The organism is Sphingomonas natans (assembly GCF_030546695.1).
GTDB lineage: Bacteria > Pseudomonadota > Alphaproteobacteria > Sphingomonadales > Sphingomonadaceae > Sphingomonas_I > Sphingomonas_I natans.
On record NZ_JAUOTP010000007.1, the window covers coordinates 1 to 57,079 of the forward strand.

Here is a 57,079-nt window from a genome sequence, read left to right on the forward strand (position 1 = left end):
GGCGAGCGCGCCGCGGTCGCCGAGGCGCGCGCGACGGCGGCGGAGACGCGCGCGGCCGAACTGCCGCCGCTGCGCCTGATGATCGAGGCTTTGCGCGACGAGCGCGATGCGGCGCAGCGCGAGCTGGCGGGCGCGCGGATCGTCGCCGATCGGGTGCAGGCGCTGGAGGCCGCGCTGGTGGCCGAGCAGGCGCGCGCCGGTGCGCTGGCGGCGGAGAAGGCCGCGTTCCAGCGCGGCGAGGCCGAGCGCGCGCAGGCGCATGCCGCGCAGCTCGATCAATTGAGGACGATGGGCGCGCAGATCGACACGCGCTTCCAGGAGCTGGCGGGCAAGGCGCTGGAGGGCGCGCAGAAGCAGTTCCTCGAGCGCGCCGACCAGCGCTTCGCGCAGGCGGGCGAGAAGAGCGAGGCGCAGCTGAAGGCTTTGCTCCAGCCGGTCGAGACGACGCTCAAGCAATATGACGTGAAACTGGGCGAGATCGAGAAAGCGCGGATCGGGACCTATGCGGCGCTCGACAAGGCGATCACCGATCTGACGCAGGGCAACGAGGTCGTCCGCAAGGAAACCGCGCGGCTGACCAACGTCATGCGCTCCAGCCCCAAGCATCGCGGCCGCTGGGGCGAGCAGCATCTGCAGACGATCCTCGAATCGGCGGGGCTCGTCGAGAATGTCGATTTCGAGCTGCAGGCCGCAGCCCATGACGGCGAGCGCCAGCTGCGCCCCGATTGCGTCGTCAAACTGCCGGGCGGGCGCTGCATCGTCGTCGACGTCAAATGCCCGCTCGTCCATTTCGAGGCGGCGTTCGACGAGGAGGACGAGGGCATCCGCAAGGTGCTGCTCGGCAAGCATGCCGATGCGATGCGGACATATTCGGCCGATCTCGGGCGCAAGGGCTATTGGCGGCAATTCGATCTCTCGCCCGATTTCGTGATCATGTTCATCCCCGGCGAGCATTTCCTCTCCGCCGCCGCCGAGCGCGCGCCCGAGCTGATCGAGCAGGCGTTCCGATCGGGCGTCATCATTGCGTCGACGATCAACATGCTCGCTTTGGCCAAGGTTATGGCGGGCATATGGCGCGAGGAGGCGGTGACGCGGCAGGCCGAGGAGATCGGCCGGCTCGGCAAGGATCTCTACGCGCGGCTCGCCAAGATGGGCGAGCATGTCCAGAAGCTGGGGCGCAATCTCAACCAAGCGACGGGCGCGTACAACGATTTCGTCGGATCGCTGGAGAGCCAGGTGCTGACTCAGGCGCGGCGCTTCGAGGCGCTCAAGATCGATACGGCGGGCAAGACGATCGATCCGCTGCCGATGGTGGAGCAGACGGTGCGCCCTTTGACCAAGCTCGCGACGACGCCGGAGTTGCCGGCCGAGGCGGCGGAGTAGAGGCGGGCGCTCGACGGGATGTCATGCTGAACTTGTTTCAGCATCCATGACCCGTGGTCGCCGTGGGGCGCGGCGGTGATGACGGGCCAAGGATCCTGAAACGAGTTCAGGATGACGGTGGAGGGGGGCGGGGCGAAACGGTCAGGTCTGGCCGCTCCTTGCAGGCATCGCGTCGCCGGGCAGCGCCCCTCGCAATGACGCGCCAATCACCGCATGATCCCAAGATGGACCTGACGCCCCACAAGCTTCCGCCCGTGCCGCACGGCCTGCCCGGCCTGCCGCGGTCGCTGGGCGTCGCCGGGGTGCTGTTCCTGACATTGTCGGCGACGACGCCGGCGTCTTCGGTGTTCGTGATCGTGCCGGGGATGCTGCGCGCGGCCGGCTCAGGCGCGCTGATCGCGCTCGCGCTCGCGGCGCTGGTCTGCGTCGCGACGGCGTTCATCTATGCCGAACTGTCCTCGGCCTGGCCGATCGCGGGCGGCGAATATGTGATGGTCGCGCGGACTTTGGGGCCGATGGCGGGGTTCGTCGTGCTCGGCGTCAATGTCGTCAACAATCTGATCTTCACCCCCGTCGTGGCGCTGGGGATCAGCGACGTGCTCGCGCGCGTGATTCCGGGGCTGCCGCAGACGCCGGTCGCGCTCGGGCTCGTCGCGCTGGCGACCGCGAGCGGGCTGCTCAACATCCGCACCAACGCGCTTGTCACGGGCGTCTTCCTCGTCGTCGAGCTGGCGGCGCTGGCGGCGCTCTGCTGGGCGGGGCTGGTCGCGCCGGTCCACGATCCGGTCGCGCTCTTCCTGCACCCGCAGATACCGGGCGGATCGGGCCTCGTCGCGGCGACGCCCGCGGCGATCGGCACGGCGACGACGATCGCGATCTTCGCGCTCAACGGCTATGGCATGGCGGTCTATTTCGGCGAGGACATGAAGGATGCCTCGCGCCGGATCGGCGGCGTGGTGCTCGCCGCGCTCGGGTTGACGCTGGCTACCGAGATATTGCCCGTCGTCGCCGCGATCGTCGGCGCGCCCGATCTCGCCGGCTTCTTCACCGGCGAGGATCCGTTCGGGGCGCTCGTCGCGCAGCGCGGCGGTGTGGCGTTGGGGCGCTGGGTCGCGGCCGGCGTCGCCATCGCGATCGTCAATGCCGCGATCGTCTCGATCCTCGCCTTCGCGCGCTTCTTCTACTCGACCGCACGCGACGGCGTGTGGGGCGGGCGGCTGGATATCCGCCTGCAGGCGATCCATCCGCGGCTCGGAAGTCCGTGGGTCGCGACGCTCGCGATCGGCGGGGTGAGCCTTGCCTGCTGCTTCGTGCCGCTCGATCTGCTGCTCGTGCTGAGCGGCGCGGGGCTGGTGCTGACCTATGCGGCGATCGCGCTGGCGGCGCTCGTCGGGCGGCGGACGGGCGCGACCGCGCACGCCGCCTATCGCATGCCGCTGTTCCCGCTAGCGCCGATCGTGACGCTGGGGGCGCTGGCCTATGTCGTCTGGACGAGCTGGCTCGATCCGGCGGAGGGACGGCCCGGGCTGATCGCGACCGGCGTGCAGATCCTCGCGTCGATCGCCTATTATCTCCTCGTCGTCCGCCGGCGCGGCAGCTGGATCACGCGCGATCCGGCCGGGTGAACCCGGAATTCAGTCAGCCTCTATTCAAGCGGGTTGGATTTTCTGCGCGCCAGCCATTTTTCGCATTCTTTCTTGAGCGCGCTCGTGCATTGCAGCGCTGCAATCTTACGACGGTTGGGGCAATCAAAGGGGCTGCCCTGCAGAAGCAGGCCCCGGGTTCGAAGGTGAGCGATGACGGAAGAGTGGGACGAGCCGGTGACGCGATCGCCGCATGCGCGGCGCAACGCGATGATCGTGGTGATCGTCCTGATCGTGATCGCGGGGCTGGCCTGGGCGTTCACGCGCGGCGGCAGCGCCAAGCCGGGCGCGGGGCGTAGCGCCGGCGCGGCGGGCGGCGGCGGTCCCGGCGGCCCGGGCGGACCCGGCGGCGGCGGTGGCCGGCGCCAGGCGGCGACGGTCGGCACCGACAAGGTCGTAGCGGCCGACATGCCCGAGACGATCGCCGCGATCGGCACGGTCACCCCGATCGTGACCGCGACCGTGCGGCCCCAGCTTTCGGGCAACATCTTCACGATCAACTTCACCGAGGGGCAGGTCGTCCGCCAGGGTCAGCTGCTCGCGCAGATCGATCCGCGCCCCTATCGGCTCGCGCTCGCGCAGGCCGACGCCAATCTCCAGCGTGACCTCGCCCAGCTCAATCTCGCGCGCGTCACGCTCAAGCGCTACCAGACCCTGCTGTCGCAGGATTCGATCGCGCGGCAGGAGGTCGACACGCAGGCCGCCAGCCTCAAGCAATATGAGGGCACCGTCGCGGCGGATCGCGCGGCGATCGGCACGGCCAAGCTCAACCTCCAATATACGTCGATCACCGCGCCGGTCTCGGGGCGGATCGGCCTGCGCCAGGCCGATATCGGCAATTATGTGACGCCGGGCGACGCCAACGGCATCGGCATCATCACCCAGACCGCGCCGCTCGACGTCGCCTTCGCGCTGCCGCAGGCGGATCTCCAGCGGCTGCTGATGAAGGGCGGCGCGAGCATGGCGCTGCCGGTGACCGCGAAGGACCAGGCCGGCACGACGACCTTGGCCGAAGGCAAGTTCCTGACCTTCGACAACCAGATCGATGCGACCACGGGCACCGTCCGCGCCAAGGCGCGCTTCGCCAATCCCGACGGGCGGCTCTTCCCCAACCAGTTCGTCAATGTCGTGATCGTCGCGAACACGCTGCGCCAGGTCGCGACCGTGCCCGTCTCGGCGGTGCGCCACGGCGCGCAGGGCGATTTCGTCTTCACGCTGCAGGCGGACAAGACCGCCAAGCTCGCGCTCGTGAAGACCGGCCCCGCCAATGGCGCGCGGATCGCGGTCCTCTCGGGCGTGAAGGTCGGCGAGACGGTGATCACCGAGGGCGCGGACAGCCTCGACGACGGATCGCCGGTGATCCTGCCGACCGACAAGCGCCCCGAGCGGCCGGCCCGGAAGAAGGGCTTCTTCGCGAGCCTGTTCGGCGGCGGATCGAGCGCGGCGAGCGACGGCGGCCAGGGCAATCGGAGCGGCGAGGGCGGCGAACGCCGCAAGCGCCGCCAGAGCGCCGGCGAGTGATCGGCGGAACGGACGCGGCATGAACGCACCGGTGCCCATCGAGCAGGAGGAGGTCAGCGCGATCGGCCCCGGCCGGCTGAACCCCTCGCGGCCGTTCATCCTGCGCCCGGTCGCGACGACGTTGCTGATGATCGCGATCCTGCTCGCGGGGCTCGTCGCCTATCGCATGCTGCCCGTCTCGGCGCTGCCGCAGGTCGATTATCCGACGATCCAGGTGCGCACGCTCTATCCCGGCGCGAGCCCCGACGTGATGAGCCTGACCGTGACCGCGCCGCTGGAGCGCCAGTTCGGGCAGATGGCGGGCCTGTCGCGCATGTCGTCCATCTCCAGCGCGGGCGCCTCGGTCGTCACGCTCCAGTTCAATCTCGATCTGACGCTGGATGTCGCCGAGCAGGAAGTGCAGGCGGCGATCAACGCGGCGAACACTTTGCTGCCGTCGGACCTGCCCGCGCCGCCGGTCTATGCGAAGGTCAACCCGGCCGACGCGCCCGTCATCAGCCTCGGCATCACGAGCCAGACGCGGCCGCTCGCCGAGGTCCAGAATCTCGTCGATCAGCGCATCGCCAACAAGATCGCGCAGATTTCGGGCGTGGGCCTCGTCTCGCTTTCGGGCGGGCAGCGGCCGGCGGTGCGGATCCAGGCGAACGTCCAGTCGCTCGCGACGCGCGGCCTCTCGCTCGACACGTTGCGCACCGCGATCGCGGCGGCCAACGTCAACGGCGCCAAGGGCAGTTTCGACGGGCCGACGCGCAGCTGGTCGATCGACGCGAACGACCAGCTCGCCACCGCGCAGGAATATAAGGACCTGATCATCGCTTATTCGGGCGGTGCGCCCGTGCGGCTGAGCGATGTCGCGAGCGTCATCGACGGATCGGAGAATATCCGGATCGGCGCGTGGATGAACAAGCAGCCCGCGATCGTGCTCGACGTGCAGCGCCAGCCCGGCGCCAACGTCATCGGCACGGTCGATGCGATCAAGGCGGCGCTGCCCGATCTCGAGGCGACGATGCCCGCCGACGTGCATGTGACCCTGCTGACGGATCGGACGACGGGGATCCGCTCCTCGGTCCACGACGTGCAGGTCGAGCTGGTCTTCGCGGTCGTGCTGGTGACGATCGCGATCTATCTGTTCCTCGGCAGTTTCCAGGCGACGATCATCGCCTCGATCGCGGTGCCGCTGTCGATCATCGGCACGTTCGCGGCGATGCATCTGCTCGGCTACAGCCTCAACAACCTGACGCTGATGGCGCTGACGATCGCATCGGGCTTCGTCGTCGACGATGCGATCGTCGTCACCGAGAATATCGCGCGCCATCTGGAGGAGGGCAAGAAGCCGCTCGCCGCGGCGCTGCAGGGTGCCGAGGAGATCGGCTTCACGATCATCAGCCTGACCGTCAGCCTCGTCGCGGTGCTGATCCCCCTGCTGTTCATGGGCGACGTCGTCGGGCGGCTGTTCCGCGAATTCGCGGTGACGCTGGCGGTGACGATCCTGATCTCGGCGGTCGTCGCGCTCACGCTCGTGCCGATGCTGTCGGCGCGCTGGCTGAAGAGCGAGGCGGAGACGAAGAAGCCGCATTTCGTCGAGAGGACGATCCAGTGGTTCGACGATCTCAGCCACCATTATGCGCGCTGGCTGGATTGGGTGCTGCTGCGGCAGGGCATGACCCTGCTCGTCTTCTTCGGCTCGCTGATCGTGACGGCGTTGCTGTTCGTGATGATCCCCAAGGGCCTGTTCCCGGTGCAGGATACGGGCCAGCTGCAGGCGGTGATCGCGACGCGGCAGGGCGTGTCCTTCGCCGCCATGTCGGAGCTGCAGGGCAAGATCGCGGCGGCGATCCTCGCCGATCCGGACGTGGAGAGCCTGAGTTCCAATGTCGGCGTCGACGGGCAGAATGCAGCGCTCAATCAGGGCCGGATGCTGATCAACCTGAAGGAAGCGCGCACCACCAACCAGACGCGGCTGATGCGGCGGTTGCAGGATCGCGCCAACGAGCTGGCCGGGGTCACGCTCTATGTGCGGCCGGTCCAGGATCTGACGATCGATGCCGAGGGCGGCCCGACCCAATATCGCTTCGCGCTACAGGGCGCGGATTCCGCGCAGATCGAAGGCTGGGCGGACAAATTGCTCGCCGAGCTGCAGACCCTGCCCGAACTCGTCAACATCACCTCGGACATCCAGAATGACGGCCGCGCGGTGACGGTCAAGATCAACCGCGACACCGCCGCGCGGCTCGGCATCTCGGTCGCGACGATCGACAGTGCGCTCTACAATGCGTTCGGCCAGCGCATCATCTCGACGATCTTCACGCAGACCACGCAATATCGCGTGATCCTCGAGAGCCAGCCGGGCATGCTCAGCAGCCCGCAGATGCTCAACCAGCTCTATGTCTCGACATCGAGCGGGACGGCGGTGCCGCTGTCGACCGTCGCGACGTTCGTCGAAGGCTCGGCGCCGCTGCAGGTGACGCGCGTCGCGCAATTCCCGGCGGTGACGGTCGGCTTCGATCTCGCGCACGGATCGAGCCTCGGCCATGCGGTCGATGCGATCAACGCCGCCGAGAAGCGCATCGGCGTGCCCGAAGCCTCGATCACGACGACCTTCCTCGGCGCGGCCAATGCGTTCCGCGCGAGCCTGGAAAACGAGATCTGGCTGATCCTCGCCGCGATCGTCGTCGTCTATATCGTGCTCGGCGTGCTCTATGAGAGCTTCGTCCACCCGCTGACGATCCTGTCGACCCTGCCCTCGGCGGGCGTCGGCGCGCTGCTGGCCTTGTGGATCACGGGCAATGATCTCGGCGTGATCGGGATCATCGGCATCGTCCTGCTGATCGGCATCGTGAAGAAGAACGCGATCATGATGATCGATTTCGCGCTCGAGGCGCAGCGCGAGGAGGGGCGCGATCCCGATACGGCGATCCGCCAGGCGGCGCGGCTGCGCTTCCGCCCGATCATGATGACGACCTTCGCGGCCTTGTTCGCGGCGCTGCCTTTGATCTTCGGATCGGGGATGGGCGCGGAACTGCGCCAGCCTTTGGGCCTCGCCATCGCCGGCGGGCTGATCGTCAGCCAGGCGCTGACTTTGTTCACGACGCCGGTGATCTTCCTCCAGTTCGAGACGCTGTCGCGGCGCTGGGGGAAGCAGGAGCAGCAGCGCGAACTGCCGCTGGAGGCGGCGTCCTCATGATCCTCCCCTGCAAGGGGAGGTGGCACGCCGAAGGCGTGACGGAGGGGGGCCGCAATCCGCGTTGCGCCTTGCCGCACCCCCCCACCACCATCCTTCGGATGGTCGCCCTCCCCGTGCCGGGGCGGAACTGACTGCCATGAATCTTTCCGCTCCCTTCATTCGCCGGCCGATCGGGACTTTGCTGCTGACCGTCGGCATGATGCTGGCGGGCGTCGCGGCGTTCTTCGCGATGCCCGTCTCGCCGCTGCCGCAGGTCGATTTCCCGACCATCTCGGTCCAGGCGAACCTGTCCGGCGCGAGCCCGCAGACGATGGCGACGAGCGTCGCCTCGCCGCTGGAGAAAAGGCTCGGTACGATCGCGGGCATCACCGAGCTGACATCGCAATCGGGGATCGGCTCCGCGCGCGTGACGCTGCAATTCGATCTGTCGCGCAATATCGATGGTGCCGCGCGCGACGTGCAGGCGGCGATCAACGCCGCGCGCGCCGATCTGCCGACGACGCTCCGGACCAATCCCAGCTATCGCAAGATGAACCCGGCCGACGCGCCGATCATCATCATCGCGCTGACCTCGGACACGCGCAGCCCGTCCGAAATCTACAATGCGGTGTCGAACGTCGTCCAGCAGCGGCTGCTGCAGGTGCAGGGCGTGGGCGATGTCGAGCTCGGCGGCGCGGCGCTGCCGGGCGTGCGCGTCGACATGAATCCGCTCGCGCTGGCGCGCTACGGCATCTCGCTCGAGGACGTGCGCACCGCCATCTCGTCGGCGAGCGCGAACCGTCCGCGCGGCGTGCTGGAGGGGCAGGGCAATGCCTGGCAGATCTATGGCGAGACCGCGGGGCTGAAGGCGAGCGATTATGCGCCGATGGTCATCGCCTGGCGCAGCGGCATCGCCGTGCGGCTGAGCGACGTCGCGCGCGTCTATGACGGGCCCGAGGACATCAACACGATGGGCCTTTTCAACGGCAAGCGCGCCGTGAACGTGATCATCAGCCGCCAGCCGGGCGCGAACATCATCGCCACCGTCGATGCGGTGAAGGCGCAGCTGCCGAGCCTGTCCGCGGCGATCCCGCCCGACATCAAGCTGGAGGTCGCCTCCGACCGGACGACGACGATCCGCGCCTCGCTGCGCGAAGTCGAGATCACGCTCGTCATCTCGACGCTGCTGGTGGTGCTCGTCGTCTCGATCTTCCTGCGCTCGCTGCGCGCGACGATCGTGCCCGCGGTCGCGGTCGTCGCCTCGCTGTGCGGGACCCTGGGCGTCATCTATCTGCTCGGCTTCAGCCTCAACAATCTCTCGCTGATGGCGCTGACCGTGGCGACGGGCTTCGTCGTCGACGATGCGATCGTCGTGCTCGAGAATATCAGCCGCCACATGGAGGAGGGCATGCCGCGCCGGCAGGCGGCGCTCGTCGGCGCCAAGCAGGTCGGCTTCACCGTGCTGTCCATCTCGATCAGCCTCGTCGCGGTGTTCATCCCCCTGCTGTTCATGAGCGGGCTGATCGGGCGGCTGTTCCGCGAATTCGCGATCACGATGACGGTGGCGGTGCTGATCAGCCTCGTCATCTCGCTGACGACGACGCCGATGCTCGCCTCGATCATCCTGCGCGATCATAGCGTCGAGGGGAAGAAGGAGGGGCGCCTCGCCGCCTTCGCCGAGCGCCAGTTCAACCGGCTCCAGCGCCGCTACGAACGCTCGCTCGACTGGGCGCTCGCCAATCGCGGGGCGATGCTGCTGCTGCTCGGCGGCGCGGTCGCGCTCAACATCTTCCTGCTGATCATCGTCCAGAAGGGCTTCTTCCCCGAACAGGATACGGGGTCTTTGATGGGCGGGCTGCGCGCCGATCGCGCCATCTCCTTCCAGGACATGCAGAAGAAGCTGACCTCGATCGTGACGCTGATCCGCAAGGACAAGGACGTCGCCACCGTCGTCGCCTTCACCGGCGGCAGCCGCGCGGGCGGCGGCTTCATGTTCGTGACGCTCAAGCCGCAGAGCCAGCGCGACAGCTCGCGCGCGGTGATCGATCGGATCCGGCCCAAGCTTGCGAAGATCACGGGCGTCTCCACCTTCCTGATGCCCGTGCAGGACATGCGCGTCGGCGGGCGCGGCGGCAATTCGACCTACCAATATTCGCTGAAGGCCGACGATACCGAGATGCTGCGCCAGGCCGCGGCCAAGCTGGTCGTCGCGATGAAGAAGGAGCGCAGCCTCACCGACGTCGATAGCGATCGCGCGGACGGCGGCGCGGAGGTCTATGTGAAGGTGGATCGCGATGCCGCACGGCGACTGGGGGTCAGCGCCCAGGCGGTCGACAATGCGCTCTACGATGCGTTCGGCCAGCGGCAGGTCGCGACCATCTATTCGGGGCTCAACCAATATCATGTCGTGATGGGCGTCGCGCCCGAATATACGGGCACGCCCGCGGCGCTGGACGACGTCTATGTGCCGGCGAGCGGCACCACGGCGACGACGGCGACGAGCGGTACGGGCGCGACGACGATCACCGGCGGCGCGGGGACGACCGGCACCTCCACCACGACGGGCGTGACGACCGCTTCGACCACCGCATCGGCGACCGCGACGGGGACGACCTCGGGCGTGACCGGATCGACTCCGGTCTCGACGACCGGCCAGCGCGACACGACGACGGGCTCGGCGGTCAATACGCGCGCGGCGACGATGATGCCGCTGTCCAGCATCGCCAGCTGGTCGACCGGATCGACCGATTCGCAGATCAACCATGACAGCGGCGCGCCCGCGACGACCATCTCGTTCGCGACCGCGACGGGCACGTCGCTCGGCGAGGCTTCACAGACGATCGCGCAGCTCCAACGCGACCTGAAGCTCCCCGTCGGCGTCGTCGGCAGCTTCGCGGGCACCGCCAAGGTCTTCCAGCAATCGACCGCGTCGATGCCGGTGCTGATCGTCTCGGCTTTGCTCGTGATCTACATCGTGCTCGGCATCCTCTACGAAAGCGCGATCCACCCGCTGACCGTGCTCTCCACCTTGCCCTCGGCCGGGATCGGCGCGGTCATCGCGCTGATGATCACCGGCGCCGCCTTCGATCTCATCGGCCTGATCGGGCTCATCCTGCTCATCGGCATCGTCAAGAAGAACGCCATCATGATCATCGATTTCGCGCTCGATGCCGAGCGCACCCGCGGCCTCTCACCGATGCAGGCGATCCGCGAGGCCAGCCTGCTGCGCTTCCGCCCGATCCTGATGACGACACTCGCCGCCGCCTTCGGCGCGCTGCCGCTCGCGATCGGCTTCGGCGAGGGCGCCGAGCTGCGCCGCCCCCTTGGCATCGCGATCATGGGCGGGTTGCTCGCGAGTCAGTTCCTCACATTGCTGACGACGCCGGTCGTCTATCTCGCGCTCGACAAGTTCCGCAGGCGATCCCCGCGCGAACGCATGCTCGGGCGCCTTGGTTCGGAAGGGTTGCCGGCATGAGTCGACGCATGAGTTTCCTCCCCGGCACGGGGAGGATCATGAGCGCCACCCTGATCCTCGCCCTCTCGAGCTGCAGCATGGCGCCGGCCTACAAGCCGCCGGCGATGGCGAGCACGGCGAGCTTCAAGGAAGCGCCGGGCTGGCAGCCGGCGCGGCCCGCCGACGATGTCGCCAAGGGCGAGTGGTGGAAATTGTTCGCCGATCCCGTGCTCGACGGGCTCGAAGCAAAGGTCGCGGCCAGCAACCAGAATGTCGCCGCCTTCGCGGCGGCCTATGCGCAGGCGCGCGCCGCGGTGCGCGAGACGCGCGCCTCGCTCTTCCCGAGCGTCGATCTGTCGGCGGGCGGAACGCGCGCGGGCACGTTCGGCAACGGCACGACGACGATCATCGGCAGCAACGGTACCACCTCCAGCAGCGGCTCGGGCAGCCGGCGCTACTCGGTCAATCTCGGCGCGACGTGGGAGCCGGACGTGTTCGGGCGGATTTCTTCGGGCCTGCGGCAGCAGAAGGCGCTGGCGCAGGCGAGCGAGGGCGATCTGCTCAATGCGACGCTCGCCGCGCAGGGCGAGCTTGCCTCCAATTACGTCCAGCTGCGCGGGCTCGATCAGCAGAAGATCGTCTATCAGGAGACGATCGCCGCCTATGAGCGCGCGCTCAAGATCACGAGCAACCGCTACGATCAGGGCCAGGTCGCACGCGTCGACGTGCTGCAGGCGCAGACCCAGCTCGCCAATGCGCGCGCGACCTCGGCCGATATCGATCGCCAGCGCGCCGCCTTCGAACATGCGATCGCGGTACTCATCGGCGAATCGCCGTCGAGCTTCGCGCTGCCGGCCGCGCCGTGGAGCCGGGCGGTGCCCGACGTGCCCGGCATCCTCCCCGGCACGGTGCTGGAGCGGCGCCCCGACATCGCCGCGGCCGAGCGGCGCGTGGCGGCGGCCAATCAGGGGATCGGCGTCGAGCGCGCCGCCTTCTTCCCGACTTTCGGCCTCACCGGCGACATCGGCACGCAGACGAGCCGGCTGGGATCCTTGTTCACCGCGGCGAGCAGCATCTGGTCGCTCGGCGTGACGAGCGCGCTGACCCTGCTCGATTTCGGCGCGCGATCGGCGCGCGTCGCGCAGGCGCGCGCTTCGTTCGATCAGGCCGCCGCCAATTATCGCCAGACGACGCTGACCGCCGTCCAGCAGGTGGAGGACGAGCTCGCCGCGACGCGCGTGCTGCGCACCGTCGCCGAGCAGCGCAGCGCCGCCGCGACCGCCGCCAACCGCGTCGAGCAGCTCACCCAGAACCAGTATCTGTCGGGGCTGATCGTCTATACCGACGTGATCACCGCGCAGGCGACCGCGCTCAACGCGCGCCAGCAGGCGATCCAGGCGACGGTCGACCGGCAGGTCTCGGCGATCACGCTCGTCCAGGCGATCGGCGGAGCATGGCCGACCCCGGCACCGTGAGCCGGCGCGCGGGCCTCGCGTTGGCGGCAGGGATCCTGTTGCTGCTGTTCGCGCTGGATGCGTGGTGGGCGCTGAGCGGAGCGAGCGACAGGATCGATCATTTCGCGCTCGTCTGGCTGCGCGATCCGGGCGACGCGCGGACGCTCAGGGTGCCGGCGTGGACGCTGCAGGTCGCGATCGCGATCACCAGCATCGGCGCCGCCCCGATCCGCGCCCCGGCGGCGGTCGCGGGCGTCGTCTGGCTGTTCGTCGCCAAGCGTCGGCGCGAGGCGATCGCCCTGTTCGTCGCGGTCGCGAGCGCGGCAATCGCGCTGCCGCTGACCAAGATCGGCTTCGCGCGGGCGCGGCCCGATCTGATCTGGCAGCTCGTGACCGAGAAGAAAGCGAGCTTCCCGAGCGGCCATGCGTTCGGGGCGGCGGTGACCTTTCCTCTGCTCGGGCTGCTCGCGGGCCGATCCTTCTGGATGTGGGCGGGGATCGTGCTCGCCTTCGCGATCGGCCTGAGCCGGGTCTTCCTCGGTGTGCATTGGCTGAGCGACGTGCTCGGCGGGTGGCTGCTGGGTGGGGCGTGGGTGTGTGCGACGGTCGCGGTGCTGGCGAGGCGCTAAGGTCCTCCCCATTGCAGATGGGGAGGACCTTAGCGCCTCGCGACCTGGACCCCGAGCAACTGCCGCGCTTTCTCCAGCGCCGGATCGCGGCCGGCCCTGCGATCCGCGAGCGACGGCGCGATCCGCACGCGCGGGGTGAAGCCGGTGCCCTCCAGCCGTCGCCCGCCGCCGGTGCGGATATCGAATTCGGCGACCGAGACGATGCCGCCGTCGGGCAGATCATATTCGGCCGCGCCCGTCAGCGCGCCCGCGGTGCGCTCGCCGACGGTGAGCCCGCGGCCGCTCTCCTCGATCAACGCGGCCAGCGCCTCGGCGCCGCTCGCGCTGTTCGGCCCGACGAGGACGGCGAGCGGTCCCAGCCACGAGCGCGGGCCGGCGCCGCGCGTCGACTGGTCGCTCTCGCGCGCGGCGATACGGCGGACGAGCAGGCGATTCTCGGCGAAGAAGGATCCGGCGACGCGCGCGATCACATCGGCATCGCCGCCACCGTTGTCGCGCAGATCGAGGATCACCCCGCTCGGCACCGGCTGTTCGCCGATATGATCGGCCAGCCAGCGATCGTCGCCGCGATCGAAGCCGTCGAGCCCGAGCAGCAGCACGTTGCCCGGCAGCCGTTCGACGCGGCGGACCTGCGGCGGCGCCTCGGCCATCGCCTCGATTGCCTTGGCATGGTGGCGGCCATCCTCGTCGATGAAGTCGAAGCGGGCCTGGTCGCCGGCATGCGGCACGAAATCCACGTCGATCGGCTGGCCGTCGACCTGCGCCACCTCCCAGCCGATCTCGACTCCGGCGCGCGCGGCCGGGCCGTCGGCGCGCAGCGACTGCACCCGCCAGACATGCGCGTCGTCGGGCAGCATCGTCATGCCGAAGCCCGCTTGCTCGTCGCCGCGTGTCCGCGCGCGGCCGATCGCGATCTGCTGCGGATCGATCACATAGACATGGCTGTCGCCGAGCGTGTCGAGCATCTCGCCGATCAGGCCGTAGACCGTCCGCCGATCGGGCGCGGCGACGACGCGCGCGCGATAGGTATCGCGGATCGCCTCCAGCTTTTCGACGGCGGGCTTGTTCCAGTATCGGTGCTCGACGATCCCGACCGCGCGATCGAAGATCCGGCCGTTAATGTCCGGTCCGTAGGCCGGCGGCGCGGCGGCGGGCAGGAAGGCGAGCAGGCTCGCGAGAAAGGCGCTTTTTCCGATCCTCATCCAGGCCCGAACGCGCAACGCAGGCTCAGGCTGCGCGGCCGCGCCGAATAGGCGATTTCGGCGCAGCGCGAGAGGCGGTCGCGCCCGATCATGATCCACGGTTCCGCGCCCTGCGGCCGCTCGCGCCGCATGACGGTGATGTCGGCCTCCATCGCTTCTTCGGGCAGCGCATTGTCGCCGCGGAAATCGGCGGTGCGCACGAGCAATTCGGCGAAGCGGAAGCCGGCCAGCACGGGCGGGCGCGCGAAGGCGATCGGCCGGGCCGGACGCGAGACGCCGAGCGTGATCGGCAATGGCCGCGAGGCGCCCGCGAAGCTGCCCTCGAAGCGCTGGGCGAGGATCGCGCCCGCCGCCGCCGTGGCGCTCGAGGTCGCCGCCTCCAGCGAGAAGCGCAGGCTGATATCGGGGCCGAGCGCGGGCGCGGCGGCGAAGATCCCGGTCCGGTCACTCAGCGTCAGCGGCAGCACGATCGTGCCCGTGTCTTCGGGGGCGGCGGCATTGCGCCAGAGGATCGTCGCATAAGGCAGCAAATCCGGTCCGATCGTCCCGTCCGCGCCCTCGGCGGCGATCCGACCATGTTCGGCGAGGAGCACCGGCCGCTTCACGCCCGCGATGACGAGCTTGGTCTCGGCGGTATGGCCCCACAAGGTGATGCGCCCCACCGAGATGTGCCGGCCCGCGCTCCACGGGATTGGCAGGCGCAGCGCCGCCTGCGGGTTGAGCTCGATCGAATCCCACTGGCTCAAATCCACGCGAAGGCGGAAGGGCTTGCCCTCCAGCGTCACGTCGATGACCGGATCGGCGACGTCGAGGACGATCTGATCCCGGACCGGCTTCTTCGCAGGCGCCGGGGATGCGACGGCTAGCAGCAGCATCGCCAGCGCGGCCCTGTACGGCGCCCCGTCGCTCGCGCTAGGGATGCGCTTCCGCGACCAGCAGCGAACGGCCTTCATGAGCGACAGCGATTTCATCTCGGGCCTGCCCAAGGCCGAACTCCACCTCCATGTCGAAGGCAGCCTCGAGCCCGAGCAGATGTTCGCCTTCGCGCGTCGCAACCGGATTTCCATTCCTTTCCCCAATGTGGAGGCGCTGCGCGCCGCCTACAGCTTCAACAGCCTCCAGGACTTTCTCGACATCTACTATCAGGGTGCGGACGTGCTGCGCACCGAAGAAGATTTCCGGGATCTGGCATTGGCTTATTTCGAACGCGCGCACGAAGACGGCGTTGCCCATGCCGAGATTTTCTTCGATCCGCAGACGCATACCGCGCGCGGCCTGCCCTTCGGAGTCGCCGCGGACGGCCTGCTCGCGGGGATGAAGGAGGCCGAGGCGAAGTTCGGGCTGACCTCCAAGCTGATCCTCTGCTTCCTGCGCCATCTCGACGAGGATGATGCCTTCCTGACCTTCGCCGATGCCGAGCCCTGGCTCGATCGGATCGCGGGCGTCGGCCTCGATTCGTCGGAAGTCGGCCATCCGCCGTCCAAATTCGCGCGCGTGTTCGAAGCGGCGGGCAAGGCCGGGCTCAAGCGCGTCGCGCACGCCGGCGAGGAAGGGCCGCCCGAATATGTGCTGGAGGCGCTGGACGTGCTGCACATCGATCGGCTGGATCATGGCAATCGATCGCTGGAAAGCCCCGAGCTGGTCACGCGGCTGGCGCGCGCGGGAATGACGCTGACCGTCTGCCCCTTGTCCAACCACAAGCTCTGCGTGGTCGACGATCTCGCCGCGCACCCGATCGCGGACATGCTGGGGCACGGTCTGCGGCCGACGATCAATTCGGACGATCCGGCCTATTTCGGCGGCTATGTCGCCGACAATTATCGCGCGGTGGCGCCGCTGCTGACGCGCGACCAGCTGGCGACGCTCGCGCGCAACTCCTTCCTCGGCTCCTTTCTCGACGATGCGGCGGTGACGCGGCATATCGCCCGAATCGATGCATATGTTGCGGGAGGCGTGCAGTGAGCGAACCGATGCTGGTGCCGGTCGCCTACGACCAGTTCGTCTCCGACGTGCACACGATCGCGATCGCCCTGGCAGCGAGCGGGTGGACGCCCGATCATATCGTCGGCATCGGCCGCGGCGGGCTCGTGCCCGGCGCCTATCTCTCGCACCGGACGGGGATCTCCTTGCTCTCGGTCGATTATAGCGCGGGCGTGCCGGGCTTCTCGGACGAACTGCTGCTGAAGCTGGCCGGAGAGACGGGCGACGGCACGCGCATCCTGCTGATCGACGACATCAACGATTCGGGAAAGACGATCCTCGCGCTGCGCGCGGCGATCGATGGCGCGGGCGGCGATCCGGCGTGCCTGCGCGTCGCGGTGCTGATCGACAATCTGCGCTCGCCCGCGCAGGTCGACTATCGCGCGCGCACGATCGATCGCGCCGAGGACAAGAGCTGGTTCGTGTTTCCTTGGGAGGCGATGGCGCCGCGCGAGACTTTGGTGGAGGAAGCCGAAGAGGTGCCGGAGCGGCTGGCTTAGGCGTTCGCCGCCTCGAACACCTCCTCCCCGTTCGGTTCGAGCTTGTCGAGAACGCTTACTAGGCTTCGAGCGCAGTCGAGAAGCTGGAACACCTGGCACGGGCTCTCGACTACGCTCGATCCCTGCGCGTTCTCGACAAGCTCGAACCAAACGGGGTGGGGTGCGTGACAAGTTAGGCTAAAGGGGGAACATGGCCTCCGCAGCCTCCTCTCCCGAGCCCTCGCCTGACGACGCACCCGTCGCCGACGATCCGCCGCGCAAGATCATCCATGTCGACATGGACGCCTTCTACGCCTCGGTCGAGCAGCGCGACGATCCCTCGCTTCGCGGCAAGCCGGTCGCGGTCGGCGGTTCGCGCGAGCGGGGCGTCGTCGCCGCGGCCAGTTACGAGGCGCGCGTGTTCGGGGTGCGCTCGGCGATGGCCTCGGCCACGGCGCGGCGCAAATGCCCCGAGCTGGTCTTCGTTAAGCCGCGCTTCGAGGTCTATTCGGAGGTCTCGCGCCAGATCCGCGCGATCTTCGCCGATTATACCGACGCGATCGAGCCGCTGTCGCTGGACGAGGCCTATCTCGACGTCAGCGGAGTCGCCTCCGCGCGCGACGTCGCCGAGGCGATCCGCCAGCGGATCAAGGCCGAGACCAAGCTGACCGCCTCGGCGGGCGTCTCCTACAACAAGTTCATCGCCAAGCTCGCCTCGGACCAGAACAAGCCCGACGGCCTGTGCGTGATCCCGCCGCACCGGGGCGCCGCCTTCGTGCAGACGCTGCCGGTCAAGCGCTTCCACGGCGTCGGCCCGCGCACCGCCGAGAAAATGACGCGGCTGGGCATCGAGACGGGCGCCGATCTCGCCGCGCAGAACCTGCCTTTTCTCGAGGCGCATTTCGGCAGCTTCGCGTCCTACCTCTACTGGGCCTCGCGCGGGCGCGACGACCGGCCGGTGCGCGCCAACCGGATCCGCAAGTCGGTCGGCGCCGAGCGGACCTTCTTCGAGGACAAGCATAAGGAGGCCGAGCTGGTCGAGGCGCTGGGCCCGGTGCTGGACGCGCTGATGGAGCGCGTCGAGCGATCGGGCGCGGCGGGGCGGACGGTGACGCTGAAGGTGAAATTCTCCGACTTCCGCCAGATCACGCGCGCGCGAAGCTTCGCGGCGGCGGTGGGGAGCCGGGACGCGATCGGCGAGGCGGGGGTCGGCTTGCTGCGGGCGCTGCTGCCGATGCCCCTGGGCGTGCGACTGCTGGGCCTGTCGATCTCGGCGCTGGCGGGAGAGGATGAGGCGGACGGCGTCGAGCAATTGGGGCTGGAACTCTAAAGCTCCCCTCCCTGGAAGGGAGGGGCCGGGGGTGGGTCGCTATCCCGCGAAGCGCTCCCGTCGATAGAAACCCACCCCTCAATCCCCTCCCTTCCAGGGAGGGGAGGTCAGTGGCGTTTCGTAAACGGCCAACTCGTCACCCCGCCTGCGAACAAAGCCCACCAGATGATCGCCGGCTGCAGCAGCAGCCGCGGCGCATGATAGCTCCAGCCCAGGCCCGTCCCCGATCCCAGATCCAGGATCGCATGCTGCATGTTCGCCGGCCACACGCACAGGGCGTAGAGCGCGAGCATCACCCCTGCCCACCAGCGCGTGCGCGGGATGAGCAGCCCCACCGCGCCGAACAGCTCGCAGATGCCCGTGGCGACCACAATCTCGTGGGGGAACGGCACCCAGTGCGGCGTGATCCGCAGGAACGGCCCGGGGTGCGTGACGTGGAGGGTGCCGGCGACGAGATAGGCGGCGGCGAGTACCCAGCGGGCAAGGGTGCGGCCTTTCATCTCCCCTCCCTGCAAGGGAGGGGTTGGGGGTGGGTTCGTCGCCGCAGCGTCTGCGCTCTGTCTCGACGCACCCACCCCTCAATCCCCTCCCTGCGTGCAGGGAAGGGCGGCCAAAGTAGCATCCAGCCGGTCGGCGGCGGCGATGCCCGTCTCGTAGGCGCCGTGCGCGGTGGTGAAGTCCTTTGCCGAACAGGCCTCGCCCGCGAGCAGGATGCGTTCGTCGACCGGCTGCGCGAGATCGGCGCGGGCGTCGGCGCAGCCGGGCAGCGCGTGGCTGTAGGAGCCGCGGATCGTCTCGCATTTCGCCCAGGCCGATCCGGTGATGAAGTCCAGCCGCCGCGCGAAATCGCTGCCGAGCAAGGCGCCCAGTTCCTCGCGCGCAAACGCCTCGGCCGCGCCGTCGCCTTCGCTCTCCAGCGCGCGCGCCGCCGCGCCGCCGAGGAACACCTCGATGACCGGATGACCGAACGGGCGCAGATAATAGCTGCCCGTCGCCGCCCGCCGCGGCGAGCCCAGCAGGTGGCCGTTCTCGGGCAGGTCGTTCGGCTCGGGCACGCGGAAGAAGAGCTTGTCGGCCAGCCCCAGCGGCAGCTTCGTCGCCGCATGGCAGGCGGTATCGAAGGCTGACGGAAGGCGGATCGCGCCGGCGGCGAGCATCTCGGTCGAGACGGTGACGATCGCGGCGCGCGCGTCGATCTCGCCCTGATCGGTCGTCAGGCGCACGCCCGCGTCGGTATGGGCGACGCTCGCAACCCGCGTGCCCAGCGCGCGCGGCACATCGCCGGCCGCTCCGGCGATCAGCGCGCCATAGCCGCCCGGCAGCCGCCAGTTGGTCTCGCTCGCGGCGTCGTCATAGGCGAGATAGTCGGCGACCGAGAGCTCGCCGAGTTGCGCGCCGTTGATATAGCTCGACAGCGCCTCGACGAATCCCGCCCAGGGCGAAGCGGGATCGAGCGCATCGCTCGCGCGATCACTCGCCACGCCCGCCCGGATCGCTTCGTTCCACGCCTCGAACGCCGCGCCCGCTTCGTGCTGCTCGGCGGTGCTGAAGCCGAGATTGCGCCACTGATCGCCCCACGCCGATCGGGAGCGATCGATCGCATGATCGAGCGCCTCGGCGACGCCGACCCAGGGATTGCGCTCGGCCGAGTGCAGCCAGCCGCAGCCCATGTCGAGCGCCACGCCATCGACCGCAAGCGTGTGCGCGCGGCCGCCGATCCGGGGCAGCGCATCGATCAGCAGCACCGATCGCCCGCGATTCGCCAGGCGGCGCGCGGCGGCGATGCCGGCGGCCCCGGCTCCCACGATGGCGACGTCGATCCCGCTCACCGAAGTGCAATGCACGAAAGCCTTGCGACGATCCATTCTGCATATGCCTGTTTCGCAAGTCCGCAAATTCACATTTGAATGCGGAACGGCCACGTTACACAGGACATGTCCACGGTCCGAGAGGCGAGACGATGCTGGCGGTGTTGCAGAAGCTCGAGGAAAAGCGCGCGCAGGCCGCGCTCGGCGGCGGACAGGCGCGGATCGACAATCAGCACAAGAAGGGCCGGCTGACCGCACGCGAGCGGATCGCGGTGCTGCTCGATCCCGGATCGTTCGAAGAGTATGACATGTATGTCGAGCATAATTGCGTCGATTTCGGCATGCAGGACCAGATCATTCCGGGCGACGGCGTCGTCACCGGATCGGGCACGATCAACGGCCGGCTGGTGTTCGTCTTCAGCCAAGATTTCACCGTGTTCGGCGGATCGCTGTCCGAGCGGCACGCGCAGAAGATCTGCAAGGTCATGGACATGGCGATGAAGGTCGGCGCGCCGGTCATCGGCATGAACGATTCGGGTGGCGCGCGCATCCAGGAGGGCGTCGCCTCCCTCGCCGGCTATGCCGAGGTGTTCCAGCGCAACGTGCTGGCGAGCGGCGTGATCCCGCAGATCAGCCTGATCATGGGGCCGTGCGCGGGCGGTGCGGTCTATTCGCCGGCGATGACCGACTTCATCTTCATGGTGAAGGATTCGAGCTTCATGTTCGTGACCGGCCCCGAGGTGGTCAAGACCGTCACCAACGAGGTGGTGACGCAGGAGGAACTGGGCGGCGCGATCACGCACTCGACCAAATCCTCGGTCGCCGATCTCGCCTTCGACAATGATATCGATGCTTTGCTCGCGACGCGCGACTTCGTCGATTTCCTGCCGCTGTCGAACCGCGAGACCGTACCCGAGCGGCCGACGGACGATGCGTGGGACCGGCTCGACCACAGCCTCGACACGCTGATCCCGGACAGTGCCAACAAGCCCTACGACATCAAGGAGCTGATCCGGAAGATCGTCGACGAGGGCGATTTCTTCGAGGTCCAGCCGGGACATGCGCCCAATCTCGTCATCGGCTTCGGCCGCGTCGACGGGCGCACGATCGGCATCGTCGCCAACCAGCCGATGGCGCTGGCGGGCGTGCTCGACATCAATAGCTCGCGCAAGGGCGCGCGCTTCGTGCGCTTCTGCGACGCGTTCGAGATCCCGATCATCACCTTCGTCGACGTGCCGGGCTTCCTGCCGGGCGTCGCGCAGGAGCATAACGGCATCATCAAGCACGGCGCGAAACTGCTCTTCGCCTATGCCGAGGCGACCGTGCCCAAGATCACCGTCATCACGCGCAAGGCCTATGGCGGCGCCTATGACGTGATGAGCTCGAAGCATCTGCGCGGGGATCTCAACTATGCGTGGCCGACCGCCGAGATCGCGGTGATGGGCGCGAAGGGCGCGGTCGAGATCATCTTCCGCGGCCGCACCCGCGAGGAAATCGCCGAGCGCACCGCCGAATATGAAGCGCGCTTCGCCAATCCGTTCGTGGCGGCGAGCAAGGGCTTCATCGACGAGGTGATCATGCCGCATTCGACGCGCAAGCGCATTGCGCTGGGGCTTCGCAAGCTGCGCAACAAGCAGCTCGAAAATCCCTGGAAGAAGCATGACAATATTCCGCTGTGACCCATTCACCCCTCCCCTTCAGGGGAGGGGGCGGGGGTGGGGCAGATCGGCGATGCTCCGCGCCGCGCCGCTGGACAGGCCCCACCCCAACCCCTCCCCTGAAGGGGAGGGGCTCAGGAGCATGCCATGAAACTCGGCCGCCTGAACCATGTCGGCGTGGCGACGCCTTCGCTGGCGGCGTCGATCGCTTATTATCGCGACGTGATGGGCGCGACGATCGCGCACGCGCCGTTCGATCTGCCCACGCAGGGCGTGAAGGTGTGCTTCGTCGATACGCCGGGCGAGGGCGGCACCGCCGGCACGCAGATCGAGCTGATCGAGCCGCTGGGCGAGGCCTCGCCGATCCACGCCTTCCTCGCCAAGAACCCGGCGGGAGGACAGCATCACATGTGCTACGAAGTCCCCGACATCCACGCCGCGCGCGCGGAATTCCTGGCGATGGGCAAGAAGGTGCTCGGCGAGCCGCGCATCGGCGCGCACGGGACATTGATCTTCTTCGTCCACCCGAAGGACATGAACGGCATTCTGACCGAGATCATGGAAGTGCCCGGAAGCGGGGCGGCGCATTGATCAATCAGCACCCCCGTTTGCTTCGAGCGAAGTTCGAGCCTGTCGAGAACGCAGTCGAGAAGGGTTCTCGACGGTCGCTTCTCGACTTCGCTCGAAGCTGCTCGAACCGAACGGCTGGGGGGAGTTCGCTCTTATGACCGACGAGACGATCGCCGACTGGCAGGCCGCCTCCGCCAAGGAGGTCAAGGGCCAGGATCTCACCTGGCACACGCCCGAGGGAATCGCGGTCAAGCCGCTTTACACCGAGGCCGATGTCGAAGGCTGGGATCCGGGCCTCCCCGGTTTCGCGCCGTTCACGCGCGGCGTGCGCGCCTCGATGTATGCGGGGCGCCCGTGGACGATCCGCCAATATGCGGGCTTCTCCACCGCCGAGGCCTCCAATGCTTTCTACCACCGCAATCTGAAGGCGGGGCAGAAGGGGCTGTCCGTCGCGTTCGATCTGGCCACCCACCGCGGCTATGACTCGGACCACCCCCGCGTCACCGGCGATGTCGGCAAGGCGGGCGTCGCGATCGACACGATCGACGACATGAAGATCCTGTTCGACGGCATCCCGCTCGACAAGATGTCCGTCTCGATGACGATGAACGGCGCCGTCATCCCGATCCTCGCTTTCTTCATCGTTGCGGGCGAGGAGCAGGGCGTGCCGCGCGCGCAGCTCGACGGGACCATCCAGAACGACATCCTCAAGGAGTTCATGGTCCGCAATACGTATATCTACCCGCCCGAGCCGAGCATGCGGATCATCTCGGACATTTTCGGCTACACGAGCCGCGAGATGCCCAAGTTCAACAGCATCTCGATCAGCGGCTATCATATGCAGGAAGCCGGCGCGACGCAGGTCCAGGAGCTGGCCTTCACGATCGCCGACGGCGCCGAATATGTGAAATATGGCGTCGCCTCGGGCCTCGACATCGACAAATTCGCCGGGCGGCTGTCCTTCTTCTTCGCGATCGGCATGAACTTCTTCATGGAGATCGCCAAGCTGCGCGCGGCGCGCGTGCTGTGGCATCGGGTGATGACCCAGCTCGGCGCGAAGGACGAGCGCTCGAAGATGCTGCGCACGCACTGCCAGACGTCGGGCGTCTCGCTGACCGAGCAGGATCCGTACAACAATGTGATGCGCACCACGATCGAGGCGATGGCGGCGATGCTGGGCGGCACCCAGTCGCTCCACACCAATGCGCTGGATGAGGCGATCGCGCTGCCGACAGACTTCTCCGCGCGCATCGCCCGCAACACGCAGCTCGTCATCCAGGAGGAGACGGGCATGTGCAACGTCGTCGATCCCCTGGGCGGGTCTTATTATATCGAGAGTCTGACGAAGGAGCTCGTCGACAAGGCCTGGGCGATCATCGAGAAGGTCGAGGCCGATGGCGGCATGGCCAAGGCGGTCGCGGCCGGCTGGCCCAAGGCGATGATCGAGGAGGCCGCCGCCGCGCAGGCCGCGCGGATCGATCGCACCGAGCAGGTGATCGTCGGCGTCAACAAATACCGCAAGGACAATGAGGATCCGATCGAGATCCTCGATGTGGACAATGTCGCGGTGCGCGAGGCGCAGATCCGGCGCATCCAGAAAGTGAAGGCCGGGCGCGACGAAGCGGCGTGCCGCGCGGCGCTCGACGCGTTGCGCGAAGGGGCGCGGCGCGGCGACATTCCTCCCCTGCAAGGGGAGGGGGACCATGCGCAGCATGGTGGAGGGGTATCGACGGCGGAGGCGGATCGATACGCTTCGACCGGCGATACCCCTCCGTCATCGCTGCGCGATGCCACCTCCCCCCCGGGGGGAGGATTTGAGACCAATCTCCTCGCGCTCGCCGTCGACTGCGCGCGCGCGCGCGCCACGCTCGGCGAGATTTCGCAGGCGATGGAGGATGTGTTCGGCCGCTACGGCACGACGCCGACGCCGGTGAAGGGCGTCTATGGCGGGGCCTATGGCGAGGATGCGCGCTGGGCGAACCTCAAGCGCGGCGTCGTCGCGGTCGGCCGCGCGAAGGGGCGGACGCCGAAGATGTTCGTCGCCAAGATGGGGCAGGACGGGCATGATCGCGGCGCGAACCTCGTCTCCTCGGCGTTCGGCGATCTCGGGTTCGACGTGCTGGCGGGGCCGCTCTTCCAGACGCCGGCCGAGGCCGCGAAGATGGCGATTGAGGCCGATGTCGACGTCGTCGGCGCCTCCAGCCTCGCCGCGGGCCACAAGACGCTGATCCCGGAACTGATCGGCCATCTGCGCGACGCCGGACGGACGGACATCAAGGTCATCGTCGGCGGCGTGATCCCCGCGCAGGATTATCAGGCTTTGCGCGATGCGGGCGTGCAGGCGATCTTCGGGCCGGGCACCAACCTCGTCGTCGCGGCGGAAGAAGTGCTGCGCCTGCTCGGCCACAATATGCCGCCGGAAGGTATCGACGAGGCAGCGGAATGAACATTGCGACGACGATCATGACAGCGCCGGCACCCACACGTTCGGACATTGCCGCTTTGTTCGATCTGCCCTTCACCGAACTGGTTTTTCGCGCAGCGGAGGTGCATCGGGCGCATCACGATCCGGCACGCGTTCAGCGATCGACCTTGCTCTCGATCAAAACCGGCGGCTGTGCCGAGGATTGCGGCTATTGCAGCCAGTCGGTCTCGGCCGAGAGCGGGCTGAAGGCATCGAAGCTCATGGATGTCGATGCGGTCCTCGCAGCGGCCGCCGCGGCGAAGACTGCGGGCTCGGAACGCTTCTGCATGGGGGCGGCGTGGCGCGAGCCCAAGGATCGCGACATGGCGGCGATCGAGGCGATGGTTGCGGGCGTGAAGGCGCTGGGGCTGGAAACCTGCATGACGCTCGGCATGCTGAGCGATGATCAGGCGACCCGGCTCGCGGATGCCGGCCTCGATTATTACAACCATAATCTCGATACCTCACCGGAATACTATGGTGAGGTCATCACTACCCGCAGCTATGATGACAGGCTCGAGACGCTGGAACGCGTGCGGCGCGCGGGCATCAACACCTGCTGTGGCGGAATCGTCGGCATGGGCGAGACGCGGGCCGATCGCGTCGGCTTCCTCCACGCGCTGGCGAACCTGCCAGAGCCGCCGGAGAGCGTGCCGATCAACGCCTTGGTGCCGGTGAGGGGCACGGTGCTGGGCGATATGCTGGCCGATACGCCGCTGGCGAAGATCGACGATATCGAATTCGTCCGAACGATTGCCGTCGCGCGCATTCTGATGCCGTACTCCGTCGTCCGGCTTTCGGCGGGACGCGAGAGCATGTCGGATGCGACGCAGGCGCTCTGCTTTCTCGCGGGCGCCAATTCGATATTCACCGGCGATCGTCTGCTCACCACGGGCAATGCCGGGGACGATGCTGATGCGGCCTTGTTCGCACGGCTTGGCCTCAACGCCGACACCCATCCAGAGACCGCCGTGACGGCCGCATAGGGACGGATATGTTCAAGAAGATCCTGATCGCCAATCGCGGCGAAATCGCCTGCCGCGTGATCCGCACCGCGAAGAAGATGGGCATCAAGACCGTCGCCGTCTATTCGGACGCCGACGCGCGCGCGCCGCATGTCGAGATGGCGGACGAGACGGTCCGGCTTGGGCCGCCGCCCGCGTCCGAGAGCTATCTGCTCGCCGAGAAGATCATCGCCGCCTGCAAGGCCACGGGCGCCGAGGCCGTCCATCCCGGCTACGGCTTCCTCTCCGAGCGCACCTCGTTCGCGCAGGCGCTCGCCGATGCCGGGATCGCCTTCATCGGGCCGCCGATCGGGGCGATCGCGGCGATGGGCGACAAGATCGAATCCAAGAAGCTCGCCAAGGCGGCGGGGGTCAATGTCGTTCCCGGCTTCCTCGGCGAGATCGCCGATACCGACGAGGCGGTGGGGATCGCCGGCGAGATCGGCTATCCGGTGATGATGAAGGCCTCGGCCGGCGGCGGCGGCAAGGGCATGCGCCTCGCCTGGTCGGAAAAGGATGTGCGCGAGGGCTTCGAGGCGACCAAGCGCGAGGGCCTGTCCAGCTTCGGCGACGACCGCGTCTTCATCGAGAAGTTCATCGAGAGCCCGCGCCACATCGAGATCCAGCTGCTCGGCGATCAGCACGGCAACATCGTTTATTTGAACGAGCGCGAATGCTCGGTGCAGCGCCGCCACCAGAAGGTGGTCGAAGAGGCGCCGTCGCCCTTCGTCACGCCCGCCATGCGCCAGGCGATGGGCGAGCAGGCGGTCGCGCTCGCGCGCGCGGTCGGCTATTATTCGGCGGGCACGGTCGAGCTGATCGTCTCAGGCGCGGATACGACCGGCGAGAGCTTCTACTTCCTCGAGATGAACACGCGGCTGCAGGTCGAACATCCGGTCACCGAATATATTACCGGGCTCGATCTCGTGGAGCAGATGATCCGCGTCGCTTATGGCGAAAAGCTCGGCTTCACGCAGGCCGAGATCGGCATCAACGGCTGGTCGGTCGAGAATCGCGTCTATGCGGAAGACCCGTATCGCGGCTTCCTGCCCTCGACCGGGCGGCTCGTCCGCTATCGGCCGCCTGCGCCGACTCCAGATCCGTTCGTCCTGAGCGAAGTCGAAGGACGTGCCGCGAGCGACGCGTCTGGATCACGTGCTTCGACGGAGTTTATCCAGAGCGACGCCGCAGGCGGCGTCGAAGGGCTCAGCACGAACGGGGTTACGGGCACGTCGGTCCGCGTCGACGACGGCGTCTACGAAGGCTCCGACATCTCGATGTTCTACGATCCGATGATCGCCAAGCTGGTGACGTGGGGGCCGACGCGCGAGCAGGCGATCGACGCGCAGGTCGCGGCGCTCGATCGGTTCGAGATCGAGGGGATCGGCCACAATGTCGATTTCCTGTCGGCGCTCATGCAGCATCCGCGCTTCCGCTCGGGCGCGATCACGACCGGCTTCATCGCCGAGGAATATCCCGACGGCTTCCAGGGCGCGCCGACGCCCGAGAAACTGACCGAGCGCCTCGCCGCGATCGCTGCGATCGCGGGCTCGGTCGAAGCCGCGCGCGCCGCCGAGATCGACCAGCGTCTCAACGGCGCGATCGTCTCGCAGGCCGAATGGGTCGTGACGATGGACGGCGCCGAGCATCATGTGCTGATCGCCGGCGAGACCGTGACGGTGGACGGCCATCCGATGACGATCGCGGCGCCTTTCGTGCCCGGCCAGCGGCTGATCGAGGCACGGTTCGGCGAGGAGCATCTGTCGGTGAAGGTCGATCGCACGCGATCGGGCTGGACCTTCACGACGCGGGGCCGCGCCCACAAGCTCCGCGTCCTGCCGCCGCACGTCGCCGATCTCGCGCGGCACATGATCGCGAAGATCCCGCCGGATATGTCGCGCTTCCTGCTGTGCCCGATGCCCGGGCTCGTCACGCGCATCGACGTGAAGGCGGGCGACAGGGTCGAGGCCGGCCAGCCGCTCGCGGTGGTGGAAGCGATGAAGATGGAGAATATCCTGCGCGCGGAGAAGGCGGGCACGGTCAAGTCGGTCGAGGCGATTGCGGGCGAGAGCCTCGCGGTGGATGCGGTGATCCTCGAATTCGATTAAGCTCGGCTCGTCGCACGCAACATGCTGTCATGGATCGATTCGTACGGCCATGCTTTGGCAGGCCGAAGGAATTTTCGAACGTGACAGTGACGTGGAAGTGGGCGGCCGCGGCCGCCATCGTGATGACGACATCGGCCATGGCGGCGACACCCCGCGAACTTCTGGTGCAAGCGGCGTTCCAGACGACGAACAAGGATCAGGCGCTGGCGCTCGTCGGCCAAGCGATTGCAGGCGCCGAAGCGGGGCTGCTCGCCAATCCACGCGACAAGGAAGCCTTCTTTCAAAATGCAATGGGCACCGGCTACCGCGCCAAGCTGACGCGCAAGCCGGCAGACGCCAAGGCGGCGCGCAAGATGCTCGAACAATATGTGACGCAATTTCCGCGCGATCCCGAGGCGCAGCTCGCGATCGGCGGCTGGCATCTCGATGCGATCGCGGCCGGCTTCCTCGCCACGACCGTGCTCGGCGCGAAGAAGGATGCCGGCGTCGCCGGTGTCGATCGTTCGGTGGCGCTGGGCGGCGACCGCGCCTTCTTCAAGGGCTTCGCGGCGATGATGCACATCCGCCTCGATCCCAAGAATGTCGCGCTCGCGCGCAGCCTCGCCGAGCAGGCGGCGCGCGGCGCGACGCCGACGCCGCTGGATCGCCTCGCCAAGCGCGATGCCGAGGCTCTGCTGATCCCGCTGCGCGCGGGCGACGGCAAGGCGGCGGCACAGCTCTCGCACAAGCTGTTGCCGTTCGGGCGTCTCGAGGACTGACGCACTCGTCATCCTGAACTTGTTTCAGGATCCAAGGCCCGTTGTTTCAACCGGCGCTCGGGTGACGAGGTCGGTTCATGGATCCTGAAACAAGTTCAGGATGACAGCGGCCACGAAAAAGCCCGGACGGTTTCCCGCCCGGGCCTTCCCCTCACGCTACGCTACGCGAAACAGGTGATCCGGGGCCGGATCAAAAGAAGAAGCGGTTATAGACCGTGACCGCGCGCCCGGTGCGGATGTCGACGAGCACGACATCGTTGCCGTAGCGGATCCAGCGGCGGCCATAAGCGGCGGCCGGCAGGCGATAACGATACGGATCGACCCAGTAGCGCCGGTCATAATAGCTGTTGTTGAAGCGATAGCCGGGCGCGATCGAGCGATAGGCATAGCCGCGCGGGCCGACATAGGCCGGACCGCGGAACACGTTCGGATTGCCGCGGCGATAATCCTGCCAGTCGCCGCGATATTCCTGCCGCGCCTCGCGCACGTCGCGCTGCTGGTCGCGGATCTCGCGCGGGTCCGCGCCGTTGCGCACCGCGCGGCGCACGTCGCGCTGCTCCTCGCGGATATCCTGGCGATCGTTCCGCAATTCGCGGTTCTGCGCCGTGGCGACGGTGGGCATCAGGGTCGCCGCCATCAGGCCGGCAATGATGAAGTTACGCATCTCTCACTCCTCTCTTTTGGGACCGGCGGCAGGTGAGCGGCCGCCGGCGTCGCGGGTCACTGGTGACGGATCACCAGAAGAAGCCCGGGATCGAATCGACGACGCGTCCGGTGCGGACATCGATCAGCAGCACGTCGTCATAATAGCGGACCCAGCGATACGGGCCGTAAGCGGGGGGCAGGCGATAGGCATAGGGGTCATCCAGCCAGTAGCTCTGGCCCCACAGCAAGCTCGGCAACACCGCGCCGATCGAGAAGCGGCGATAGCCGTAGCTCCAGCCGCGCGGCGCGGCGTAGCGCCCGGCGCGGAACTGGCCGCGATTGGAGTCGCGATAGCCGCGCCAGTCGTAGCGCTGGTCCTGCCGCCAATTGCCGCCGACCCAGCGATTGTCGCCGCGGCCATTGTTGTCGAAGCGGCGATTGTCGCTGAAGCCGCGCCCGTCGTTGCGCCGCGGATCATAGCCGCGGTTGCCGCCATCGCGGCGATCGTCGCCGCGCGCCTGGGGCGAACCGGCGCCATTGCGATACTGGCCACGGTCGCGATTATTGTCCTGCCCGTTGTTCTGGGCCACGCGGTCGGGGCGCTGCGTCTGATCGGGACGCTGGGCCTGTTGCGGTTGCTCGGCGCGCTGTGCCTGGGCGGCGGCGTAAGCGTCGGGGCCGCGGCCGCCGGCGAAACCGCGACCGCCCTCGGCGGCGCGATTCTGATTGCCCTGGCGATCCGCATCGTCCGGGCCGCGCTGCGCGATCGCCATCGCCGGCAGGCTGACACCGACCGAGGCGGCGAGAAGCAGCTTTGCGATCGTCTTCATCGTCCCAAACTCCTGGCGCTGCCGGCCGATCGCCGGAAGCTTGGGAGATGGTTTGGGCGAGTCGCCGTGAGCGGTTGCTGAATCCGTCCGTCAGCGTGCAGACAGGTTCATGAACGGGCCAGAAAGCTTCGCGGCTCGCGTCTTTCCGACCGAAATCAGCGTGGGCGCGGGCCCGGTGAAAGCGCCGGAACCGCCGCGGCGGCATCGGCCGGATCTATCTTCGGCGGGGGCGCCGCGGCGATCGGCTCGCCGCCTGCCGCCATCTCTCCTGCCCGGCGGATCGCGGCGCGGATGCGCGGGTAGGTGCCGCAGCGACAGAGGTTGGTGATCGATTCGTCGATCTGGTCGTCGGTCGGGCTCGGCGTCTTGGCGAGCAGGGCCGCCGCCGCCATGATCATCCCCGACTGGCAATAGCCGCACTGCGGGACCTGGGCTGCGACCCACGCCTGCTGGACGGGATGGCTGCGGTCGCTCGTCAGCCCCTCGATCGTCGTGACGAAGCTGCCTTCGATCGCGCCGATCGTCACCTGACATGAACGGCGGGCAACGCCATCGACATGCACCGTGCAGGCGCCGCACTGTCCGGCGCCGCAGCCATATTTGGTGCCGGTCAGATTCGAGGCGTCGCGCAGCGCCCACAGCAAGGGAGTCGCGGGGTCCATCTTGTAGTGGACCGGATTGCCGTTGACGGTGAAGCTGGTCATCGAGTCCTTATAGGGTGAGTTTCGGCTCCGCCGAAAGCCGGCTTGCCGGGCCAGCCGGAAGGCTTGAAGACTCACCGTCACGCTGCTAGGGGCGGCGCTTTCCGACGTGGGGCTATTTGGCCGCGCACGGATTCGCTCAACATTCAGCAAGGCGCCGACGGACGCGTCGGCAACTGGAGATCGTTCGGTTTATGCAGATCATCGTTCGCGACAATAATGTCGATCAGGCGCTGCGCGCGCTCAAGAAGAAGCTGCAGCGCGAGGGCGTCTATCGCGAGATGAAGCTGCGCCGGCATTATGAGAAGCCGTCGGAGAAGCGTGCGCGCGAGCGCGCCGCCGCGATCCGCCGCGCCCGCAAGCTGGAGCGCAAGCGCGTCGAGCGCGACCAGGCCCGGTAAGGGCTGATGTCCGAGATTACGGCGGTTCCGCTGCGCCCGGTCGGCAAGGCCGGCGTCACGACGCTCTGGGCGGGGATCGGCCTGCTGATCGTCGCCGGGATCGGCGGCGCTTATGCGATGACCCGCGCGCCGGTCATGCTGGCGATGCCGCCCGCCGAGTTCCTGGTGGCGAACGCCCGGCATTCGGGCGTGAAGACCACCGCCTCCGGTCTCGAATATGAAGTCTTGAAGAAGGGCGAGGGCGCGACCCCGACGATGGCCGATGCCGCGCTCGTCGAATATAAGGGCAGCCTCACCAGCGGCCAGGTGTTCGATGCGTCGAAGCCCGGTCAGCCCGTGCCGATGCAGATCGCGCAGGTCGTCCCCGGTTTCGCCGAGGCGCTGACCTTGATGCCCCGCGGCAGCACATATCGCGTCTGGATCCCGCCGCAGCTCGGCTATGGCGCGCGCGAGGCCGGCCCGATCCCCGCCAATTCGGTGCTCGTGTTCGATATCACGATGCACGAATTCGCCGCCGTGCCGCAGCAGAATGCGGAAATGATGAGCGCCCCGCATGCCGACGGCACGCCGGGCACGCCGCCCCCGACGACGGTCCAGCCGGGGATGTGAGCAAGCGGGACTACGGTCCCGCTTGACGCAGTTCGACACGATAAACCGCTCATCCTGAGGAGCTGCTGAGCGTGTCGAAGCAGCGTCTCGAAGGACGGTCGCGACGCTGCGGCTCCTTCGAGACGGGCCCCTTCGACGCCGCCTGCGGCGTCGCTCAGGACATGCTTCGCCAAGCTCAGTCCCTCCTCAGGATGAGCGGTAATGCTTAGGCAGCCTCCGTCTCGCTCGCCGCATCCGCCTTCAGCGCCGAGCTCTTCTCGAGCAGCACCTTGATCATCGCCACGATCGGATCGGCGAGCGCGAGGCCCAATATCCCGAACAGAGCCCCGAACAGGAGCTGGCACCCTAGCACTAACGCCGGCGGCAGATCTACGGAGCGCCGCGCCACCATCGGCACAATCACATAGCCGTCGAACATCTGCACCGTCGCATAGACGATGATCGCCCAGATGCCGGTATCGGTCCCCGCCGAGAAGCCGACGAGCACGATCAGCAGGCCCGAGACGATCGCGCCGATATTGGGCAGGAAGGCGAGCAGTCCGGTCAGGATGCCGAGCAGGGTCGCCATCGGCACGCCGACGATCTCCAGCGCGATCGCGACGAACACGCCCTCCACCGTCATGCCGAGCAGCCTTCCCGCCATCAGCCGGCGCAGCGTGTGCCCCATCTCCTTGGTCGTCTCGTAGAAGCTCGCGCGCTTCTCGATCGGCAGCATCCAGGCGATGCCGCGTTCGTAGAGCCGCGGCTCCATCGCGATGAACAGGCCGAGCACGAGGATCATCGCCATGCTGGAGAGTGCGCCGAGCGCGGTGCCGAGCGCGGCGGTGACCTTGCCGAACGATCCCATCAACTGCTGGCCGATCTGGCCGACGCCCGATCCGGCGGGAATGAAGCCACGCTGGTGCGCCCAGCCCATCCAGCTCTGGATCTGGCCCAATATGGTGGCCTGCAGCGTCTGCGCCTGCGCGGTGATCTGCGCGCCGGCGAAGAACAGGAAGCCGATCAGCGCCGCGACGACGAGCGTGGCGACGATCGCGAGCCGCCAGCCACGTCCGATCGGCAGGACCCGCCCGAGCAGCCGCACGCCGCCGTCCAGCATCTGCGAGACGACGATCCCGCCGATGATCAGCAGCAGCGGCTCCGACAGGAACCACAGGAGCAGCACCGCGACGACGACGCTGACCCAGACGATCGCGCGCTTCAGCTCGCGCCCGGTCAGCGGATCGCTATTGTCGGCGGGGCCGGGGGCTTCCGTGCGCGCGGCGGCCGCGTCGCTCACTTGGCCGCGGCGGTTTTGGTGGGATGCAGGTTGATGCCTGCGCGGCCGCCGCGCAGCGCGCTGAACCAGGTCAGCGGATTCCAGATCTGCGTCGTGCCGTCATAGGAGAAGGTGATGAAATCGGCGCGCCCGCCCAGATTCTCCCACGCGATCGGCCCGCCCAGGCCCAGCTGCCACGTCTCGTAGCGGCTGTCCGCGCTCTCGTCGCGATTGTCGCCCATCACGAACACATGATCCTTGGGCACCGTGACCGGGCCGTAATCGTCGCCGGTGCCGGGCTGGTAGCCGAAATCGACCGTGTCGTAGGTCACGCCGTTGGGCAACGTCTCGCGGAAGATCGGCAGCTCGCAATAGTCCTTGCCGTCCGGCCCGGTCTTGCGCGCCTCGGATTCGAGCGGCGAGTTGCAGGGGACGTTCGCATCGATCGGCAGCATCTTCACGCCCATGTCGACGCGCTTCACCGGCGTGCCGTTGAGCGAGAGGATCCCGCGATTCACCTCGATCGTGTCGCCCGGCAGGCCGATCACGCGCTTGATATAATCGCTATTCTCGGTCGGCGGCTTCAGGATCACGACGTCGCCGCGCACCGGCATCCGCCCGAAGATCCGGCCCTTCATGAAGGGCAGGACGTGGAAGGAGGGCGAGACGTAGGACCAGCCATAGGGATATTTGGTCACGATCAGCCGATCGCCCTTGATGAGCGTCGGCATCATCGATTCGCTGGGGATGTAGAAGGGCTTGGCGATGAAGCTCCACACCGCGAGCACGCCCAGCACCAGCCAGACGATGCCCTTGAGCTCGGCCCACCAGTCGGTCTTCTTCGGCTCCGGCTTCGCCTTGATGACGGGGGCCGGGGCGGCGAGATCGGGGGTCGTGTCGCTCAAGTGGAGTCCTTAGCCTGGCCTCTTGCCGGCTCTTACAGAGGCCGCGCTTCGAGGATGACGAACGCCTGCGCCCATGGATGGTCGTCGGTGAGCGTCAAATGAATGTGGATCGCGTGGCCCGCAGGGGTCAACGCGTCAAGCCTCGCCTTCGCTCCGCCCGTGAGCGCGAGCGTAGGCGCGCCCGATGGCAGATTGACGACGCCGATGTCGGCCATGAACACGCCATCGCGAAATCCGGTGCCGACCGCCTTCGAGAAGGCCTCCTTGGCGGCGAAGCGTTTGGCATAGGTGCCGGCGCGAGTCAGCGTCCGCCGCTCGGCCTTCTGCCGCTCGATAGCGGTGAAGACGCGCTGCGTGAAACGCTGGCCGAAGCGATCGAGCGACTGCTGGATCCGCTCGATATTGCACAGGTCCGAGCCGAGCCCGACGATCATGTCTCAGTTCCTCCCCGGCACGGGGAGGGGGACCGGCCGCAGGCTGGTGGAGGGGGCGTGCGGCGAAGCGCAACGCTGGTGGAGAGCCCCCTCCACCACGCTGCGCGCGGTCCCCCTCCCCGTACCGGGGAGGAACTGGCGCATTCCTTCACCGCGCCGCGTCCATCAGTTCGCGCATCCGCCGCACGCTCGCGTCGAGGCCGACGAAGATCGCCTCGCCGATCAGGAAGTGCCCGATATTGAGCTCGGCCAGCTGCGGGATCGCCGCGACGGGGAGGACATTGTCGTAGGTCAGGCCATGCCCCGCATGCGGCTCGATCCCGTTCTTCGCCGCCAGCGCGGCCGCATCGGCCAAGCGGCGCAGCTCGCGCTCCTGCGCTTCGCCCTCGGCATGCGCATAAGCGCCGGTATGGAACTCGACGACGGGTGCGCCCAAATGGATCGCCGCCTCGATCTGGCGGGGATCGGGCTCGATGAACAGGCTCACGCGGATGCCCGCCTCGTTGAGCCGCGTGATCAGCGGCTGCAGGCGATTATGCTGGCCGGCTGCGTCGAGCCCGCCCTCGGTCGTCACCTCCTCGCGCCGCTCGGGGACGATGCAGGCAGCGTGGGGGCGATGACGCAGGGCGATCGCGACCATCTCTTCGGTCGCCGCCATCTCGAAATTGAGCGGCAGGGCGATCCCGCCGATCAGCCGGGCGATATCCTCGTCGATGATGTGGCGGCGATCCTCGCGCAGATGCGCGGTGATCCCGTCGGCGCCGGCCGCCTGCGCGATCTCGGCGGCGCGCAACGGATCGGGCGTCAGCCCGCCGCGCGCGTTCCGCACCGTCGCGACATGATCGATATTGACGCCGAGGCGGAGCTTGTTGGTCACGCCGCGGCCCTGCTGCCGGGCTTGATCGCCGGGATCGCGGCGAGCTCGGGCGGCAGCGCGTCGGCGGCGTAGCTCGGCACGTCGAGCCGGATCAGCGGGAAGAAGGGCACGCCGAGATCGACCTTGCCGTTCGATCGATCGACGAGGGACGCCGCCGCGATCACGACGCCGCCCGCCGCCTCGATCGCCCTGATCGCCTCGCGCGAGGAAAGCCCGGTGGTGACGACATCCTCCATCATCAGCACCTTCGCGCCCGGCGCCAGCGCGAAGCCGCGGCGCAGCTCGAACGTCCCCGTCGGCCGCTCGACGAACATTGCGTCCAGCCCCAGCGCGCGGCCCATCTCGTGCCCCGCGATCACCCCGCCCATCGCCGGCGAGACGACCGCGTCGAGCCGGTCGCGGATCTCGGCGGGGATGCGTGCAGCGAGCGCGTCGGCCAGGCGGGCGGCGCGCGCCGGGTTCATCAGCACGCGCGCGCATTGCAGGTAGCGTGGGCTGCGCAGGCCCGAGGACAGGATGAAATGCCCCTCCAGCAGCGCATCCGCCGCGCGGAACTCGGCGATCACCTCGTCTTCGGTCATGCATGGTCTCCTCAGGGCGCGCTGCGGCGGCCCGGCAGATAGACGCAGCCTAACCCCCCTTCAACAGCTTGCATTTCACCTCTAACACGTGTTGAGACGAGGCCGACCGGCCGGAGCCGCGTGGGCCGCATGGCCTGCACGAAACTTCGGTTTCGCCGCCTCGCCTTGGCGCCACGGGGGGAACGACCAGAGTGCTGAAGACCATCCGGGCCTTGATCCTGCCCTTGCTCGCCATGGTGGCCGGCCTCGATGCCGTCCCGTCGCTCGCCCAGGCGCCTGCCGCCGCCGTGCCCGCCGTCGCCGAGACGTCGACCGCGCCCGCGCCCGTTTCCACCCCCGCCGCGGCGGCCAAGGCGCCGGACATCGTCCATGTCGCGCCGACGCCCGGCATCGGCCAGCCCACCGAATCGATCAACCTCCAGCCGCAGATGACGCCGATCGGCGAGGAAGCAGTGCGCTTCCATGATTACATCCTCGTCCCGATGATGTTCATCATGTCGATCTTCGTGCTGATCCTGCTTCTTTGGGTCGTCGTGCGCTATCGTTCGGCTGCGAACCCCACGCCGTCGCGCACCTCGCACAACACGATCATCGAGATCATCTGGACGCTGTTCCCGGTGCTCGTGCTGGTCGCGATCGCGGTGCCCTCGATCCGGCTGCTCGCGCATCAATATAATCCGCCCAAGGCGGATCTCACGATCAAGGCGATCGGCAACCAGTGGTATTGGACCTATCAATATCCGGACAATGGCGATTTCGAAGTCGTCTCGAACATGCTGAAGGAAAAGGACCAGGTTAAGCCGGGCGAGCGCTTCCGCACCGATGCCGATGGTCCCCGTCTGCTTGCCGTCGACGAGCGCATGGTCGTTCCCGCCGGCGCGGTCGTGAAGATCATCACCACCGGCGCCGACGTCATCCATAGCTTCGCGATGCCGGCTTTCTGGGTGAAGATGGACGCGATCCCGGGCCGCCTCAACGAGACCTGGTTCAAGGTCGATCGCCCCGGCGTCTATTTCGGCCAATGCTCCGAGCTGTGCGGCGCGCGCCACGCTTACATGCCGATCGCGATCGAGGTCGTCAGCAAGGCGCAATATGCGCAGTGGGTCGCCTCCAAGGGCGGCACGATGCCGGGCGCCAAGCCCGCGGCCAATCCGGACGCGACGAGCCCGGCCTCGCCGGCGACCGCCGCTGCGGCCGAGCCGGTCCCCACGGCTGCCACCGGCCCGACCGAAAATGTGACGACCGCCGCGCCCGCCCCGACTTCACAGCCTGCCACCGCGCAGAACTGAGGCTCCACGCATGACCGACATCGCCGCCCATCCGAGCCACTTTCACGCTGAAGACGGCCACGAGCATCATCACGATGCCGATCACAAGCCGCCTTTCTTCGCGCGCTGGTTCATGTCGACGAACCACAAGGACATCGGCACGCTGTATCTGATCTTCGCGATCATCGCGGGGATCATCGGCGGCGGCATTTCGGGCATCATGCGCGCCGAGCTCGCCAAGCCCGGCATCCAGATCCTGACGATGGCCTGGCCCCTGGGCGTGGGCAGCGTCGCGACGATGGACGAGGCGCTCCACCACTGGAACGTGCTCATCACCGCGCACGGCCTGATCATGGTCTTCTTCATGGTCATGCCGGCAATGATCGGCGGCTTCGGCAACTGGTTCGTGCCGATCATGATCGGCGCGCCGGACATGGCCTTCCCGCGCATGAACAACATCTCGTTCTGGCTGCTGATCCCGTCCTTCATCCTGCTGCTGGGCTCGAGCTTCGTCTCGGGCGGCACGGGGCCGGGCGCGGGCACGGGCTGGACGGTCTATGCGCCGCTCTCGACGAGCGGGTCCGCGGGGCCCGCGGTCGACATGGCGATCCTGTCGCTCCACCTGGCCGGCGCCTCGTCGATCCTCGGCGCGATCAATTTCATCACGACGATCCTCAACATGCGCGCGCCGGGCATGACGCTGCACAAGATGCCGCTCTTCGCCTGGTCGGTGCTGGTCACCGCCTTCCTGCTGCTGCTGTCGCTGCCCGTCCTCGCCGCGGCGATCACGATGCTGCTGACCGATCGCAATTTCGGCACGACCTTCTTCGATGCGTCGGGCGGCGGCGATCCGGTGCTCTATCAGCATCTGTTCTGGTTCTTCGGTCACCCCGAAGTGTACATCATGATCCTGCCGGGCTTCGGCATCGTCAGCCACGTCATCTCGACGTTCAGCCGCAAGCCGATCTTCGGCTATCTCGGCATGGCCTATGCGATGGTCGCGATCGGCGTGGTCGGCTTCATCGTGTGGGCGCACCACATGTACACGACCGGCCTCAGCGTGAACACGAAGATGTATTTCACCGCGGCGACGATGGTGATCGCGGTGCCGACCGGCATCAAGATCTTCTCCTGGATCGCGACGATGTGGGAGGGCTCGCTCTCCTTCAAGACGCCGATGCTGTGGGCGATGGGCTTCATCTTCATGTTCACCGTCGGCGGCGTGACCGGCGTGCTGCTCGCCAATGGCGGCATCGATAATTATTTCCAGGACGGTTATTACGTCGTCGCGCACTTCCACTACGTGCTGTCGCTCGGTGCCGTCTTCTCGCTCTTCGCCGGTTTCTATTACTGGTTCCCGAAGATGAGCGGCAAGATGTATAACGAGCTGCTCGGCCAGCTGCACTTCTGGATCTTCTTCGTCGGCGTGAACGTCCTGTTCTTCCCGATGCATTTCCTCGGCATGCAGGGAATGCCGCGCCGTTACCCCGATTATCCGGATGCCTTTGCGAAGTGGAATGCGCTGGCGAGCCACGGCTACGAGATCATGGCCGGCAGCATGATCATCTTCTTCGTCAACGTGCTGTGGAGCCTCGCCGCCGGCAAGAAGGCCGGGGACAGCCCGTGGGGCGAGGGCGCGACGACGCTGGAATGGACGCTCTCCAGCCCGCCGCCTTACCACCAGTTCGAGCAGCTTCCCCGGATCGACTGATCGGCGATGCGATACCGATAAGGGCCTCCGGAGAAATTCGGGGGCCTTTTTCATGCGCCCGGGCGACCGTGGATTCGACCAATGGATGAGGGTCGCAGGCTCTCGGTTTACGCCTGGGTAACCACTCGCGCCGTATATCGCCCGGCATGGCCGATCGACTTTCCCGTCCGCGTGCGTCCGCTTTGCTGATCCAGCTGCTGGCGATCGTCAGCATCGTCGGCGTCACCGCCGCCGCACCTCCGGCAAGCGGGCGGATGATGCTCGTGCCGCTTTCGGCGGAGGCGGCGCACGGCATGGTCGCGATGGCGATCGATCGCGGTGCCTCGCTCGTCGGCTCCGGGCCCTTGCCCGGCTCGCTCGTCGTCGACGGCGATCGCGCGGCTCTGCTCGGCGCGCTGGTCCGCCACGGCGTCGCCCTGCTTGCCGCGCCCGCCGCGGGCTGCGGCCAGTGAGACCTTTGATTCCGGTGCTCGACGTTCCGCTGGAAGTGGCGACTCTGCAGCGCGCCGGCGTGCGCGCGATCGTCGCGGCCGCCTGGGTGCTCGTCCTCCTGTTCGCGATCGGCGGCTGGATGGCCGGCACGCATGACATGGGCATCGTCCTGGTCTGCGGCGTGGTGGCCAATCTGCTGCCGACCCGCGCCGCGCTGCGCGGCGATCATGATGGCGTGACGCGCCTGATGGCCGGCACGCTCGCCTTCATCTATCCGGCGCTCGGCGTCTTCCTGATGCGCGGCTTCGCGTGGCAGGTCGACGCGCACATGTATTTTTTCGCCGCGCTCGCCGCCTTGACCGTGCTGTGCGACTGGCGGCCGATCGTGCTCGTCGCGATCCTCATCGCGCTCCATCATCTTCTGCTCGACGCCTTCGCGCCGAGCTGGGTCTTCATCGGCAGCGGCAATATCGGCCGCGTCGCCTTCCACGCCGGCGCCGTGGTCTTCGAGTCCGGCTTCCTCGTCTATGTCGTCCAGCAGCTCCGCCTGCGGATGACGCGCCAGATCGCCCAGCGCGACGAAAGCGAGCGGCTCGCCGCCGAGGCGATCAGCGCGCGCGACCAGCTGCACGCCGCGATGCTGAAGGCGCAGGCCGCCGAGCAGGCGGCCTCCGACGAGCGCCACCGCCGCCACGCCGCCGAGGCGGCCGCAGGCGAACGCCGCCGTCACGACATGCTCGCGCTCGCCGAAGCCTTCCAGGCCTCGGTGCTCGATGCGGTCCGCTCGGTCGGCGTCGCCTCCTCGGATCTGGATTCGTCGGCGCGGTCGCTCGACGGCATCGCCCAATCGGCGACGCGCGACAGCGAGGCGATGGCGCGCACCGCGCGCCGCTCGCTGGACGATGCGCGCCAGCTCGCCACCCGGGTCCGCGATCTCGCCGGATCGGTTTCCGCGATCTCCGGCCGCGTGAGCGAGCAGGCGCGGCTCGGCGGCGAGGCGCGCGCCGCTTCCGCCTCGAGCCACCACACGGTCGCGGGTCTCGCCGATCACAGCGCCACGATCGGCGGCTTCGTCCAATCCATCCAGCAGATCGCGCGCCGCACCAATCTGCTCGCGCTCAACGCCACGATCGAGGCCGCGCATGCCGGAGACGCCGGGCGCGGCTTCGCGGTCGTCGCGCAGGAAGTGAAGGCGCTCGCCCGCCAGGCCGGTGGCGCGTCGTCCGAGATCCAGGCGCTGGCGTCGGCGATCGACAGCGGCGCCGAGGAGGTCAACGAGGCGCTCGGCGCGATCGAGGGCATGATCGCGCAGCTCTCGCGCACCGCCGAGGCGATCAGCGAGGATGTGGAGCGTCACGGTCTGACCGCGCTCGCCGCCGAATCGATCGCCGACCAGACCGCGTCGAGCGCGGCCGACATCGCCGCCGAGGCGATCGGCGCCGCGCGCGCCGCCGAAACCACCGCCGCGCTCTCCGCCAAGGTCACCGGCGCCGCCTCCGGCCTCTCCGGCACCGCCCGCGCGCTGCAGGAAGCGACCGAACGCTTCGTCGACCAGATCAAGGCCGCCTGATCTTCTCCTTTCCCCGCACGCGGGATCCTTGCAAAATTCGGGCTAACTCCAAAACCGTTTGTGCTGAGCCTGTCGAAGCACCGTCCTTCTCGAAAGCTTCAAGAAAAGTACGGCCCTTCGACAAGCTCAGGGCAAACGGGGCAGGGGATTCCAATGAGCCTGCGAGCGGGTGAGAAACTGCGCCGCCCTTCCCCGAATCTCCGCGCGTCTATATAGGCGCGGGCGATGTCCGCTCCCGCTTTCGCCGCAACCCATCCGCTGCCCGCCGACTGGCGCGATTTCCTCGCGCTGACCAAGCCGCGCGTGATGTCGCTGGTGGTGTTCACAGGCCTGTGCGCGATGCTGGCGGCGCCCGTCCACGTCCATCCCGTGATCGGCTTCACCGCGATCCTGTGCATCGCGCTCGGTGCGGGCGCCTCGGGCGCGCTCAACCAATGGTATGAGGCGGATCTGGATGCGGTGATGAAGCGTACCGCCGGCCGGCCCTTGCCCGCCGGGCGCATGGATCGCCAGGCCGCGCTGCACTTCGGGGTCGGTCTCGGCACCTTCTCGGTGCTGCTGATGGGGCTTGCGGTCAATCTGCTCTCGGCGTTGATCCTCGCCGGCTCGATCCTGTTCTACGTGCTCGTCTATACGGTCTGGCTCAAGCGCCGGACGCCGCAGAATATCGTCATCGGCGGTGCGGCCGGCGCCTTCCCGCCGCTGATCGGCTGGGCGGCGGCGACGGGGCAGGTCGATCTGCTGCCGGTCCTGCTGTTCGCGCTCGTCTTCCTGTGGACGCCGCCGCATTTCTGGGCGCTCGGCCTGTTCGTGCGCACCGATTACGCTGCCGCCGGCGTGCCGATGATGCCCGTCGTCGCCGGCAATCGTGCGACGCGGATGCAGGTGTTCCTGTACAGTGTGCCGATGGCGGTGTGCGCGGTCGCGCCCTGGCCGCTGGGGCTGACCGGAGCGATCTACGGCCTTTCCGCCGCCGCCCTGTCGCTCGTCTTCGTCGGCCTCGCTGCCAGGGTCGGGATCAGCCGCGTCGAGGATCAGGCGCTGATGCGCGACGAGCGGCGCATGTTCGCTTATTCGATCCTCTATCTCTTCGCCATTTTCGGCGCGCTCGTCGCGGATCGGATCCTGCTCGCATGACGCCCGAACATCAAAAGCAGTATCAGGCGCGCCAGCGTGCGCGCGCGAAGGTCATGGCGCTCGTGCTCGGCGCGCTCGTCATCCTGTTCTTCGCCATTTCCATCGCCAAGATGTCCTGATGGCGGCGACGGCCCATCCGGTGCCGCGCGGCAAGCGCCGCACGGTGATCGGCGTCGTCCTGCTCGCGGCGGCGATGCTCGCGCTCGGTTTCGCGAGCGTGCCGCTCTACCGGATCTTCTGCCAGGCGACGGGCTATAACGGCACCGCGCGCAAGGATCTGAACGCGGTCGCGCCGGGCGAGGTGATCGGCAAGATCGTCAACGTCCGCTTCGACGCGAACGTGAAGCCGGGCATGGACTGGAGCTTCGAGCCCGATGATCGCGTCAAGCGCGTCGCGGTCGGCGCGCGGCAGATGGCCTTCTTCACCGCGATCAACAACACCGATCATACGATCACGGGCACCGCCGCGTTCAACGTCAGCCCCGATCAGACCGGCCAGTATTTCACCAAGATCCAGTGCTTCTGCTTCACCGAACAGACGCTGAAGGCGCATGAGCGCGTGCGGATGCCGGTGATCTTCTTCGTCGATCCGGCGTTCGCGACCGATCCGGGCACGCGCGACATCAGCGAAATCACGCTCAGCTATACATTCTTCCCCGTAGCCTCGCCGAAAGCGGCAAGCTAAGGGGGAGGATAGAGACGCAAGAACGGGGATCCGCACATGGCCGGCGCGAAGAGCCACGATTACCATATCCTGCCACCGGATCCCTATCCGATCCTGAGCGCCTTCTCCGCGCTGATCATGGCGGCGGGCGCGCTCATGTACATGCATGCCGCGGCATTCGGCGGCTGGGTGTTCTTCGCCGGGCTCGGCTGCGTGCTCGCCTGCATGGCGGGCTGGTGGGGCAAGGTGATCCGCGAGGCCAAGGCCGGCGATCATACGCCCGTCGTCGGGCTGCACCTGCGCTACGGCATGATCCTGTTCATCGCCTCCGAGGTGATGTTCTTCGTCGGCTGGTTCTGGGCGTGGTTCGATTTCTCGCTCTTCCCCTCGACGATCGATGCGGTCGGCGGAGTCTGGCCGCCCAAGGGCATCGAGGTCGTCGATCCCTTCGCCTTCCCGCTGCTCAACACGTTGATCCTGCTCTGCTCGGGCACGACCGTCACCTGGGCGCATCACGCGCTGCTGCATGGCGATCGCAAGGGGCTGATCCAGGGCCTGTGGTGCACGATCCTGCTCGGCCTGCTCTTCTCGAGCATCCAGGCCTATGAATATGCGCATGCTCCGTTCGCCTTCAAAGGGCTGAACTATGGCGCGGCCTTCTTCATGGCGACCGGCTTCCATGGTTTCCACGTGCTGGTCGGCACGATCTTCCTGATCGTGAACCTCGTGCGCGCCTACAAGGGCGATTTCACCCCGAAGCAGCATTTCGGCTTCGAGGCGGCCGCCTGGTACTGGCATTTCGTCGATATCGTCTGGCTGTTCCTGTTCGTGACGATCTACGTCTGGGGCGGCTGGGGCGCGACGATCCACGCCGGCTGATCGGATGAGCGCGACGTTCGAACGCGCGCAGATCCCACGAGCTTTCCAGCTCGCGCAGATCAATGTCGGTCGGCTCGTCGCGCCGGCCGATGATCCCCGAGTGGCGGAGTTCATCGCCGCGCTCGGCGCGGTCAACGCCATGGCCGAAGCCTCGCCTGGCTTCGTCTGGCGTCTCCAGGACGATGAAGGCGAAGGCGCCACGGGGATCCAGCCCGCGCCCGATCCGCAATTCGCGGTCAACATGTCGGTCTGGACGGACGCGGACAGCCTGTTCGACTTCGTCTATCGCAGCGCGCACACGCCCTTCATGGGCCGCCGGCGCGAATGGTTCGATCGCTTCGAAGGCGCCTACCAGGCCTTGTGGTGGATCCCCGCCGGCCACCGGCCGACGGTGGAGGAGGGGCTCAGCCGCCTGTGGATGCTCGATCGCTACGGCCCGAGCGCGAAGGCCTTCACCTTCAAGGCGCGCTTCCCCGCGCCCGGCGAATCGGGCCTGCCCCTGGATATGAAGCCCGATCCCTGGTGCATCGGCCGCGCCTGACGTCCCTGTCTTGACCGCACCCACTCCCCTCGACGCGGGCCTGCGCGGCCTGTGTCCGCGCTGCGGCGCCAAGACGCTCTTCACCGGCTGGATCAAGTTCGTCGATCGCTGCTCTGCCTGCGGGCTCGATATCGCCGCCTTCAATGTCGGCGACGGGCCGGCTGCGTTCCTGACACTCGTCATCGGCGCGATCGTCGCCGCCGCGGCGATCGCGCTCGAACTGTCCGTCTCGCCGTCCTGGTGGGTCCATGTCCTGATCTGGCCGCCGGTGACGCTGGCGCTGATCATCGGATCGCTGCGCACCGCCAAGGGCGCTTTGATCGCGCTCGAATATCGCAACGCCGCGCGCGAAGGCCGGATCTCCGAGAAATGACGCGCCGCATCCCCATCGTCGCGACGATCCTCGTCGGCCTCGCCGTCGCCACGATGATCGCGCTCGGCGTCTGGCAGCTCCAGCGCCGCCACGAGAAGGAGGCTTCGCTCGCGCTCTACGCGACGAACATCGCGCAGCCGCCCGCCGCCTTCGCCGCGCTCCAGCCGCTCGACGACAAGGGCCTGTTTCGCGAGGTGAGCGCGTCCTGCCTGCGCGTGATCGGCTGGACGGTGCAGGCCGGCCATGGCGCGAAGGGCGAGACCGGCTGGAGCCATATCGCGGCGTGCAGCACCGGCGCCGAGGGGCCGGGGTTCAACGTCGACATGGGCGTGTCCACCTCGACCGCCGCACCGCAATGGAGCGGCGGCCCGGTGCGCGGTCGCGTCGTCTGGACCCCCGACGGCGAGCCCCTGATCGCGCGCCTCTTCGCCACGCTTCCGCCGCGCACGCCCCTGATCGTCGCCGAGACCGCCGCGCCGGGCCTCGCCCCCACCGCGCCGCCCGATCCCGCAAGCGTGCCCAACAATCACCTCGCTTATGCGGTCCAGTGGTTCCTGTTCGCGGGCGTCGCGCTCGTAATCTATGGGGTCGCGCTGTGGAGACGGAGAGCCTGATCGTCCCCCTCCCTGGAAGGGACGAGATCGAGGAGTGGGTCGCTCGCCGCGCGCGATCGCGCATCTGGCCCACCCCCAGCCCCTCCCTTTCAGGGAGGGGAGTATGTCCACGCCCTTCCCCTCCGGCCCCGCACGCACTAAGCACCCCGCCCCATGCGATATGTGAGCACCAGGGGGAGCGCGCCCGCGCTCGATTTCGAGGGCGCGACGCTTGCCGGCCTCGCCAGCGACGGCGGCCTGTACGTGCCGGCGGCGTGGCCGAGCTTTTCCACCGACGAGATCGCCGCGATGGCCGGCCTGTCTTATGCCGACACCGCGGTCGCGGTGATGGCGCCGTTCGTCGGCGATGCGCTGACCCGCGAGGAGCTGCGCGCGCTCTGCGTCGAGGCCTATGGCCGCTTCGATCATGCCGCGGTCACGCCGCTCGTCCAGCTCGACGAGCGCAACTGGCTGCTCGAGCTGTTCCACGGGCCGACGCTCGCGTTCAAGGACGTCGCGCTCCAGCTGCTCGGCCTGCTGTTCGAGCGCTTCCTGTCGACGCGCGATACGCATCTGACCGTGATCGGCGCGACGAGCGGCGATACGGGCTCGGCCGCGATCGACGCGCTCGCCGGCCGCGCCAAGGTCGATATCTTCATGCTCCACCCGGCGGGCCGCGTCTCGGACGTCCAGCGCCGGCAGATGACGACGGTGCTTTCGCCCAACGTCCACAATATCGCGATCGACGGCAGCTTCGACGATGCGCAGGCGATGGTGAAGGCGATGTTCGCGCATCAGAGCTTCGCGGGCCGCTTCCAGCTCTCGGCGGTCAATTCGATCAACTGGGCGCGGCTGATGGCGCAGATCGTCTATTATTTCTACGCTGCCGTCCGTCTCGGCGCGCCGGGTCGACCGGTCGCCTTCTCGGTGCCGACCGGCAATTTCGGCGACGTCTTCGCGGGCTATGTCGCCTCGCGGATGGGGCTGCCGATCGCGAAGCTGCTAGTGGCGACCAACGTCAACGACATCCTCCACCGCGCGCTTTCGAGCGGCGATTATTCGGTCGGCACGGTCACGCCCACCGCCGCGCCGTCGATGGACATCCAGGTCAGCTCGAATTTCGAGCGGCTGCTGTTCGATCTCCACGGCCGCGACGGCATCGCGCTCGCCGGGACGATGCACGGCTTCGAGCAGAGCAAGCGGCTCGCCATTCCGCAGGCTATGGTCGGGGAGGCGGCCGGCCTGTTCGCGAGCGCGCGGATCGATCCGGACGGCATGGCGCTGGCGATGCGCAAGGCGTGGCAGACGTCGGGCCAGTTGCTCGATCCGCACACCGCGATCGGCCTTGCCGCCGCGCATGCGGCCGATCTCCCCGCCGACGTCCCGGTCGTGACGCTCGCCACCGCGCATCCGGCCAAGTTCCGCGACGCGGTCGAGCGCGGCACCGGCCAGCGCCCGATCCTGCCGCTGCGCATCGGCGACCTGTTCGATCGCGAGGAGCGGTTCGATACGGTCCCCGCCACGCTCGATTCGGTGGAAACCTATATCGCCGAGCGCGCGGTGCCCATCGCCGTGGGCGCATGAGCGCGCGTCTCCACCGCCTGGCCAACGGCCTGACGCTCGCGGTCGAGCCGATGGCCGGCGTCGAGACGGTCGCGGTCGGTCTCTATGCCGATGCCGGCTCGCGCGCCGAGCCCGCGGGTCTCGCCGGGCTCGCGCACATGGTCGAGCATATGGTGTTCAAGGGCGCGGGCAGCCGCAACGCGCGCGGCATCGCCGAGGTGATCGAGGATCGCGGCGGCGCGCTCAACGCCTGGACGACGCGCGACCATACCGCCTTCCAGGCGCGGATGCTCGCCGAGGATATGGCGCTCGGGCTGGAGGTCATCGCCGATCTGATCCGCGCGCCCCATTTCGACGCCGCCGAGCTGGAGCGCGAGAAGGGCGTCGTTCTCGCCGAACTGGGCGAGGCGCGCGATACGCCCGACGACATCATCTTCGATCATCTCCAGGCGACCGCCTTCGCCGGCCAGACGCTGGGCGAGCCCGTGCTGGGCCATGAGGCGACGATCGCCGCGATCGATGCGCCCGCGCTGCGCGGCTGGCTCGATGGGCAGTACCGCCCGGAAGGCCTCGTCCTCGCCGCCGCGGGCAAGGTCGATGAGCAGGCATTGCTCAAGCTGGCCGAGGCGCGCTTCGGCGATCTCGCGCCCGGCGCGGCGCCCGTGCCTGCCTCCGCGACCTTCGCCACCGGCACGCATCACGATGTCCGCCGCTTCGATCAGCTCCATGTCGCGATCGGCTATCGCGGCGTCGGCCTCCATGACGATGCGCTCCACGCGCTCTCGCTCTTCGCGAGCGCGGCGGGCGGGGGCATGTCGTCGCGCCTGTTCCAGGAGGTGCGCGAGGAGCGCGGCCTCGCTTATTCGATCTACGCCTGGGCGCATGCTTATGCCGAGACCGGCCTGTTCGGCGTCTATTGCGCCGCCGGCCGCCGCGATGCCGCGCGCGCTCTCGCGCTGACGCGCGAGGTGCTCGCCCGCACCGCCGAGACGCTCGATCAGGCCGAGCTCGATCGCGCGCGCGCGCAGGCGAAGGCCGGGCTGCTGATGGGCCTCGAATCGGTCGCCACCCGCGCCGACCATCTCGCCCGCCAGATCCAGATCCACGGCCGGATCGTGCCGCCGGCCGAGAGCGTCGCGCAGCTGGAGGCGGTCACCGTCGCCCAAGCGCGCGCGGCGGGGCAGGCGGCGTTGGCGGGCGGCGAGGCGCTGGCCACGGTCGGCGGCAAGCTGGCGAAGGCGGCGTGAGCACTTTGGGATCCTCCCCGGTACGGGGAGGGGGACCATGCGCAGCATGGGGGAGGGGGCTCTCCATCCTCGTTGCGCTTCGCCGAAATCCCCCTCCACCCCCTGCGGCGGTCCCCCTCCCCGTGCCGGGGAGGATTGGATCATGACCGACTTCCAGACCCTCGTCACCGAACCCTGGGACGATTACGGGCTCGTCGATTCGGGGCACGGCCGGAAGCTTGAGCGCTATGGCCGCTTCCGCTTCATCCGCCCCGAGCCGCAGGCGATGTGGGCGCCCGCCTCGACGAGCTGGGCCGCCGACGGCGACTTTATCGCCGCCTCGGACGACGAGGGTGGCGGCAAGTGGCATCTCTCGCGCGATGTCCCGCGCGGCGGCTGGCACCTGCGCTGGGAGGAATTGCGCTTCCAGGCGCAGAACACCGCCTTCCGCCACCTCGCTTTCTTCCCCGACATGATGCCGCAATGGTCGTGGATGCGCGAGCGCACCGCGGAAGGCAGCGAGATGCTCAACCTGTTCGGCTATACCGGCATCGGCACGCTCGCGCTGGCCGCCAAGGGCGCCAGGGTCACGCATGTCGATGCGTCGAAGAAGTCGGTCGAGGCCGGCAAGTCGAACGCCTTCCTGTCCGACATGACCGACCGCCCGATCCGCTGGATGGTCGACGACGCGGTCAAGTTCGCCGCGCGCGAGGTCCGGCGCGAGCGCCGCTACGACGGCATCGTCCTCGATCCCCCCAAGTTCGGTCGCGGTCCCGACGGCGAGATCTGGCGGCTCGAGGAGCATCTGCCCGGCCTGATCCTGCACTGCCGGCAGTTGCTGGACGAGAATTCCAAATTCCTCGTCCTGACCGTCTATGCGGTCCGCATGTCGGCGCTGGCGATCGGCAATCTGCTCCAGCAGGCGCTGGGCGATCTCGGCGGCCGGATCGAGGTCGGCGAAATGGCCGTCCGCGAGGAAGCGCGCGGGCTCTTGCTGCCGACGGCGATCTTTGCGCGGTGGACCAAGGACTAGTCGATTCTCCAAAGTCCGCTCATCCTGAGGAGAGGACTGAGCCAAGGCGAAGGCCCGTCTCGAAGGACTCGCACTGTCCTTCGAGACGCTGCTTCGACAGGCTCAGCAGCTCCTCAGGATGAGCGATCGGGAGATTATGTCCGTCCCGCCCGCAGGGCTGCCCCGGCGACGAACGGCGCCCCAGCCACCAGCAGCAGGCTCGTCGCCGCGAGCAGCTTTGTCGCGCCGACGCCGCCGTCGCCCAGCGCACCCGCGCCGAAGATCAGCAAGGGGATCGCCAGCGGCAGCATGACCAGCCCCGACAGCGCCCCGGCCCCGCGCAGGCCCGCGGTCAGCGCCGCCGTCGCCACCGCCAGCGCCGCCAGCCCCGGCGTCGCCAGCGCCAGGCCCAATTCCAGCCGCGCGACCGTCGACCCGTCCAGCCCCAGCAGGGCGGCGGCGGGCAAGGTCGCGATCATCAGCGGCGGGCCGAACGCGATCCAGTGCGCGATGAGCTTCGCCACGCCGATCGCCTCCTCGCCGATCCCGCGCACCACGCATTGGTCGATCATGCCGGAGGCGAGATCGGGGGCGACGAGACGCTCGACCGGGAGCAAGGCCGCAAGCAGGGCGGCGGTCAGCAGCAGCCCCCCGCCGATCCGCGCCAGCAAGATCTTGTCCGGCCCGATCGCGAAGGGCAGCAGCGTCGCCACCAGCAGATAGAAGACCAAGGGCAGCACCGCGCCGCCCTGCGCCCAGGCGATGCGCAGGTCGCGCGCGACAAGCCCGGCCAGCGCCTTCACAGCCGCAGCTCGCAGGTGGGGACAAGTCCGATCGGCTGATGGCTCGCGGCGACGAGTATCCCGCCTCCCGCCAGATGCGCCGCCATCGCCGCGCCCAGCCTTTCGAGCGCGCCAGCGTCCAGCCCATTGCCCGGCTCGTCGAGCAGCCAGATGTCGGCGCCGCTCGCGATCGTGCGCGCGAGCACGGCGCGCTTGCGCTGCCCGGTCGAGAGCCAGCCGACCGGCACCTCTGCCAGAGCCTCCAGCCCCATCGCCGTCATCGCCTCGTCGAGCGCCGCCTCGCTCGCCCCGTCGAGCCGCGCCCAGAAGCCGAGCGCCGCGCGCAGCGGCCGCTCCGCATCCAGCGCCGCCGCCTCGGCCGCCAGCGCGAGGCTCCCGTCGCGCTCGATCCGCCCCGCCGCCGGTGCGAGCAGCCCGGCGATGATCCGCAACAGGCTCGATTTGCCCGCCCCGTTCGGGCCGGTGACGAGCGCGGAATCGCCCGGCGCGAGCGCCAGTTCGATCCCCTCGAACAGCAGCCGTTCGCCGCGCAGGCAGGCCAGGTCGTGAAGCACGAGCCGCGCGGGCCAACTCATCCGGGCGCGTGCCCCGCATCCTGCTCCAGCGCGTGCATGTCGTCGTCGGAGAGGCCGAAATGGTGGCCGATCTCGTGGATCATCACATGCGCGACGAGCGTCTCCAGCGTCTCGCCGCCCTCGCACCATTCGTCGAGCAGGGCGCGGCGGTAGAGGTGGATCATGTCGGGCAATGTGCCGCTGTCGTCGATCGACTTGGTGCCGATCGGCCGCCCCGAATACAGCCCCGACAGCTGGAACGGATCCTTAAGGCCGAGCGCGGCCAGCGTCTCCTCGTCGGCGAACTCCTCGATCTGCAGCACGACATTGCCGAGATGCGCGCGAAATGCGTGCGGCAGGCGCGCGATCGCGTCGCGCGCGATCCGCTCGATCGCCCCAGCATCGGGCGCGATGGTTTGACGTGGCGTCGCCATGTGCGCGACATAGGCCAGAGCGTGGCCGGTGCGCCAGCGGGGGACGACGATGACGATCAGACGCCTGAACGAAGCGGAGCGCGCGCTCGCGCTTGCCGATCTCCCCGGCTGGAGCGCCGACGCCGAGCGCGACGGCATCCGACGCCGCTTCGTCTTCGCCGATTTCATCGAGGCGTTCGGCTTCATGACGAAGGTCGCGCTGCTCGCCGAAAAGTCCGATCACCATCCCGAATGGACGAACGTCTGGAATCGCGTCGACATGCTCCTGACGACGCACGACGCGGGCGGCCTCTCGCAACGCGACATCGCGCTCGCTGCCGAGATCGACGCGCTTCTTGGCTGAGGCCGCTCCCGCGCTTTCTTACGAGGCCGTCAGCCGCCTCTATGGGGGCGCCGCCGCGGTCGATGCGGTGACGCTCGCGATTCCCGCCGGCCAGTTCGTGGCGCTCGTCGGCACGTCGGGATCGGGCAAGTCGACCTTGCTGCGGATGGCCAACCGGCTGGAGGCGCCCGACGGCGGCCGCGTGCTGCGCGACGGCGTCGATATCGCCGGGCGCGATCCGGTCGAGGTGCGCCGGGCGACCGGCTACAGCTTCCAGAATGTCGGGCTGTTCCCGCACATGACCGTCGCCGAGAATATCCGCCTGCCCGCGCGGCTCGCCGGCCGCCCGCCGCTGGACGTGGCGGCCGCGCTGGAGCGCGTGGGCCTGCCCGCCGATTATGCGACGCGGATGCCCGCGCAATTGTCGGGCGGCGAACAGGCGCGCGTCGGCATCGCCCGCGCTTTGGGCAGCGAGGCCAAATTGCTGCTGATGGACGAACCGTTCGGCGCGCTCGATCCCGTCACGCGCGACCGGCTCGGGCGCACGGTGCGCGATCTCCACGATCGGCTCGGACTGACGACGATCCTCGTCACGCACGACATGGCCGAGGCTCTGCTGCTCGCGGATCGGGTGGTGGTAATGGCCGGCGGCCGAGTGGTGGGCGATGCGAGTCCGCGGGAGATGCTGGCGGGCGAGGCGGGGGCGGAGGCGGCGGCCTTGGTCGCGGTGCCCAAGGAACAGGCCGAACGGCTGCGGGCGATTGGTGGATGAGGTGCGCCGCCATCAACCGTCATCCTGAACTCGTTTCAGGATCCATGGCCCGGCCTTTCCGCGCGCGGCCCGGTGGCAAGGGCGGGTCTTGGATCCTGAAACAAGTTCAGGATGACGACATTCCAGGGCCGGGCGCATGATTCCAGCGCTCGCCCAACTCCCCCCGCTCATCGCCAGCCACCTGCTCCTCGCCAGCGCGGCGATGGGGCTCGCGCTCCTCATCGGGCTCCCGCTCGGGCTGCTCGCCGCGCGCCGCCCGCGCTTCGGCAGCGTCATCCTCGGCGCGGCCAGCCTGGCGCAGACGATCCCCGGTCTGGCCCTGCTCGCGCTTTTCTATCCGCTCCTGCTGTGGCTCTCGTCGTTCGTCGGCGGCGCGATCCCCGCTTTGGGCTTTCTCCCCGCTCTGCTCGCGCTCACGATCTACGCGCTGCTGCCGATCCTTAGGAACGTCGTCGCGGGGCTGGGCGGGATCGATCCGGCGGTCGCGCAGGCTGCCGACGGCGTCGGCATGACGCCGGGCCAGAAGCTGCGCCTGGTCGAGATCCCGCTCGCGGCCCCCGTTGCAATGGCGGGGATCCGCACGGCCGCGGTCTGGACGATCGGCGCGGCGACGCTGGCGACGACGATCGGCTATCCCAGCCTCGGCAATCCGATCTTCTCCGGGCTCCAGACCGAGAATTGGTCGCTCGTCCTCGCCGGCTGTCTCGGCGCGGCCGGCCTCGCCATCGCCGTCGATCTGTTGCTGGCTTTAGTCGAACGCGGCCTCGCGAAACGCCGCAAGCTGCCGATCCTGATCGGCGCGGGCCTGCTCGCGATCGGCCTCGCCGCCGCCTTCGCGCCGCTCCTCGCCCCGCGCCAGCAGACGGTGGTCGTCGGCGCCAAGAATTTCTCCGAGCAGTTCATCCTCGCACGGCTGATCGGCGCGCGGCTGGGGGCGGCGGGCTACCGCGTCTCCTATCGCGAGGGGCTCGGCTCGGCGGTTGCCTATCGCGCGCTCGCGGCGGGCGATGTCGATGTCTATGTCGATTATGCGGGGACGCTCTGGACGGGCGCGATGGGCCGCACGGATGTCGTCCCGCGCGCAGAAATGCTGGCCGAAATGGCCAAATGGATGGCCGCGGGCCCCAAGACCGCGCTCGTCGGCCCGCTCGGCTTCGAAAATGCCTATGCGCTGGCGACGCGCCCCGGCGCAGGCATCGCGAGCCTCGCCGATCTCGCTGCGCGCGCGCCGACGCTGGCGCTCGGTGCCGATCTCGAATTCCTCGATCGCCCCGAATGGGCGGCGATCCGCCAGGCGTACGGGCTCCGCTTCCGCGACCAGCGCGCCTACAACCCGACCTTCATGTATCGCGCGCTGGCGAGCGGACAGGCCGACGTGATCTCGGCCTTCTCGTCGGACGGGCGGATCGCCGCCGACCATCTCGTGGTGCTCAGCGATCCGAAGCAGGCGATGCCGCGCTACGATGCGGTGCTGCTCGCCAGTCCCCGGCGCGCCCGCGACGCCCGCTTCCTCGCCGCGCTCCGCCCGCTGATCGGCGCGATCCCGGTCGAGGCGATGCGCGAGGCCAATTATCAGGTCGATCGCGACGCGGGGAAGCAGACACCCGATGCCGCGGCGACGTGGCTGGGCAGGGCGATCACCAAATAGCCCGTTCGTGCGGAGCCCGTCGAAGCACCGTCCTTCTTCTTTCACCGTAAAAGAAGGACGGCCCTTCGACAGGCTCAGGGCAAACGGAGAGGGAAGCGCGCGCTCGGCCCTATCTCAAAGCTGGAAGCGCGCCGTCACCCGGATGTCGCGGCCCGCGAGCGGCGCATAATCCTTGAGGAAGGACGAGGCGCGCCGCGCGGTCACGTCGAACAGGTTGTTGGCGGAAAGGATGATGCTCGTCCCCTTGCGATCCGCGAAGGGATGCACGCCGATCGAGGCGTTGACCGTCGTCCAGCCCTTGGTCTCGGTTTCGAAGTCCGAGATCCGGTCCTGGCTGGCGGCGCGCTCCACTTCGGCCCGGCCGAACACCTGCCCGCCGCGCGCCTCGATCCCGCCCAGCACGCGCAGCGGCGGGATGCGCGGCGCCGGCCCCACGTCCAGGATCTGCGCATTCACATAATCGGCGAGCGCATCCAGCGCGATCGTCGTCGCGCCGATATGCGCGAGATCCAGCGAGCCCTGCGCCTCGAAGCCATAATAACGCGCCTTGCCCTGGCGAGTCTGGAAGACAGGCAGGCCATCCTCCAGCGTGCCGGTCGGCAGATCGTCGATATAATTGGCGAAGCGCGTGTAGTAGGCCGATCCCTCGATGTCGAAGCCGTGGCCGTGGATGTGCAGCACCGCCTCGGCACCGTTGGCCTTTTCCTTGGCGAGGCCGGGTTCGCCGATCTCGAATGCTTCGGTGCCGGCATGCGGGCCGTTGGCGAACAACTCCTCGGCGGACGGCGCGCGCTCGGAATGCGAGAGGTTGAGCCCGATCTTGATCCCGTCCGTCACCGCCACCGACGCGCCGAGCGAGCCCGAGAGCAGATCGAAGCTCTCCTTGGCGGCGAGGAACTGGGGCTGGTCGGGGCGCGGCTTGCCCTCGGCGATCGAATGTTCGTAGCGGCCACCCGCCTCGATCTTGAAGCTGCCATAATCGAGCTGCTGCAGCGTGAACACGCCCTGCTGGTCGGTCTGGGTGCGCGGCAGGAACGCCTCGTCGCCGACGACGTCGAAGTCGCGATAGACGAACTGCGCGCCGGTCACGCCGCGCCACGCGCCATGCTGCGCCTGCGCCAGCTCCAGCCGGCCTTCCATGCCCTGATTGTAGAAAGCGGTGCCGATGCTGTTATCTTCTTCCAGCTCGTAATGGCGATAGCGCGCCGCACCCAACCGGAAGCGGATCGCCTCCAGCAAATTGCCGCCCGTGTCGATCTGTGCGCGCGCGTCGATCCGGTCCTGCGCAACGTCGATGCGCGGCGCTTCCTGTTCCTCGCCGAGCTGCGTCGCGTAGCGGATCGGCACGCCGTAGAGGCTGTCATAATGGCTGTAGGAGAAGCCCAGGCTGCCCGTCTCGGTGATCACCGTCGCGCCGACGCCGACTTCCCAGGTCTTGGCCTGCGTGTTGGGAAGCTTGTCCTTCACCGCCGCATTGCCCGCAAAGTCGATCTCGCCAGTGGGATCGCCGCCCGCCGCCGCGGTCGCCAGCGCCTGCTGGCGCAAGGCCGGGGTCAGCGCATAGCCGCCGATCCGCTGGTCGCCCGTCTTGAGATAGCTGCCGTCGACATGGAGGACGAGATTGTCGGCCGCCTTCACGTCCGCCGCGACGCCGCCGGAGCGCTCGTTCGAGGCGCTGCCATAAGTGCCCTGCGCGGTCAGGCGATAGCCGTTCTCGGGAATGGTGCGCGGGATGCGCGTGTCCATGACGTTGACGACGCCGCCGATCGCCTCGGAGCCGTACAGCAGGGCGGAGGGCCCGCGCACGACCTCGATCCGCTCGGCGAGCAGGGGATTGATGACGACCGCATGATCGACGCTGGCGGTGGACGCGTCGAAGCTGCCGACGCCGTCGGTCAGCACGCGCACGCGATCGCCCTGGAAGCCGCGCAGGATCGGCCGCGACGCGCTCGGCCCGAACGAACTGGCCGAGACGCCGGGCGTGCGCGCGAGCGTCTCCGCGATCGTGGGCTTCAGGTTCTGCGCAAGCTCGGTGCCGGACAGGACCGAGACGCCGGCAATCACATCTTCTCGCGAGCGCGACAGCGGCGCGGTGACGACGATGTCGGCGCCGGTCGGCGGCCCGGCATCCTCGGCCAAGGCCGCCGCAACTGGCAGCAGCATCGTTCCGGCCAGCAATCCCGCTTTCAAAACCCGCATGTGATTCCCGCTTCCGTGTCTCGTGTCGGCAGCAATAGCGCGATGATATATTGTATCAAGCACATTCTTCGCAGCCGCAGCACGGTTCGGCGCAGGATGCTAGCTGGAGGATGAACCGGAGCGGGGCGGGGCGATTTCGCGGCGGCCTGCGGCAGCGATGCCACAACGTTCTGCGCGCCATGACATCTGTCATCCTGAACTCGTTTCAGGATCCATGAACCGAGATCGGCCGTCCCACTCGCCGCTTCGGACGGTCCATGGATGCTGAAACAAGTTCAGCATGACGATTCGCGGCGGTCAGCCGCCCATCTGGTCGATCACGAACGCATAAGCCTCGGCGCGCTCGTGGAGCGATTCGTAGCGCCCCGATTTGCCGCCATGGCCGGCGCCCATATTGATCTTGAGTAGCAGCAAGGCGTCGTCGGTCTTGGTCGCGCGCAGCCGCGCCGCCCATTTCGCCGGCTCCCAATAGGTCACGCGCGGATCGTTGAGCCCGCCCGTGATCAGCATCGGCGGGTAAGCCTGGGCGGCGACATTCTCGTAGGGCGAGTAATCGAGGATCAGGCGGAACGCGTCCGCGTCGGTGATCGGATTGCCCCATTCGGGCCATTCGCCCGGGGTCAGCGGCAGACTCTCGTCCTGCATCGTGTTGAGCACGTCGACGAAGGGCACGTCCGCCACCACCGCCCCCCACAGAGCGGGATCGGTGTTGGCGACGACCCCCATCAGCTCGCCGCCCGCCGACCCGCCGTTGATCGCGATCCCGCCGGCTCGCGCGAAGCCCGCCGCGATCAGCCCCTTGGCCGCATCGGTGAAGTCGCGGAACGTGTTCCAGCGCTGCGTCGCCTTGCCCTGTAGGTACCAGTCGTAGCCGAGATCGTCGCCGCCACGGATATGCGCGATCGCATAGGCCCAGCCGCGATCGAGCAGGCTCAGCCGCCCGCTGGAAAAGTTCGGCGGGATCGCATGGCCGTAGGCGCCATAAGCATAGAGGAAGACCTTGCCCGTTCCGTCTTTGGGGAAGCCCTTCGGATAGACGATCGAGACGGGGATCGCCTTGCCGTCGCGCGCGGGCACCGACAGCCGCTCGGTCGCATAGAGCGACGCGTCGTAGCCCGACGGCACTTCCTGCACCTTGAGCATCTCCAGCCGGCGCTCGGCGGGGTGATAGTCGTACACGGTCGAAGGCGTGACGAGCGACGAATAGCCGATCCGATAGGCTTCGGGATCATATTCGGGATTGCCGCCGAGCCCGGCGCTGTAGCTCGCCTCGGGAAAGGCGATGGCGTGCGTGTCGCCTTCGTAGGTGCGCAGCAGGATCTGGTCGAGCCCGCCGATCCGCGCCGAGACCGCGAGATGCTTCGCGAAGCTCGCATGGCCGGTCAAATAGGTCTCGTCGGAGCCGGCGATCACCGTCTCCCAAACCTCGGGCGCGGCCGGATCGGCCGAGGCCAGGCGGAAGTTCACATGATCGTCGTTGGTCAGGATCCAGAGCTTCCCGTGCGCGCTGTCGACCGCATATTGCCGCT

General features: G+C 68.1%; 52 protein-coding genes (1 of these 52 cut by a window edge). 35 read left to right on the forward strand and 17 right to left on the reverse strand.

Annotation, left to right across the window (positions count from 1 at the left end):
• The 7 genes from Q4F19_RS14660 to Q4F19_RS14690 all read left to right on the forward strand — a co-directional run.
• Positions 1–1,383 (forward strand): DNA recombination protein RmuC (locus Q4F19_RS14660; RefSeq protein ID WP_303543804.1); only part of this gene is annotated, 1,383 nt, incomplete at its 5' end.
• Between the two features lie 224 nt (positions 1,384–1,607).
• Positions 1,608–3,008: an APC family permease gene (locus Q4F19_RS14665; protein ID WP_303543806.1), complete on the forward strand. Its 1,401-nt coding sequence runs from the start codon at positions 1,608–1,610 to the stop codon at positions 3,006–3,008.
• 171 nt (positions 3,009–3,179) lie between these two features.
• The gene (locus Q4F19_RS14670; protein WP_303543809.1) at positions 3,180–4,547 is read left to right on the forward strand and encodes an efflux RND transporter periplasmic adaptor subunit; all 1,368 of its coding nucleotides are present in this window, start codon (positions 3,180–3,182) and stop codon (positions 4,545–4,547) included.
• A gap of 19 nt (positions 4,548–4,566) precedes the next feature.
• Positions 4,567–7,731, forward strand: a complete 3,165-nt coding sequence (locus Q4F19_RS14675; RefSeq protein ID WP_303543811.1) for an efflux RND transporter permease subunit — start codon at positions 4,567–4,569, stop codon at positions 7,729–7,731.
• A gap of 136 nt (positions 7,732–7,867) precedes the next feature.
• The gene (locus Q4F19_RS14680) at positions 7,868–11,185 is read left to right on the forward strand and encodes an efflux RND transporter permease subunit (RefSeq protein ID WP_303543814.1); all 3,318 of its coding nucleotides are present in this window, start codon (positions 7,868–7,870) and stop codon (positions 11,183–11,185) included.
• A gap of 38 nt (positions 11,186–11,223) precedes the next feature.
• A complete protein-coding gene (locus tag Q4F19_RS14685) occupies positions 11,224–12,639 on the forward strand; it encodes an efflux transporter outer membrane subunit (protein ID WP_303543816.1) in 1,416 nt (471 codons plus the stop codon).
• Positions 12,618–13,247, forward strand: a complete 630-nt coding sequence (locus Q4F19_RS14690; protein WP_303543819.1) for a phosphatase PAP2 family protein — start codon at positions 12,618–12,620, stop codon at positions 13,245–13,247. The genes Q4F19_RS14685 and Q4F19_RS14690 overlap by 22 nt, the downstream gene beginning before the upstream one ends.
• Positions 13,248–13,276: 29 nt before the next feature.
• Here the strand turns inward: Q4F19_RS14690 and Q4F19_RS14695 are convergent, their stop codons facing one another.
• The gene (locus Q4F19_RS14695) at positions 13,277–14,449 is read right to left on the reverse strand and encodes a S41 family peptidase (RefSeq protein WP_303543822.1); all 1,173 of its coding nucleotides are present in this window, start codon (positions 14,447–14,449) and stop codon (positions 13,277–13,279) included.
• Positions 14,446–15,402 (reverse strand): hypothetical protein, encoded by a 957-nt coding sequence (locus Q4F19_RS14700; protein WP_303543825.1) that lies wholly within the window; start codon positions 15,400–15,402, stop codon positions 14,446–14,448. The genes Q4F19_RS14695 and Q4F19_RS14700 overlap by 4 nt, the downstream gene beginning before the upstream one ends.
• On the opposite strand from Q4F19_RS14700, the gene Q4F19_RS14705 reads away from it, so the two are divergent.
• From Q4F19_RS14705 to dinB, 3 genes are all read left to right on the forward strand, one after another.
• Entirely contained in the window at positions 15,401–16,411 is a 1,011-nt protein-coding gene (locus Q4F19_RS14705) for an adenosine deaminase (RefSeq protein WP_303543828.1), read from the forward strand. The two genes, Q4F19_RS14700 and Q4F19_RS14705, sit on opposite strands and share 2 nt — an antisense overlap.
• Positions 16,408–16,929: a phosphoribosyltransferase gene (locus Q4F19_RS14710; protein ID WP_303543830.1), complete on the forward strand. Its 522-nt coding sequence runs from the start codon at positions 16,408–16,410 to the stop codon at positions 16,927–16,929. Before Q4F19_RS14705 ends, Q4F19_RS14710 begins: the two co-directional genes overlap by 4 nt.
• A gap of 190 nt (positions 16,930–17,119) precedes the next feature.
• Positions 17,120–18,238 (forward strand): DNA polymerase IV, encoded by a 1,119-nt coding sequence (dinB, locus tag Q4F19_RS14715; protein ID WP_303543833.1) that lies wholly within the window; start codon positions 17,120–17,122, stop codon positions 18,236–18,238.
• Positions 18,239–18,345: 107 nt separating this feature from the next.
• Here dinB and Q4F19_RS14720 read toward each other — a convergent pair whose 3' ends face one another.
• The gene (locus Q4F19_RS14720; protein WP_303543836.1) at positions 18,346–18,738 is read right to left on the reverse strand and encodes a DoxX family protein; all 393 of its coding nucleotides are present in this window, start codon (positions 18,736–18,738) and stop codon (positions 18,346–18,348) included.
• Between the two features lie 78 nt (positions 18,739–18,816).
• Positions 18,817–20,067 carry a flavin monoamine oxidase family protein gene (locus Q4F19_RS14725; protein WP_303543838.1) on the reverse strand — a complete coding sequence of 417 codons (1,251 nt, stop codon included), beginning with the start codon at positions 20,065–20,067 and terminating at the stop codon, positions 18,817–18,819.
• Between the two features lie 131 nt (positions 20,068–20,198).
• Here Q4F19_RS14725 and Q4F19_RS14730 point away from each other — a divergent pair, with 131 nt between their 5' ends.
• The 6 genes from Q4F19_RS14730 (at position 20,199) to Q4F19_RS14755 (ending at position 28,608) form a co-directional block, all read left to right on the forward strand.
• Entirely contained in the window at positions 20,199–21,725 is a 1,527-nt protein-coding gene (locus Q4F19_RS14730; RefSeq protein WP_303543841.1) for an acyl-CoA carboxylase subunit beta, read from the forward strand.
• A gap of 126 nt (positions 21,726–21,851) precedes the next feature.
• Positions 21,852–22,295, forward strand: coding sequence for a methylmalonyl-CoA epimerase (gene mce, locus Q4F19_RS14735; protein ID WP_303543842.1), 444 nt, complete (start codon positions 21,852–21,854; stop codon positions 22,293–22,295).
• Positions 22,296–22,428: 133 nt separating this feature from the next.
• A complete protein-coding gene (scpA, locus tag Q4F19_RS14740; protein WP_303543845.1) occupies positions 22,429–24,720 on the forward strand; it encodes a methylmalonyl-CoA mutase in 2,292 nt (763 codons plus the stop codon).
• Positions 24,717–25,724: a biotin synthase BioB gene (gene bioB / locus Q4F19_RS14745; RefSeq protein ID WP_303543848.1), complete on the forward strand. Its 1,008-nt coding sequence runs from the start codon at positions 24,717–24,719 to the stop codon at positions 25,722–25,724. The genes scpA and bioB overlap by 4 nt, the downstream gene beginning before the upstream one ends.
• A gap of 8 nt (positions 25,725–25,732) precedes the next feature.
• Positions 25,733–27,850 (forward strand): acetyl-CoA carboxylase biotin carboxylase subunit, encoded by a 2,118-nt coding sequence (locus tag Q4F19_RS14750; RefSeq protein WP_303543851.1) that lies wholly within the window; start codon positions 25,733–25,735, stop codon positions 27,848–27,850.
• Positions 27,851–27,930: 80 nt separating this feature from the next.
• On the forward strand, positions 27,931–28,608 hold the full coding sequence (locus Q4F19_RS14755; RefSeq protein WP_303543854.1) for a hypothetical protein: 678 nt from the start codon (positions 27,931–27,933) through the stop codon (positions 28,606–28,608).
• Between the two features lie 190 nt (positions 28,609–28,798).
• Here Q4F19_RS14755 and Q4F19_RS14760 read toward each other — a convergent pair whose 3' ends face one another.
• The 3 genes from Q4F19_RS14760 to Q4F19_RS14770 all read right to left on the reverse strand — a co-directional run bounded on the left by Q4F19_RS14760 (position 28,799) and on the right by Q4F19_RS14770 (position 30,787).
• Positions 28,799–29,272, reverse strand: a complete 474-nt coding sequence (locus Q4F19_RS14760) for an RcnB family protein (protein ID WP_303543857.1) — start codon at positions 29,270–29,272, stop codon at positions 28,799–28,801.
• A 70-nt stretch (positions 29,273–29,342) separates the two neighbouring features.
• Positions 29,343–30,083 (reverse strand): RcnB family protein, encoded by a 741-nt coding sequence (locus Q4F19_RS14765; protein ID WP_303543860.1) that lies wholly within the window; start codon positions 30,081–30,083, stop codon positions 29,343–29,345.
• Positions 30,084–30,238: 155 nt separating this feature from the next.
• Positions 30,239–30,787 (reverse strand): (2Fe-2S)-binding protein, encoded by a 549-nt coding sequence (locus Q4F19_RS14770; RefSeq protein WP_303543863.1) that lies wholly within the window; start codon positions 30,785–30,787, stop codon positions 30,239–30,241.
• Positions 30,788–30,978: 191 nt separating this feature from the next.
• On the opposite strand from Q4F19_RS14770, the gene rpsU reads away from it, so the two are divergent.
• Both rpsU and Q4F19_RS14780 read left to right on the forward strand, forming a co-directional pair.
• Complete coding sequence (gene rpsU, locus Q4F19_RS14775) at positions 30,979–31,185, forward strand: 30S ribosomal protein S21 (RefSeq protein WP_171742965.1); 207 nt, start codon at positions 30,979–30,981, stop codon at positions 31,183–31,185.
• 6 nt (positions 31,186–31,191) lie between these two features.
• Positions 31,192–31,794: an FKBP-type peptidyl-prolyl cis-trans isomerase gene (locus Q4F19_RS14780; protein WP_303543889.1), complete on the forward strand. Its 603-nt coding sequence runs from the start codon at positions 31,192–31,194 to the stop codon at positions 31,792–31,794.
• Positions 31,795–31,999: 205 nt separating this feature from the next.
• On the opposite strand, the gene Q4F19_RS14785 is transcribed toward Q4F19_RS14780, so the two are convergent.
• The 5 genes from Q4F19_RS14785 to pyrE all read right to left on the reverse strand — a co-directional run bounded on the left by Q4F19_RS14785 (position 32,000) and on the right by pyrE (position 35,849).
• Complete coding sequence (locus tag Q4F19_RS14785) at positions 32,000–33,073, reverse strand: AI-2E family transporter (RefSeq protein WP_303543892.1); 1,074 nt, start codon at positions 33,071–33,073, stop codon at positions 32,000–32,002.
• Positions 33,070–33,957: a signal peptidase I gene (lepB, locus tag Q4F19_RS14790; RefSeq protein WP_431312408.1), complete on the reverse strand. Its 888-nt coding sequence runs from the start codon at positions 33,955–33,957 to the stop codon at positions 33,070–33,072. Before lepB ends, Q4F19_RS14785 begins: the two co-directional genes overlap by 4 nt.
• A 32-nt stretch (positions 33,958–33,989) precedes the next feature.
• Positions 33,990–34,391: a holo-ACP synthase gene (acpS, locus tag Q4F19_RS14795; RefSeq protein WP_303543894.1), complete on the reverse strand. Its 402-nt coding sequence runs from the start codon at positions 34,389–34,391 to the stop codon at positions 33,990–33,992.
• A gap of 148 nt (positions 34,392–34,539) precedes the next feature.
• Positions 34,540–35,268, reverse strand: a complete 729-nt coding sequence (locus tag Q4F19_RS14800; protein ID WP_303543896.1) for a pyridoxine 5'-phosphate synthase — start codon at positions 35,266–35,268, stop codon at positions 34,540–34,542.
• Positions 35,265–35,849 (reverse strand): orotate phosphoribosyltransferase, encoded by a 585-nt coding sequence (gene pyrE, locus Q4F19_RS14805; RefSeq protein WP_303543899.1) that lies wholly within the window; start codon positions 35,847–35,849, stop codon positions 35,265–35,267. Before pyrE ends, Q4F19_RS14800 begins: the two co-directional genes overlap by 4 nt.
• Before the next feature lie 194 nt (positions 35,850–36,043).
• Here pyrE and coxB point away from each other — a divergent pair, with 194 nt between their 5' ends.
• From coxB to Q4F19_RS14875, 14 genes are all read left to right on the forward strand, one after another.
• On the forward strand, positions 36,044–37,138 hold the full coding sequence (gene coxB / locus Q4F19_RS14810; protein ID WP_303544397.1) for a cytochrome c oxidase subunit II: 1,095 nt from the start codon (positions 36,044–36,046) through the stop codon (positions 37,136–37,138).
• A 10-nt stretch (positions 37,139–37,148) separates the two neighbouring features.
• A complete protein-coding gene (gene ctaD, locus Q4F19_RS14815) occupies positions 37,149–38,828 on the forward strand; it encodes a cytochrome c oxidase subunit I (protein WP_303543902.1) in 1,680 nt (559 codons plus the stop codon).
• 146 nt (positions 38,829–38,974) lie between these two features.
• A complete protein-coding gene (locus Q4F19_RS14820) occupies positions 38,975–39,280 on the forward strand; it encodes a hypothetical protein (RefSeq protein WP_303543905.1) in 306 nt (101 codons plus the stop codon).
• A gap of 14 nt (positions 39,281–39,294) precedes the next feature.
• A complete protein-coding gene (locus Q4F19_RS14825) occupies positions 39,295–40,830 on the forward strand; it encodes a methyl-accepting chemotaxis protein (protein ID WP_303543908.1) in 1,536 nt (511 codons plus the stop codon).
• 225 nt (positions 40,831–41,055) lie between these two features.
• Positions 41,056–41,967, forward strand: a complete 912-nt coding sequence (locus Q4F19_RS14830) for a heme o synthase (RefSeq protein WP_303543911.1) — start codon at positions 41,056–41,058, stop codon at positions 41,965–41,967.
• Positions 41,964–42,086 (forward strand): hypothetical protein, encoded by a 123-nt coding sequence (locus Q4F19_RS14835; RefSeq protein WP_303543915.1) that lies wholly within the window; start codon positions 41,964–41,966, stop codon positions 42,084–42,086. Before Q4F19_RS14830 ends, Q4F19_RS14835 begins: the two co-directional genes overlap by 4 nt.
• On the forward strand, positions 42,086–42,652 hold the full coding sequence (locus Q4F19_RS14840; protein WP_303543918.1) for a cytochrome c oxidase assembly protein: 567 nt from the start codon (positions 42,086–42,088) through the stop codon (positions 42,650–42,652). The genes Q4F19_RS14835 and Q4F19_RS14840 overlap by 1 nt, the downstream gene beginning before the upstream one ends.
• A gap of 36 nt (positions 42,653–42,688) precedes the next feature.
• A complete protein-coding gene (locus Q4F19_RS14845) occupies positions 42,689–43,510 on the forward strand; it encodes a cytochrome c oxidase subunit 3 (RefSeq protein WP_303543922.1) in 822 nt (273 codons plus the stop codon).
• 4 nt (positions 43,511–43,514) lie between these two features.
• On the forward strand, positions 43,515–44,051 hold the full coding sequence (locus Q4F19_RS14850; RefSeq protein ID WP_303543924.1) for a DUF3291 domain-containing protein: 537 nt from the start codon (positions 43,515–43,517) through the stop codon (positions 44,049–44,051).
• A 10-nt stretch (positions 44,052–44,061) separates the two neighbouring features.
• Positions 44,062–44,424 (forward strand): DUF983 domain-containing protein, encoded by a 363-nt coding sequence (locus tag Q4F19_RS14855; RefSeq protein WP_303543925.1) that lies wholly within the window; start codon positions 44,062–44,064, stop codon positions 44,422–44,424.
• On the forward strand, positions 44,421–45,038 hold the full coding sequence (locus Q4F19_RS14860) for an SURF1 family protein (RefSeq protein WP_303543928.1): 618 nt from the start codon (positions 44,421–44,423) through the stop codon (positions 45,036–45,038). The genes Q4F19_RS14855 and Q4F19_RS14860 overlap by 4 nt, the downstream gene beginning before the upstream one ends.
• A gap of 153 nt (positions 45,039–45,191) precedes the next feature.
• Positions 45,192–46,601 carry a threonine synthase gene (gene thrC, locus Q4F19_RS14865; protein WP_303543930.1) on the forward strand — a complete coding sequence of 470 codons (1,410 nt, stop codon included), beginning with the start codon at positions 45,192–45,194 and terminating at the stop codon, positions 46,599–46,601.
• The gene (locus Q4F19_RS14870; RefSeq protein ID WP_303543933.1) at positions 46,598–47,827 is read left to right on the forward strand and encodes a M16 family metallopeptidase; all 1,230 of its coding nucleotides are present in this window, start codon (positions 46,598–46,600) and stop codon (positions 47,825–47,827) included. Before thrC ends, Q4F19_RS14870 begins: the two co-directional genes overlap by 4 nt.
• Positions 47,828–47,969: 142 nt before the next feature.
• Entirely contained in the window at positions 47,970–48,839 is an 870-nt protein-coding gene (locus Q4F19_RS14875; protein ID WP_303543935.1) for a class I SAM-dependent methyltransferase, read from the forward strand.
• A 134-nt stretch (positions 48,840–48,973) separates the two neighbouring features.
• On the opposite strand, the gene Q4F19_RS14880 is transcribed toward Q4F19_RS14875, so the two are convergent.
• The 3 genes from Q4F19_RS14880 to Q4F19_RS14890 are packed head-to-tail and all read right to left on the reverse strand — an operon-like array spanning position 48,974 to position 50,609.
• Positions 48,974–49,621 carry a heme exporter protein CcmB gene (locus Q4F19_RS14880; RefSeq protein WP_303543936.1) on the reverse strand — a complete coding sequence of 216 codons (648 nt, stop codon included), beginning with the start codon at positions 49,619–49,621 and terminating at the stop codon, positions 48,974–48,976.
• Positions 49,618–50,196, reverse strand: a complete 579-nt coding sequence (ccmA, locus tag Q4F19_RS14885; protein ID WP_303543938.1) for a heme ABC exporter ATP-binding protein CcmA — start codon at positions 50,194–50,196, stop codon at positions 49,618–49,620. Before ccmA ends, Q4F19_RS14880 begins: the two co-directional genes overlap by 4 nt.
• On the reverse strand, positions 50,193–50,609 hold the full coding sequence (locus Q4F19_RS14890) for a metallopeptidase family protein (RefSeq protein WP_303543940.1): 417 nt from the start codon (positions 50,607–50,609) through the stop codon (positions 50,193–50,195). The genes ccmA and Q4F19_RS14890 overlap by 4 nt, the downstream gene beginning before the upstream one ends.
• A gap of 49 nt (positions 50,610–50,658) precedes the next feature.
• Here Q4F19_RS14890 and Q4F19_RS14895 point away from each other — a divergent pair, with 49 nt between their 5' ends.
• The 3 genes from Q4F19_RS14895 to Q4F19_RS14905 all read left to right on the forward strand — a co-directional run bounded on the left by Q4F19_RS14895 (position 50,659) and on the right by Q4F19_RS14905 (position 53,351).
• A complete protein-coding gene (locus Q4F19_RS14895; RefSeq protein WP_303543942.1) occupies positions 50,659–50,952 on the forward strand; it encodes a 4a-hydroxytetrahydrobiopterin dehydratase in 294 nt (97 codons plus the stop codon).
• Positions 50,945–51,703, forward strand: coding sequence for an ATP-binding cassette domain-containing protein (locus tag Q4F19_RS14900; protein WP_303543945.1), 759 nt, complete (start codon positions 50,945–50,947; stop codon positions 51,701–51,703). The genes Q4F19_RS14895 and Q4F19_RS14900 overlap by 8 nt, the downstream gene beginning before the upstream one ends.
• Before the next feature lie 136 nt (positions 51,704–51,839).
• Positions 51,840–53,351, forward strand: a complete 1,512-nt coding sequence (locus Q4F19_RS14905) for an ABC transporter permease/substrate-binding protein (protein WP_303543947.1) — start codon at positions 51,840–51,842, stop codon at positions 53,349–53,351.
• 114 nt (positions 53,352–53,465) lie between these two features.
• On the opposite strand, the gene Q4F19_RS14910 is transcribed toward Q4F19_RS14905, so the two are convergent.
• Positions 53,466–55,550 carry a TonB-dependent receptor gene (locus Q4F19_RS14910; protein ID WP_431312409.1) on the reverse strand — a complete coding sequence of 695 codons (2,085 nt, stop codon included), beginning with the start codon at positions 55,548–55,550 and terminating at the stop codon, positions 53,466–53,468.
• Positions 55,551–55,847: 297 nt separating this feature from the next.
• Positions 55,848–57,079, reverse strand: the 3' portion of a protein-coding gene (locus Q4F19_RS14915; RefSeq protein ID WP_303543950.1) for a S9 family peptidase. It continues 829 nt past the right edge of the window; the window shows 1,232 of its 2,061 coding nt (coding positions 830–2,061); the start codon falls outside the window, past its right edge — the gene reads right to left on this strand; the stop codon is at positions 55,848–55,850.

What these genes read in the sequence shown, in the direction of transcription:
- Q4F19_RS14665 (WP_303543806.1), top strand. Translation starts at nt 1,608, where the DNA reads ATGGACCTGACGCCCCACAAGCTTCCGCCCGTGCCGCACGGCCTGCCC.
- Q4F19_RS14670 (WP_303543809.1), top strand. Translation starts at nt 3,180, where the DNA reads ATGACGGAAGAGTGGGACGAGCCGGTGACGCGATCGCCGCATGCGCGG.
- Q4F19_RS14675 (WP_303543811.1), top strand. Translation starts at nt 4,567, where the DNA reads ATGAACGCACCGGTGCCCATCGAGCAGGAGGAGGTCAGCGCGATCGGC.
- Q4F19_RS14680 (WP_303543814.1), top strand. Translation starts at nt 7,868, where the DNA reads ATGAATCTTTCCGCTCCCTTCATTCGCCGGCCGATCGGGACTTTGCTG.
- Q4F19_RS14685 (WP_303543816.1), top strand. Translation starts at nt 11,224, where the DNA reads ATGAGCGCCACCCTGATCCTCGCCCTCTCGAGCTGCAGCATGGCGCCG.
- Q4F19_RS14690 (WP_303543819.1), top strand. Translation starts at nt 12,618, where the DNA reads ATGGCCGACCCCGGCACCGTGAGCCGGCGCGCGGGCCTCGCGTTGGCG.
- Q4F19_RS14695 (WP_303543822.1), bottom strand. Translation starts at nt 14,449, where the DNA reads ATGAGGATCGGAAAAAGCGCCTTTCTCGCGAGCCTGCTCGCCTTCCTG.
- Q4F19_RS14705 (WP_303543828.1), top strand. Translation starts at nt 15,401, where the DNA reads ATGAGCGACAGCGATTTCATCTCGGGCCTGCCCAAGGCCGAACTCCAC.
- Q4F19_RS14700 (WP_303543825.1), bottom strand. Translation starts at nt 15,402, where the DNA reads ATGAAGGCCGTTCGCTGCTGGTCGCGGAAGCGCATCCCTAGCGCGAGC.
- dinB (WP_303543833.1), top strand. Translation starts at nt 17,120, where the DNA reads ATGGCCTCCGCAGCCTCCTCTCCCGAGCCCTCGCCTGACGACGCACCC.
- Q4F19_RS14720 (WP_303543836.1), bottom strand. Translation starts at nt 18,738, where the DNA reads ATGAAAGGCCGCACCCTTGCCCGCTGGGTACTCGCCGCCGCCTATCTC.
- Q4F19_RS14730 (WP_303543841.1), top strand. Translation starts at nt 20,199, where the DNA reads ATGCTGGCGGTGTTGCAGAAGCTCGAGGAAAAGCGCGCGCAGGCCGCG.
- mce (WP_303543842.1), top strand. Translation starts at nt 21,852, where the DNA reads ATGAAACTCGGCCGCCTGAACCATGTCGGCGTGGCGACGCCTTCGCTG.
- scpA (WP_303543845.1), top strand. Translation starts at nt 22,429, where the DNA reads ATGACCGACGAGACGATCGCCGACTGGCAGGCCGCCTCCGCCAAGGAG.
- bioB (WP_303543848.1), top strand. Translation starts at nt 24,717, where the DNA reads ATGAACATTGCGACGACGATCATGACAGCGCCGGCACCCACACGTTCG.
- Q4F19_RS14750 (WP_303543851.1), top strand. Translation starts at nt 25,733, where the DNA reads ATGTTCAAGAAGATCCTGATCGCCAATCGCGGCGAAATCGCCTGCCGC.
- Q4F19_RS14760 (WP_303543857.1), bottom strand. Translation starts at nt 29,272, where the DNA reads ATGCGTAACTTCATCATTGCCGGCCTGATGGCGGCGACCCTGATGCCC.
- Q4F19_RS14765 (WP_303543860.1), bottom strand. Translation starts at nt 30,083, where the DNA reads ATGAAGACGATCGCAAAGCTGCTTCTCGCCGCCTCGGTCGGTGTCAGC.
- Q4F19_RS14770 (WP_303543863.1), bottom strand. Translation starts at nt 30,787, where the DNA reads ATGACCAGCTTCACCGTCAACGGCAATCCGGTCCACTACAAGATGGAC.
- rpsU (WP_171742965.1), top strand. Translation starts at nt 30,979, where the DNA reads ATGCAGATCATCGTTCGCGACAATAATGTCGATCAGGCGCTGCGCGCG.
- Q4F19_RS14780 (WP_303543889.1), top strand. Translation starts at nt 31,192, where the DNA reads ATGTCCGAGATTACGGCGGTTCCGCTGCGCCCGGTCGGCAAGGCCGGC.
- acpS (WP_303543894.1), bottom strand. Translation starts at nt 34,391, where the DNA reads ATGATCGTCGGGCTCGGCTCGGACCTGTGCAATATCGAGCGGATCCAG.
- pyrE (WP_303543899.1), bottom strand. Translation starts at nt 35,849, where the DNA reads ATGACCGAAGACGAGGTGATCGCCGAGTTCCGCGCGGCGGATGCGCTG.
- ctaD (WP_303543902.1), top strand. Translation starts at nt 37,149, where the DNA reads ATGACCGACATCGCCGCCCATCCGAGCCACTTTCACGCTGAAGACGGC.
- Q4F19_RS14820 (WP_303543905.1), top strand. Translation starts at nt 38,975, where the DNA reads ATGGCCGATCGACTTTCCCGTCCGCGTGCGTCCGCTTTGCTGATCCAG.
- Q4F19_RS14830 (WP_303543911.1), top strand. Translation starts at nt 41,056, where the DNA reads ATGTCCGCTCCCGCTTTCGCCGCAACCCATCCGCTGCCCGCCGACTGG.
- Q4F19_RS14835 (WP_303543915.1), top strand. Translation starts at nt 41,964, where the DNA reads ATGACGCCCGAACATCAAAAGCAGTATCAGGCGCGCCAGCGTGCGCGC.
- Q4F19_RS14840 (WP_303543918.1), top strand. Translation starts at nt 42,086, where the DNA reads ATGGCGGCGACGGCCCATCCGGTGCCGCGCGGCAAGCGCCGCACGGTG.
- Q4F19_RS14845 (WP_303543922.1), top strand. Translation starts at nt 42,689, where the DNA reads ATGGCCGGCGCGAAGAGCCACGATTACCATATCCTGCCACCGGATCCC.
- Q4F19_RS14850 (WP_303543924.1), top strand. Translation starts at nt 43,515, where the DNA reads ATGAGCGCGACGTTCGAACGCGCGCAGATCCCACGAGCTTTCCAGCTC.
- Q4F19_RS14860 (WP_303543928.1), top strand. Translation starts at nt 44,421, where the DNA reads ATGACGCGCCGCATCCCCATCGTCGCGACGATCCTCGTCGGCCTCGCC.
- thrC (WP_303543930.1), top strand. Translation starts at nt 45,192, where the DNA reads ATGCGATATGTGAGCACCAGGGGGAGCGCGCCCGCGCTCGATTTCGAG.
- Q4F19_RS14870 (WP_303543933.1), top strand. Translation starts at nt 46,598, where the DNA reads ATGAGCGCGCGTCTCCACCGCCTGGCCAACGGCCTGACGCTCGCGGTC.
- Q4F19_RS14875 (WP_303543935.1), top strand. Translation starts at nt 47,970, where the DNA reads ATGACCGACTTCCAGACCCTCGTCACCGAACCCTGGGACGATTACGGG.
- ccmA (WP_303543938.1), bottom strand. Translation starts at nt 50,196, where the DNA reads ATGAGTTGGCCCGCGCGGCTCGTGCTTCACGACCTGGCCTGCCTGCGC.
- Q4F19_RS14890 (WP_303543940.1), bottom strand. Translation starts at nt 50,609, where the DNA reads ATGGCGACGCCACGTCAAACCATCGCGCCCGATGCTGGGGCGATCGAG.
- Q4F19_RS14895 (WP_303543942.1), top strand. Translation starts at nt 50,659, where the DNA reads ATGACGATCAGACGCCTGAACGAAGCGGAGCGCGCGCTCGCGCTTGCC.
- Q4F19_RS14905 (WP_303543947.1), top strand. Translation starts at nt 51,840, where the DNA reads ATGATTCCAGCGCTCGCCCAACTCCCCCCGCTCATCGCCAGCCACCTG.
- Q4F19_RS14910 (WP_431312409.1), bottom strand. Translation starts at nt 55,550, where the DNA reads ATGCGGGTTTTGAAAGCGGGATTGCTGGCCGGAACGATGCTGCTGCCA.